The organism is Frigoribacterium sp. 9N (assembly GCF_902506305.1).
Lineage (GTDB): Bacteria > Actinomycetota > Actinomycetes > Actinomycetales > Microbacteriaceae > Frigoribacterium.
Genome location: NZ_LR733392.1, coordinates 2132761 through 2188540 on the forward strand (window position 1 = coordinate 2132761; position 55780 = coordinate 2188540).

The window sequence follows — 55780 nt, forward strand, 5'->3', positions numbered from 1 at the left end:
GGGCGGGTGGGGCTCACGACGTGGCGTCGCCCTGGCGGCCCGCGGTGCGGCGGGACCTGCCCGGGGCCGCCGCGTCGGTCGTGGCGGCCGTCGTGGCGGTCGCGTCGGCCGACGTGGCGGAGCCGAAGGGATAGGTCTGCTCGTCGGACGACGTCGAGACGGGCACGAGCACCGACGGCGGCAGGTCGTGGGACGCCCGCTGACGGCCCGGGGCCACCCCGTCGAACACGACGCCGATGACGCGCACCTTCACGTTCGTCAGCGCGCGGACGGCCGACACGAGCCGCGGCCGGGTCGACCGGCCCGCCGTGGCGACGATGACGACGCCGTCGGTCAGGCGACCGATCTCGAGCGTGTCGGACGACGTGAGCACCGCGGGGGCGTCGACCACGACGACGTCGTAGCGCTCCCCTGCGGTCTCGAGCAGCAGGGCCATCGATCGCGAGCTCAGCAGCGGGCTCGGGTTGGGCGGCACGTCGCCGGCCGTGAGGATGTCGACGCCGTCGCGCCACGACGTCACGGCGGCGGCGAACTCGAGTCGGCCGACGACGACGTCGGTCAGGCCGACCTCGTCCGAGACGGCGGCGAGCTCGGCGAGACCGCTGCCGCGCAGGTCGGCGTCCACCACGAGCACCTCGAGGCCCCGCTCGGCGAAGGCCAGCGCGAGGTCGAGGGCGACCGCCGCCCTCCCCTCGCGTTCGTCAGCCGCGACCGACGAGACGGCGATGGTCCGGGTGGCCCGGTCGACGTCCGCGAACTGCAGCTGGGCCCGGATGCGACGGAAGTCGTCCGCCGCCGCTCCCTGGGGTTCGTCGGAGAGAGCCAGCACACCACGGTTGCGGCGCGTGACGCTGCCGAGCAACGGCACGAGGTGCAGGTCCTCGACGTCGCGGGCGGTGCGGAGCCTGGTGTCGACCACCGATCGCAGCAGCGCCAGGGCGATGCCGAGGACGGTTCCGACGGCGAGACCGCTCAGGGCGATCAGTCGGCGGTTCGGGCTGATGGGCGACGTCGGGGGCGTGGCCTCGGCGATCGGCGCGACGCTCAGCGTCGAGTTGCCGGCGGTGTTCTCGGGCGACAGCGCCCGGGCCTGCCGGCTCAACGAGATGGTGACCGCGTTCGCGACGTCGGCCGCCCGTTGCGCGTCGCCGTCCACCACGGCGACGTCGATGATGACGGTGTTCAGAGGGTTCTCGGCGGTGATCTGACGTGCCAGCTGCGTCGGGGTCACGTCGAGGCCCATCTGCTGGATGACGGGTTCGAGCACGACCGACGACGTGGCGAGACGCGTGTAGCTCTGCACGAGGTTCTGCGTGTACGACGACCCCTGCAACAGCTCGTTGGGGTCGGAGCCCTCGGTCGCCGAGACGAACACGCTGCTCGTGGCCCGGAACGAGTCGGGCTGCGTCTGGGCGTACGCGTAACCCGCGCCTCCGCCGACGAGGGCGAGGACGACGACGAGGGGCCAACTCTTCAGGAGAGCGCGCCAGTAGTGCTGAGGATCCAACGGACACTCCCGGGTTGAGGTGGTGGAACCTGGCGAGCATACCCGGAGCAGAGAGGTCCTCACGACCCCCGGAGGGGGTGCCCGTGCCCGCGACGGTCAGTCGGCGAGCAGGGCCGTGTCGGCCCAGCGGGTGCCGTGCGGCGTGATCGTCACGCGTCTCGGCTCGTCCAGCACCTCGGGAGCGGGCGCCTCCTGCTCGTCGTCCGGCCCGTGCCCCGCCGACCCGTCGTCCGACGCGTCGACGACCGGCGCCTCGGCCGCCCCGGTCGGACGCTCGACGACGATGTCGAGCCACGACTCGGCGACGCCGTCCAGCAGCCCGGCTCCCCACTCGACCACGACGATCGAGCCCTCGAAGTCGAGGTCCAGGTCGTCGAGCTCGGCCTCGCCCGACAGCCGGTACGCGTCCACGTGCACCAGGGGCGTGCCCGACGCGGTCGGGTGCGTGCGCGCCAGGACGAACGTCGGGCTCGCCACCTGGCCGCGCACCTGGAGCCCCTCGCCGAGGCCGCGCGTGAAGGTCGTCTTGCCGGCGCCGAGCGGTCCGGTCAGCACCAGCAGGTCACCCGCCCGCAGCGACCCGGCCATCCGACGCCCCAGCGCCTCCATGGCCTCGGCGTCGGCGACGGTCAGCTCGACGGGGTCGCCCTGGACGGTCACGGCCGTCCGCCGACGTAGACGCGGGGCACCCGGGCTCCGACGCGGCAGGCGACCTCTTCGGGGATCGTGTCGGTGGCGTCGGCCCACTCGCCGATGGTCATCTCGCCCTGGTCGCCCGGCCCGAACAACACGACCTCGTCACCGACCGCCACGGGGTCGTCGCCCATGTCGACCAGGAACTGGTCCATCGCGACCCGGCCCACGATCGGGCGGGGCGCGCCGTTCACGATGACGTGCACGGTGCCCTGCGCCCGCCGGCTGACGCCGTCGGCGTACCCCAGGGGCACGAGCGCGAGCGTCGTGTCGGACGGAGCACGGAACGTGTAGTCGTACGAGACGCCGGTGCCCGCGGCGACGCGCTTGACCTTGACCACGGACGCGCTCAGCGTGAGCACCTGCCGCAGTCCCCGGTCGGCGGCGGTGACGCCCTCGGTCACGGGGATGCCCAGGCCGTTCGACCCCATGCGCACCATGTCGAAGCGTCGTTCGGGGTGTTCAAGTGCGGCCGAGCTCGACGACATGTGCCGCTTCTCGACGGTGGCCCCGAGCGCCTCGGCCTCGGCCACGGCCTGCTCGAACACGCGGGCCGCGGCCTGGTCGTCGGCCTCGCTCGTCTCGCTGACGTGCGAGAAGATGCCGCGCAGGCGGACCACCCCCTCGTCGCGCAACTCGACGGCACGGGCGACGAAGGCCGGCCAGTCCGAGGGCAGGCACCCCTCGCGGTGCAGGCCCGTGTCGATCGTCAGGTGGACGAGGGCGACACCGCCGCGGGCCCGTGCGACCGCCGCGACGGCGTCGAGCTGGTCGAAGGTCGACACCCCCAGGTCGACCCGCAGGTCGACGGCCGCCTCGAGGTCGTCGGACGGGCTGAGCTGCCAGGCGAAGAACGAGGCGTCGCCGCCGATGCCCAGCCGTCGCATCTCGAGGGCCGGCGCGAGTTCGACCGTGCCGAACCAGCGGATGCCCGCCGCCACGGCCTCGGGCACGAGCACGGGGGCGCCGTGGGAGTAGGCGTCGGCCTTGACGATCGCCAGGATGTCGACCGGGTCGAGACGGGCGATCAACGACTCGAGGTTCGCCCGGTACGCGGCCAGGTCGACCGTGGCCCGTCGCAGGGACGTCGCGGCGCTCATGCGGTGTACCTCCGGGTGAGGCCGGCGGCCAGGCAGGCGACGACCTCGTAGGTGATGCCGCCCATCGCCTCGGCCCAGTCGGCGGCGGACTGCCGACCCAGCGCCGGGTCGCCGAAGAGCACGACCTCGTCGCCGATCTCGACGGGGTCGTCGCCCACGTCGATCACGAGGGCGTTCATGGCGATGCGCCCCCGGACGCGGTAGGTGCGCCGACCGATCGTGACGGAGGCGCGCTCGCTCGCGGCCCGGTCGATGCCGTCCGCGTACCCGACCGGCACGATGGCGATCGACGTGTCGCGCTCGGGACGGAAGAGGTAGCCGTACGACACGCCCTCGCCCGCCGGGATGCGCTTGACGGTGGTCACCGGCGCCGTGACGGTCATGGCCGGGCGCAGGCCGAGCTCGGCGGACGTGCGGTCGGCGTACGGGCTCAGCCCGTAGCTCGCGAGGCCGAAGCGCACCATCGTGGCTCGTGTCCCCACGTAGTCGAGCGCCGCCGCCGAGGCGGCCACGTGCAGCAGGGGCGGCCGCACCCCCCGCTCGTCGAGCATCGCGGACGCCCGGGCGAAGCGGGCCGTCTGCAGGCCGTCGTCCTCGGACGACGCGTTCGACACGTGGGTCATGAGGCCCTCGACCGGCACGACGGCGTCGTGGTCGGCCGCGCGGTCGAACAGCTCGGGCCACTCGGACTCGACGGCCCCGTTGCGGCTCAGACCCGTGTCGATCGCCAGGTGGACCGCGCGGACGCCGGCCGCCACGGCCGCCTCGAGCTGGTCGACGCTCGACACCGCGGGGGTGATGCCGAGCGCCGCGGCCTCGACGAAGTCCTCGTCGGGAGCGTGCAGCCACGCGAGCACCGGCGCCTCGACACCGGCTCGACGCAGGGCCACGGCCTCGGTCAGGTCGGCCACCCCGAGCCAGTCGACGCCGGCCTCGACGAAGGCCCGGGCGCACTCGACGGCACCGTGGCCGTAGGCGTTCGCCTTGACCACGGCCATGACGGCCGACGGCGCGACCGCGGCCCGGAGGACCTCGACGTTGTGGCGCAACGCGGCCGTGTCGACGGTGATGGTGACGTCGTGGGTCATCGGTCCGCCCCTTCGTGGTGTGCGTCGTGGTCGACGGGGGCCCGGCCGTCGCCCTCGGCGACGACGTACGCGACCGCCACCCCGCCGTCGTGGCTGAGCGACAGATGGAGGCGCGAGACGCCTCGCGAGTCGGCGAGCGACCGCGCTCCCCCGCTGAGCACGAGCGACGGGGCTCCCTGGTCGTCGGAGACGACCACGACGTCGTGCCAGCGCACCCCGGTGGAGCCGCCCAGGGACTTGATCAGCGCCTCCTTGGCGGCGAAGCGGGCCGCGAGCGACGGGCGCCCGCGGGGGCTGCCGTCCCGGAGGACGAGCTCGTCGGCTCGGAACAGACGCGTGGCGAGCGCCGGCGTGCGCTCGATCGAGCGGTCGAAGCGTCCGAGGTCGACGACGTCGACGCCGATGCCCACGATCACGTCCTCACCCGCCTGACGCCCTGCCCCGGCTGCACGACCCGCTACTCGACGGTGACCGACTTGGCCAGGTTGCGCGGCTGGTCGACGTCGAGGCCCTTGGCGGCGGCGAGCTCCATGCCGAAGATGTGCAGCGGCACGACCGACAGCAGGGGCTCGAAGAGCGGGGCCGCCAGCGGGATGTGCAGCACCTCGTCGGCGAAGGGCAGCACCGCGGCGTCGCCCTCTTCGGCGATCGCGATGACGCGGGCGCCGCGCGCGCGGATCTCTTGGATGTTCGAGACGACCTTGGGGTGCAACGACCGCGGGTCGCGCGGGCTGGGGACGACGACGAAGACGATCTGACCGGGCTCGATCAGGGCGATCGGGCCGTGCTTGAGCTCGCCGGCGGCGAAGCCCTCGGCGTGGATGTAGGCCAGCTCTTTCAACTTGAGCGCACCCTCGAGGGCGATGGGGTAACCCACGTGACGCCCGAGGAACAGCACCGACCGGGTGTCGGCCATCCAGCCGGCGAGGGTCTTGATGCGCTCGGACGACTCGAGCACCTGCTCGATCTTGCCGGGGATCTCGTGCAGGTCGGTGACCTGCTCGGCGATGGCCTCGGCACTGAGCGTGCCGCGCAGGGTCGCCAGGTGCAGGCCCAGCAGGAAGAGCGCGGTGCCCTGGGCGACGAACGCCTTGGTCGACGCGACGGCGACCTCGGGGCCCGCGTGCGTGTAGAGCACGGCGTCGGACTCGCGCGGGATCGTGGAGCCCTGCGTGTTGCAGATCGACAGCACCTGGGCGCCCTGCTCTCGGGCGTACTTGACGGCCATCAGGGTGTCCATCGTCTCGCCCGACTGGCTGATCGACACCACGAGGGTCTTCTCGTCGAGGACCGGGTCGCGGTAGCGGAACTCGTGCGCCAGCTCGACCTCGACGGGGATGCGGGCCCACTGCTCGATGGCGTACTTGCCGAGGATGCCGGCGTAGGCGGCGGTGCCACAGGCGATGACGATGACGCGGTCGACGGTCAGGAGGCGCTCGCGCACGCCGTCGAGCTCGGTCAGGGTCACGGCGCCCTCGGCGGTGATGCGGCCGAGCAGCGTCTTGGCGACGGCCTCGGGCTCCTCGCTGATCTCTTTCGCCATGAAGCTGGACCAGCCGCCCTTGTCGGCGGCCGAGGCGTCCCAGTCGACCTCGAACTCGGTCGTCTCGACGGGCGCCCCGGAGAAGTCGACGACCTCGACCGAGTCGGGACGGATCGTCACGAGCTGGTCCTGCCCGATCGACATGGCCCGACGGGTGTGGGCGACGAAGGCCGCGACGTCGCTGCCGAGGAAGTTCTCGCCCTCGCCCAGGCCGATGACGAGGGGCGAGTTGCGGCGGGCGCCGACGACGACGCCCGGCTGGTCGGCGTGCACGACGAGCAGCGTGAAGGCGCCGTCGAGGGTGTTGACGACCGTGCGCAGGGCCTCGGTCAGGTCACCGGAGGAACGGTAGGCCCGGGCCACCAGGTGCGCGGCGACCTCGGAGTCGGTCTCGCTGAGGAACTCGACGCCCTCGGCGAGCAGCTCGGCCTTGAGCTCGGAGAAGTTCTCGATGATGCCGTTGTGGATGAGGGCGAGCTTGCCGTCGTCCGCGAGGTGGGGGTGCGCGTTCGCGTCGGTCGGGCCACCGTGGGTCGCCCACCGGGTGTGGCCGATGCCGGTCGTGCCGTCGGTGAGCGGCGTCGCCTCGAGGTCGTCGACGAGCACCTGCAGCTTGCCGGCCTTCTTGCGGGTGCCGAGGTCGCCCGTGGCGTCGATCACGGCGACTCCCGCCGAGTCGTACCCGCGGTACTCGAGTCGCTTGAGGCCGCCCAGCAGCACCTCGATGCTCTTGTCACCCGTTCCGACGTATCCCACGATTCCACACATGGGGTCGATCCTAGAGGTTCCCGTCCGAGAGCCCGGCGGGCCGTGCCGACTCGCGTCGACCCCGGACCGGTAGCCTCGTGCGCATGGCCGAAGCCAACCCGACGACCGCGCCCTCCGCCGTGCACGCGAGCCCCTTCGTCGAGATCGGGCGCGACGCCTGGGCCGACCTGGCCCCGACGACGCGCCTGCCGCTGACCGAGACCGAGATCGTCCAGCTGCGCGGCCTCGGCGACCGCCTCGACATGCGCGAGGTGCAGGACGTCTACGTCCCGCTCAGCCGCCTCCTCAACCTCTACGCCGCCGGCGCCCGCAACCTGCACCGGGCCACGAGCGACTTCCTCGGCGAACGGGCCCAGCGCACGCCCTTCGTGATCGGCGTCGCCGGGTCGGTGGCCGTCGGCAAGTCGACCGTCGCGCGCCTCCTGCGGGAGCTGCTCAGCCGCTGGGACGACACCCCCCGCGTCGAGTTGGTGACCACCGACGGGTTCCTCTACCCGAACGCCGAACTCGAACGCCGCGGCATCATGAGCCGCAAGGGGTTCCCCGAGTCGTACGACCGCCGCCACCTGCTGCGGTTCGTCTCGCAGGTCAAGAGCGGCGCCGAAGAAGTGCGGGCGCCGTTCTACTCGCACACCAGCTACGACATCATGCCGAGCGCCGAGGTCGTCGTGCGGCGGCCCGACATCCTGATCGTCGAGGGTTTGAACGTGCTGCAGCCCGCCGTCGCCGGCCGGCTCGCCCTGAGCGACCTGTTCGACTTCACGGTCTACGTCGACGCCCGCACCGGCGACATCGAGAACTGGTTCGTCGAACGGTTCCTCGCGCTGCAGAAGGGCGCGTTCACCCAGGAGCGCTCGTTCTTCCACCGTTTCGCCGACATGAGCGAACCCGAGGCGCGGTCGTTCGCCTCGGGCATCTGGAAGTCGGTCAACGAGCCCAACCTGATCGAGAACGTGCTGCCGACCCGGTCACGGGCGACGCTCGTCCTGCGGAAGGCGGCCGACCACAAGGTCAGTTCGGTCCTGCTGCGCAAAATCTGACCCGCGGCGACGCCGGGCCGGCTCAGGCGCCGCGTCCGGTCAGGCGCCGCAGCCGGTCGCGCACCGCGTCCGGTCGGGCGCCGCGTCCGGTCGCGCACCGCGTCCGGTCGCGCACCGCGTCCGGTCGCGCACCGCGTCCGGTCAGGAGGCGCGGGTGACGTCACCGGGACGTCGCGCCCCGTCCGCCGCCCGGGTCAGAGGGCGAGTCGCTCGCGCACGACGTCGGCCAGCGAGTGGGCGACGCGGTCGGCGGTCGGTTGGTCGGCGGCCTCGACCATCACGCGCACCACGGGCTCGGTGCCCGAGGGGCGGAGCAGCACGCGGCCGGTGTCGCCGAGCTCGGCCTCGAACCGGCGGACGGCCTCGGCCACGCCATCGTCGGACGCGGCTCGCGAGCGGTCGACGTCCCGCACGTTGATCATGATCTGCGGGAAGACCGTCATGACCGAGGCGAGCTCGGCCAGGCTCTTGCCGGTCGCGGCCATGCGGGCCACGAGCGAGAGACCGGTGAGGATGCCGTCGCCGGTGGTGGCGTAGTCGGCGAAGACGATGTGGCCGGACTGCTCGCCGCCGAGGGTGAAGCCGTGCTCGTTCATGTCCTCGAGCACGTAGCGGTCGCCGACCTTGGTCTGGCGGACCGTGATGCCGTGCTCGGCCATGGCGCGGATGAGGCCGAGGTTGCTCATCACCGTGGCGACGAGCGTGTCGTCGACGAGGGCGCCACGTTCTTTCTGCGCCAGGGCGATGATGGCCATGATCTGGTCGCCGTCGACCACGGCGCCGGTGGCGTCGACGGCCAGGCAGCGGTCGGCGTCGCCGTCGTGCGCGATGCCGACGTCGGCCCCGTGCTCGAGGACGGCCTTCGCGAGGTTGTCGAGGTGGGTCGACCCCACGCCGTCGTTGATGTTCACGCCGTCGGGATCGGCGCCGATCAGGGTGACCGTCGCGCCGGCGTCGGTGAACACCTCGGGCGAGACGGCCGAGGCGGCCCCGTGGGCACAGTCGAGGACGACGTGGATGCCGTCGAGTCGGTTGGGCAGGGCGCCGAGGAGGTGCAGCACGTAGCGGTCCTCGGCGTCGGCGAACCGACGGATGCGGCCCACGTCGCCACCGATCGGCATCAACTGCGGATCGGCCATGGCGGCCTCGATGCGGTCTTCGACCTCGTCGGGGAGCTTGGTGCCGCCGAAGGCGAAGAACTTGATGCCGTTGTCGGGCGCGGCGTTGTGCGAGGCGCTGATCATCACGCCGAAGTCGGCGCCGATGTCGTCGACCAGGAAGGCCGCGGCGGGGGTCGGGATGACTCCGGCGTCGAGCACGTCGACACCCGAGCTGGCGAGCCCGGCACAGACGGCCGCAGTGAGGAACTCACCGGAGATGCGGGGGTCGCGCGCGACGACGGCGACGGGGCGCCGCCCCTCGGCACGACGGGCATCGGCGTGATGCCCCTTCGTGAGCACCACCGCGCTCGCCTGGGAGAGCCCCAGGGCGAGCGCGGCGGTCAGCTCACGGTTGGCGAGGCCTCTGACACCGTCGGTACCGAACAAACGCGACATCGCGAGACCTGCCTTGTGTGGTGCTGGTTAGCGCTTCGAGAACTGCGAGGCCTTGCGGGCCTTCTTGAGACCGGCCTTCTTGCGCTCGATGACGCGGGCGTCACGGGTGAGGAAGCCGGCCTTCTTGAGCGTGGCGCGGTTGTTCTCGCGGTCGATCTCGTTCAGCGCACGGGCGATGGCGAGACGGAGGGCACCGGCCTGGCCCGAGGGGCCACCACCGGTGACCTTGACGGCCACGTCGTACGAGCCGAGCAGGTCGAGGACCTTGAACGGGTCGTTGATCAGCTGCTGGTGCAGCTTGTTGGGGAAGTAGTCCTCGAGGGTGCGACCGTTCACGACGATCGTGCCGGAGCCGGGCGTGAGGCGCGCACGAGCGATGGCCTCCTTGCGGCGACCGACGGCGGAACCGCCGACGCTCAGCACGGGGCGGGGCGTCGCGGCGGCCTCGGGGGCCGAGCTCTCGGTGGTGAAGCTCTCGGGAGCCTGGTCGATGGAATCTGCGATCTGAGCCACTGTGTGGGGGTCCTTAAGTCTGAAGGCGGACGCTACTGGGCGACCTGGTCGAGGGTGTAAACCGTGGGCTGCTGAGCAGCGTGGGGGTGCTCGGCACCCGCGTACACCTTCAGCTTCTTGATCTGGGCACGGCCCAGCGAGTTCTTCGGCAGCATGCCACGGATGGCCTTCTCGACCGCGCGGGTGGGGTGCTTCTCGACCATCTCGGAGTACGTGGTGGCCGTGATGCCGCCCGGGTAACCCGAGTGACGGTAGTAGAGCTTCTCGGCCAGCTTGGAGCCGGTGAGGGCCACCTTGTCGGCGTTGATGACGATGACGAAGTCGCCCATGTCCATGTGGGGGGCGAAGGTCGGCTTGTGCTTGCCGCGCAGCAGGGCTGCCACGTGGCTCGCGAGGCGGCCGAGCACGACGTCGTTGGCGTCGATGATCAGCCAGTTCGGCTGAACGTCAGCCGGCTTGGGGGAGAAAGTGCGCGTCACAGTAGTGCTGCTTTCTGGTCGAGGTGAGAGGTTCGTGAATCCCGCTCCGTTGCCGTTGTCACCGCAGATGCGATGAGAACGAGTCAGGTGGAGGGCTCAACTTCGGGCGAAAGCGCGCAGTTGCGCAGACACCAAGGGTTCACGTTACCCGACACGGGCCGGACGGTCAACCATCGCCCGCCTCGCCCCGGGGAGTCACTCCCCCAGCTGATCGTGCGAACGCTTCACCTGCGTCAGGGCCACCCGGGCGGCCATCTCGGCGTCGGGCGGGTAGCCGACCTCGACCATCGTGAGACCGTGCGCGGGCACGACCCGGAACTCGCCGTTGCGCTGGGCCTCGCGCCGCACGCCCACCGCACGATGCGCCTCCATCGCTCCCTCGCCGACGGCCACGCAGGCGCCCACGAGGTTGCGCACGAGGTTGTGGCAGAACGCGTCGGCCTGCACCGAGGCGACGAGCACGCCGTCGGCCTCGCGCCTCCACGAGAACTCCTGCAGCTCGCGGATGGTGGTCGCGTAGTCGCGGTGACGGCAGTACGCGGCCCAGTCGTGCAGGCCGAGCAGGCCGGACGCCGTCGCGTTCATGAGCTCGAGGTCGAGGCGTTGGTCGTACCAGAGGGTGTGGCTGCGCCTCGTCGGGTCGCGTTCGGCCCCCCGGTCGGCGATGCGGTACTCGTACCGGCGCCAGAGGGCGCCGAAGCGGGCGTGGAAACCCGGAGGCGCGACTCGCGCACCCGAGATCACGATCTCGTCGGACGCGCCCGCGAGCCCGTTCAGCCGCCGTGCCAGCACGGTCGGGGCGTCGAGCGGGGACTGGTCGCGCATGCCGCGGTGCGGCTTCTGCAGCTGGGCGATCTGGGCGTCGGTGAGGTCGAGGTGCACCACCTGCCCGCGCGCGTGCACGCCGGCGTCGGTGCGACCCGCCACGGTCACGGTCGGCACGTCTCCCAGCCGACGGAAGAGCGTCTGCAGAGCGGCCTCGATCTCGCCCTGCACCGTGCGGCGGCCGGGTTGTTCGCTCCAGCCCGAGAAGCCGGTGCCGTCGTACGCCACCCCGAGGCGGAGGCGCGTCAGGGCCGGGGCGTCGATCGTCACCCGACGATCCTACGGGGCCGACACCGCGCCTCCTCGGCCTGTCGGGTGGGCGGACGACGACGGCGGCCGCGACCCGGTCACCCGGGTCACGACCGCCGTCGGGCGCCTCCGCCTAGCCCATGCGGGAGGCGCGGTGCCGGACCACGAGGACCGTGCCACCCATCGCCATCAGCACCAGGGCGAGCGCCAGCCACCCGGCCAGGGGCGCGGAGCCCGTGAAGGCGAGCGAGCCGTCCGCGGTCGGTGCGGTCGTGCCCGGGGTGACCGCCCCGGGACCGGCACCCGGCACGGTCGGACCGGCTCCGGCTCCGGGCGTCGCGCCCGGGTCGGTCACCGGCGGGGCGGGGTCGACGGGAGCGGCGAGCAGCGACACCCCGACGACGACCGGGTCGTGGTCGCTCGAGCGGAACTGGTCGGGCTGGTACAGCTGCTCGGCGTTGTAGTTGAAGCGGCTGTACTCGAGGCCGATGCCCTCACCCGAGTTGATGTTCCAGATGTCCACGCCCGTGACGGCCTCGGCCGCGGCGGGCGAGGCGAGCACGTGGTCGAGGGACCCGCTGAGGCCGCTGAAGACGTAGCTGTACTCGTCGGTCCCGGTCGAGCCGAGGTCGACGTAGCCGGCCTGGCGGAGCACCTCGATCGGGTCCTCCTGGCTGTAGGCGTTGAAGTCGCCGAGCAGGAACACCTTGTCGGTCCCCGCAGCGGCCTCACGCTCGGCGGCGAAGGCGACCAGGGCGTTCGCCTGGTTGACGCGCGAGCCGTTCGAACCGCCCTGACCGTCCCCCTGGTCGGCGTCCGGGCCCGAACCACTGCCCTTCGACTTGAAGTGGTTCGCGATCGCGACGAAGGTCGACCCGGCGTCACCGCCGACGGGCCGGAAGGCCTGCGCGAGCGGCTGCCGGGCGTTGCTGAACGCGGCCGATCCGGTCAGGATCGTCGACCCTCCGACGGGCTCGGCGACGGCCTTCTTGTAGATGAAGGCCAGACGGATGACGTCCTCGTTGGCGGGCAGCGCCTCCGGTGAGCGCGCGTAGTCCCAGACCTCGCTGCCGGCCGCGGCGTTGAGCGCCCCGACCAGGGTCGCGAGTGCGGAGTCGCGGTCCTCGCCGAAGCGGGCCGAGTTCTCAATCTCCTCGAGCGACACGACGTCGGCGCCCAGGGCGGTGATCGCCGTGACGATCTTCACCTGCTGGCGGGCGAGGTTCTCGGCGTTCGCGGCACCACGAGCGTCGCAGCCGCTGTTCACCGTCACCGGCGCACCCGCGCGGTCCGTGTAGAACGTGCAGCCGCGCAGCTGGTCGCCCGTCGTCGTGAAGTAGTTGAGCACGTTGAAGCTGGCGAGCTTCAGGTCGCCTCCCACCTCGCGCGGGGCGTCGGTCCGGATGTCCTCGAACGTGACGGGCAGGTCGCCGTAGGCCGTGTCGCCCGTGAGGCGGGCGGTCGGCTGGTACTTCCAGGCCGAGTTGCGGAAGTCGAACACGACCGGCTTCGTGAAGGCGACCGAGGCGCCCACCGTGACGGGGTTCTCGTTCGAGAGGTAGGGCAGCGGGATCGACTGGTTGGCCGCGGTGAAGAAGTTCGTCGTGGCACCGTCGTCGAGGGTCACTGCACGGGCCGCGTTGTCGGCGACCACCGCCGCGTAGCCGGGCGAACCCGGTCGGGCGACCTCGGTGGGCTGGATCAGCGGCCGGTCACCCGAGGCGAGCTTGACCTCGCCGTACTGGTTCGTCGTGTAGGTGTCCGCGACGGTGAACTCGCCCTGAGGCAGCACGAGCATGCTCTCGAGCGTCTCGCGCTGGGCGTCGGTGGCGGGCAGGCCGACGGTCGCCGCCCGCGGCGCCACCACGCTCGAGGCGTCGAGCGCCCGGAGCGACGCCGCACCGGTGACGGTGATCTGCGTCAGGCCGAAGAACTCGGTGACGGTCCCGTCGACCTCGACGTAGTCGCCGACGGCGACCGAGGAGGCGGTGCTCGCGGAGTACACGAACAGCGCGTCCGACGCGACGTGCGTCGCCAGGTCGAGTGCGCCACCGGTGCCCGGGGTCTGGATGACGTAGCCGTCGAGGCCGCCCGTGGGGTAGGTGGCCGTGACGACGCCCCGCGTGGTCACCGTGCGACCGACGAGAGGGCTCGTGCCGGTCGCACCCTGGATCTGGGCGACCGTCACGTCGGCCTCGGGGGTCGGCTCGGGCTGCGGCTCGGGCTCCGGACCGGGCTCGGTGCCCGTGCCGCCGGAGTTCTGCGGGGTGACGGTGGTCTGCGTCGAGAAGTCGGCCGCGTTGACGTCGGTGTCGACACCAGCGGTGCGGGCCAACGAATTGGGCGTCGGGTTCGTTCCCGTCACGGGAGCGACGGTCGTCTCGAAGGTGTTCGAGGCGCCGTAGCCGAGCAGGTCGACCACGCCCGGCGTCCCGGCGGGGACCGAACCGGGTGCGAGCGTCAACGGAACGGCGCCGTTCGACAACAGGACCGTTCCCGTGGTGCCGCTCGGGTTGAGCGAGGCACTCGCGTCGGGGGCGGGCAGGTCGGCGCCCGTGGTGCCGTTGCCCGGGATCGCCACGAGGAAGTAGCCACCGGCCGCGATGGTGCCGGCGAGTTCGGCGGCGGAGAACTGCCCGGCGCCCGTCGCCGAGCGGTACTGCAGGGACCAGCCGGCCAGCGACACCGACGCCGTCGTGGGGTTGTACAGCTCGACGAACTTGCGGTTGAAGGGAGCGTTGGCGCTGCCTCCCTTGAGGTAGGCCTCGTTGATGACCACCGACGAACCGTCGGGCGCGGCGAGGGCAGGCGCGGCGGTCGCGAGAGGGGCGAGCCCGAGCGCGAGGGCCATGCCCGTCGTGAGGGCGAGGGCCTTGAGTGGGCGGGGGCGTGGCGACATGACGTCCTTCGTGATCGGGTCGGGCTCCGGTCACCGTAGGCGGCACAGGTGCACCACAGGTGTCGCAGAACAATCGCCAAGGTAAACGACCCCCGCCCGGGGGGCCAGTCCTCACTTGTGCGGACCCCTCCTGCTCCCTGCACGACGAAGGGCCCGTCACCTCGCGGTGACGGGCCCTCCGGGTGGTGCTGGTGGGACTACTTGGCTGCTTCGTCGTCCGACTTCGCAGCAGCGTCGGCCTCGACCTCGTCGGCGGCAGCCGTCTCGGTCTCGGTCTCGACGGGAGCCGACTCCTCGACGGTCTCGGTCTCGTCGACGGGAGCCTCGGTGGGCTCCTCGGCGACGGGCTCGGCGACCGGAGCCGCCGCGGCGGTGGTCTTCGAGTTCTTGACCTTGGGGCTCACGGGCTCGAGGACGAGCTCGATCGACACCATCGACGCGTTGTCACCCTTGCGGAAGCCGAGCTTCGTGATGCGGGTGTAGCCGCCGTCACGGTTCTCGACCAGCGGGGCGATCTCGGTGAAGAGGATGTGGGCGGCCTCTTTGTTGTTGCGCAGGGTCTGCATGGCGCGACGACGCGAGTGCAGGTCGCCACGCTTCGCGAAGGTCACGAGACGCTCGGCGACGGGACGGAGGCGCTTGGCCTTGGTCTCGGTCGTCTTGATCGTCTTGTGCTCGAAGAGCGAGGCGGCCAGGTTGGCCAGCATGAGGCGCTCGTGCGCCGGGCCGCCTCCGAGGCGGGGTCCCTTGGTGGGCTTGGGCATTGTCTGTTCCTAAGTGAGTCGAGAGTGGAGGGCGTCGGGCGGAGAGACCTAGTTGGTGGTCTCTTCTTCGTCGTAACCGCTGTAGAAGTGGGCTCCGTCGAACCCGGGGACCGTGTCCTTGAGCGAGAGGCCGAGCTCAACGAGCTTGTCCTTCACCTCGTCGACCGACTTCTGACCGAAGTTGCGGATGTTCATCAACTGGGTCTCGGACAGGGCGACCAGCTCGGACACCGTGTTGATGCCCTCGCGCTTCAGGCAGTTGTAGCTGCGGACCGACAGGTCGAGGTCCTCGATCGGGGTCTGCAGCTCGCTCGACAGGACGGCGTCGACCGGCGCGGGGCCGATCTCGATGCCCTCGGCGGCGGTGTTCAGCTCGCGGGCGAGGCCGAACAGCTCGGTCAGCGTGCGACCGGCCGAGGCGATGGCGTCACGGGGCGAGATCGACGGCTTCGACTCGACGTCGACGACCAGGCGGTCGAAGTCGGTGCGCTCACCGGCACGCGTCGCCTCGACGCGGTAGGTGACCTTGAGCACGGGCGAGTAGATCGAGTCGATCGGGATCTGACCGGCTTCGCTGAACTCGCTGCGGTTCTGCACGGCCGACACGTAACCACGGCCACGCTCGATCGTGAGCTCGAGCTCGAACTTCGCCTTGTCGTTCAGCGTGGCGATGACGAGCTCGGGGTTGTGGATCTCGACGCCGGCCGGAGCCGAGATGTCGGCGGCCGTGACCTGACCCGCACCCTGCTTGCGCAGGTAGGCCGTGATGGGCTCGTCGTGCTCGCTGGCGACGACCAGCTGCTTGATGTTGAGGATGACCTCGGTGACGTCCTCTTTCACTCCGGGGACGGTCGTGAACTCGTGCAGCACACCGTCGATGCGGATGCTGGTGACAGCAGCGCCGGGGATCGACGAGAGAAGCGTGCGGCGCAGCGAGTTGCCGAGGGTGTAACCGAAGCCTGGCTCGAGGGGCTCGATCACGAAGCGGGAGCGGAACTCCGAGATGTTCTCCTCGGTGAGGGTGGGGCGCTGTGCAATGAGCACTGTTTAATCCTTTCGGCGAAGAGTCCGCTATATGACTCTTGGCGGTACGACAGGTGGCTGGCCCGTCGGGTCTGTTGAGTTGTGGGCGCCTCGGGCGAACACGCGGGAGGCGGTGCTGACGCGGGGGAGCCCGCCGTACCCGACGGACCCCGGTGACGGGGCCCGTCGGGCACGGCGGGCGGTAACTCAGTTAGACGCGACGACGCTTCGGCGGGCGGCAGCCGTTGTGCGCCTGGGGGGTGACGTCGTTGATCGAACCGACCTCGAGGCCTGCGGCCTGGAGCGAGCGGATCGCCGTCTCGCGACCCGAACCCGGGCCCTTGACGAAGACGTCGACCTTCTTGACACCGTGCTCCTGCGCCTGGCGGGCGGCGGACTCGGCGGCGAGCTGCGCGGCGAACGGGGTCGACTTGCGCGAGCCCTTGAAGCCGACGGCGCCGGACGAGGCCCAGCTCAGGACGGCGCCCGAGGGGTCGGTGATCGAGACGATCGTGTTGTTGAACGTGCTCTTGATGTGGGCCTGGCCCACGGCGACGTTCTTCTTCTCTTTGCGGCGGGGCTTACGCGCGGCCGTCTTCGGTGCTGCCAATTTTTTCTCCTACAACCTTGAGGGGCGTACGGCGGGAGCCGAGGCCTATCGAGCCTTCTTCTTGCCGGCGACGGTGCGCTTCGGGCCCTTGCGGGTACGAGCGTTCGTCTTGGTGCGCTGGCCGCGGACGGGGAGGCCGCGGCGGTGGCGGATGCCCTCGTAGCTACCGATCTCGACCTTGCGGCGGATGTCGGCGGCCACCTCGCGGCGGAGGTCACCCTCGACCTTGTAGTTGCCCTCGATGTAGTCGCGGAGCAGGACGAGCTGGTCGTCCGTGAGGTCCTTGACGCGGATGTTGCCGTCGATCTCGGTCTCGGCGAGAGTCTTGAGCGCGCTGGTGCGGCCGACTCCGTAGATGTAGGTCAGTGCGACTTCGACGCGCTTGTCGCGCGGGATGTCAACGCCTGCTAGACGTGCCATGATGGCCTCTTTTCAGAGATGGTGGAGGTCTGTCACAGCACCGGTGCCCGGGCCTCCGACCCGGGGTGTCCCCCGCCTCCGTCCACCCTGTCGGGCTTCCGTGACGAGTTCTGGTGCTGCTGGGAGGGTGTTGCTGTGTGACCCGGCTCGGCCGGGTCGGCATCGGCACGTCGCCGGAGCGACGGACGAGTCAGCCCTGACGCTGCTTGTGGCGCGGGTTGCTCTTGCAGATGACCATGACGTTGCCCTTGCGGCGGATGACCTTGCAGTGCTCGCAGATGGGCTTGACGCTGGGGTTGACCTTCATTGCTGATTCCTTGATCTCGCTGGCTTCGTGCCCCACGGGTGCGTGGGGCCGTTCCTTTCCAGCACGCCCTACTTGTAGCGGTAGACGATCCGGCCGCGGGTCAGGTCGTAGGGGCTGAGCTCCACGATCACACGGTCTTCGGGCAGGATGCGGATGTAGTGCTGCCGCATCTTGCCGGAGATGTGCGCGAGGACCCTGTGTCCGTTGGTCAACTCAACGCGGAACATCGCGTTGGGAAGAGCTTCGATCACTGCGCCTTCGATTTCGATGACACCGTCTTTTTTGGCCATAGCCTCACTGTCGCTAAGAATAGGGGTGTTGGTCGTGCGGGGATGCGATGCCCAGGCGCGCAGAAACGCACACGGAACACCAAAGGTCGATCCTAGGTGATGCCGGTATAGTTCAGCAACCCGGCTGGTCAACCCGACACGCCGGAGCACCTGCCGACCTCTGCCGCCCACCTCGGCCGTCGTCTCGTCGGGTACGCGTCACGACTGCCGGGAGCACCATGCCTGACCGCTCGACCACCCCCTCCTCCCCTCGAGGGGTCGCTCGTCACGGCCGACTCCGCCGCCGCGGCCCCGTCCGCATGCTCCTGGGGCTCGTCGCCGGGACGATGGCCGTCGTGCTCGTGAGCGGCGTGTCCGTCGCGGCCATCGCGGTCCGCTCCGCGACCTCGGGCGTGCAGACGGTCTCTCTCGGCAACGAGGACGAGGTCGCCGGGGTCGACATCTCGGCCATCCAGGGCGGCGCCAACATCCTGCTGGTGGGCAGCGACGAACGCGACGACGGCAGCCAGGTCGACGCCGGCGAGGTCGACGGCATCCGCAACGACGTGACGATCCTGGCCCACCTCTCGGCGGACCACACCCAGCTGACGGCCGTGAGCTTCCCCCGCGACCTGATGATCGACGTACCCGAATGCGTCGGCGACGACGGCCAGATGTACCCGGCCGAGGACTACGTGCAGTTCAACACGACCCTCGGACGCGGTGGCCTCTCGTGCACCGTCAAGACGGTCGAGGGCATGACCGGACTGGCGATCCCCTACGCCGGCAAGATCACCTTCGACGGCGTCATCGAGATGTCCAACGCCATCGGTGGCGTCGACGTGTGCGTCACGCGGACGATCCGGGACACCGACTCGGGCATCGACCTGACCGCGGGCACCCACACCCTGCAGGGCGCCGAGGCCCTCGCCTTCCTGCGGACCCGACACGGCGTCGGCGACGGGAGCGACATCGCGCGCATCAGCTCGCAGCAGGTCTTCCTGTCGTCGATGATGCGCAAGATCATCTCGGGCGGCACCCTCGGCGACGTGACGACGCTCTACAAACTCGCCTCGGCCGCCCTGAGCAACATGACGTTGTCGTCCACCCTCGACTCCCCCGACACGCTCGTGCGCCTGGCCCTCGCGCTCAAGGACATCCAGCCCGCGGGGATCGTCTTCGTCCAGTACCCGGTCGTCGACGATCCGCGGGACCCGAACAGGGTGGTGCAGTCCACGACCGACGCCGCGGCCCTGAACGCCGCCCTGAACGCCGACCAGAAGTTCACCCTCGGTGACGACAGCGCCGGACGTGGCTCCGTCTCGGACGGAACGGCCCCGGTCGCGACCACGCCCCCCGCCGCACCGAGCGAGACGTCGACGCCGTCCGACACGACGTCGGAGTCCTCCGTGCCGGCCGCCCCGGCTGCGACGGAGGCGCCGACGACCACGCTGCCCTCGACCATCACGGGCCAGTCGGCGGCCGAGGCCACCTGCAGCGTCGGCTCGTCCCGCTGAGCCGCACCGCGCCTCCTCGCGTCGTCGGCGTGAGCCGAGGAGGCGCGGGTCAGGCGATCGGGACGGGTGTCACTCCCAGCGGCGCCAGACCCGCGGCGCCGCCGTCCTGTGCCGTGAGCACCCAGATGCCACCGTCGTGCACCGCGATCGAGTGCTCCCAGTGCGCGGCCATCGAGCCGTCGCGCGTGCTGACGGTCCACCCGTCGTCGTGGGTCACCGTGTCGATTCCGCCCGACGTGACCATGGGCTCGATGGCGATCACCAGGCCGGGCCGGACGGCGGGGCCACGTCCGCGGACGCGGTAGTTGAACACCGGCGGGTCCTCGTGCATCGAACGACCGATGCCGTGGCCGGTGTAGTCCTCGATGATGCCGAAGTCGCCCTGCCCGTCGATGTAGTCCTCGATGGCGCCCCCCACCTCGTTGAGGTGCGAGGCCGACGCCAGCGCGGCGATGCCGTGCCAGAGGGACTGCTCGGTGACCTCGTTCAACCGACGCCGCTCGGCCACCACGTCGGGGCGGCCGGCATCGTCCAGGACGAAACTCCGTGCGCTGTCGCCGTTCCAGCCGTCGAGTTGCGCTCCGCTGTCGACGGAGACGAGGTCCCCCGCCGCCAGCACGCGCGCACCGGGGATGCCGTGGACGACCTCGTCACCGACCGACGCGCACACCGTGTGACGGTAGCCGGGCACCAACATGAAGTTGGGTTCTCCCCCACCGTCTCGGATGACGGCTTCGGCGACGGCGTCGAGTTCGAGCGTGGACACGCCGGGACGAACGGCGGACTGGACGGCGTCGAGCGACGCGGCCGTCAACAGCCCCGGCGCGACCAGACGTCTGAGTTCGTCGGCCGTCTTGTAGATGCCGGAGCGGCGGAACGCCACGAGGTCAGGAGGCCGAGGCGACGGACGTGAAGCCGCGAGCGGCCAAGGCCGACTCGATGCGCCCGGCGACCTCGTCGATGCTGCCCAGACCGTCGACCTCGACGAGGATTCCTCGATCTCGGTACGTGTCGATCAGGGGTGCGGTCTCGCGGAGGTAGACGTCCTGGCGGTGGCGGATGGCGTCCTCGGTGTCGTCGGAACGACCCTGGTCGACGGCACGCCGGCGCAGTCGCTCGACGATCTCGTCCCGCTCGGCGACCAGCTGGACGACGGTCGTCAAGGACTGCCCCTGCGCAGCGAGGTGCTCGTCGAGGAATTGGACCTGCTGCAGCGTGCGTGGGTAGCCGTCGAGGAGGAAGCCCTCGCTCGCATCGGCCTGCGACAGCCGGTCGGAGATGAGCTCGTTGGTGAGGCTGTCCGGTACGTAGTCGCCCGCGTCGAGGATCGCCTTGACCTTGAGACCGAGCTCGGTCTCGTTCTTGACGTTGGCGCGGAAGATGTCGCCGGTCGAGATCGCGGGGATGCCCAACGACTCGGCGATCGCGACCGCCTGGGTGCCCTTGCCGGCCCCGGGGGGACCGACGATGAGGAGGCGCGGGCTGAGTCGGGTCTCAGCGGCGCTCATCGGAGCAGGCCCTCGTAGTGACGCTGCTGCAGCTGCGAGTCGATCTGCTTGACCGTCTCGAGGCCGACGCCCACGATGATCAGGATGCTGGCGCCTCCGAAGGGGAAGTTCTGGTTCGCACCGACCGTGGCCAACGCGATCAGCGGGATGAGCGCGATGATGCCGAGGTACAGGGCACCGGGCAGCGTCACACGCGTCAGGACGTAATCGAGGTACTCGGCCGTGGGGCGACCGGCCCGGATGCCCGGGATGAACCCGCCGTACTTCTTCATGTTGTCGGCGACCTCTTCGGGGTTGAAGGTGATCGCGACGTAGAAGTAGGTGAACCCGACGATGAGGGCGAAGTACAGCACCATGTACAGCGGGTTGTCGCCCGAGGTGAGGTTGGCCTGCACCCAGCTGACCCAGGCGGGCGGAGCCGTTCCGTCGGAGGGCTGGTTGAACTGGGCGACGAGGGCGGGGAGGTAGAGCAGCGACGAGGCGAAGATGACCGGCACGACGCCGGCCATGTTGACCTTGATCGGGATGTACGTGTTGTTGCCGCCGTACGTGCGCCGACCGACCATGCGTTTGGCGTACTGGACGGGGATCCGCCGTTGGGACTGCTCGACGAAGACCACGAGCGCCATAATGATCAGTCCGACCGCGATGACGAGCAGGAAGATCTCGAAGCTGCGCGACTGCGCGATGCTCCAGAGGGCGGTCGGGAAGCGCGCGGCGATCGAGGTGAAGATCAGCAGCGACATGCCGTTGCCGATGCCGCGCTCGGTGATGAGCTCGCCCATCCACATGATGAGGCCGGTACCGGCGGTCATCGTGACGACCATGAGCATGACGGCGTACCAGGCGTCGTTCGTGATCAGCTGGCTGCACTCCGCGATGCCGGACGAACCGAACAGGGCACCCGAGCGGGCCACGGTGATGAGCGTCGTCGACTGGAGGACGCCGAGAGCGATGGTGAGGTACCGCGTGTACTGCGTGAGCTTCGCCTGCCCGGACTGGCCCTCTTTGTAGAGGGTGTCGAAGTGAGGGATGACCACGCGCAGCAACTGCACGATGATCGACGAGGTGATGTAGGGCATGATGCCCAACGCGAACACGGACAGCTGCAGCAGAGCGCCGCCGCTGAACAGGTTGACGAGCTCGTAGAGACCCGAGGTGCCCTGGTTGCCCGCGAGACAGGCCTGCACGTTCTGGTAGTCGACGAACGGCGCGGGGATGAAGCTCCCCAACCGGAAGAGCGCGATGATGCCGAGCGTGAACCCGATCTTGCGACGCAGGTCGGGGGTGCGCATGATGCGCGCGACAGCTCTGAACACGTGGGGCCTCCCGGTATGAAGGATAGACGACTGATGGGGGTGGCCCTGGCGGACCACCCCCTCAGGTGATTTTTACTTGCTGACGGACCCGCCGGCGGCGACGATCTTGTCCTCGGCGGAGCCGGAGACCTTGTCGACCGCGACGGTGAGCTTGACGCTCAGGTCGCCCTGTCCGAGGACCTTGACCTTCTCGTTCTTCCGAACGGCACCCTTGGCGACGAGGTCACCGACGGTGACGTCACCACCCTGCGGGTAGAGCTCGTTCAGCTTCTCGAGGTTGACCACCTGGTACTCGACGCGGAACGGGTTCTTGAACCCGCGCAGCTTCGGAGTACGCATGTGGAGCGGCATCTGGCCACCCTCGAATCCGACCTTGACCTGGTACCGGGCCTTCTGACCCTTGGTGCCACGACCGGCCGTCTTACCCTTCGAACCCTCACCACGGCCGACGCGCGTCTTCGCCTTCTTGGCACCGGGAGCCGGACGAAGGTGGTGCACCTTGAGCACCTGGGGACGCGCGACGTCGTCGGAGGACGTCGTCGAGGCGGGAGCGGCCTTGGTGGTCGAACCCGTCGAAGCAGCGGCCTTGTCGGCTGCGGGCTTCTTGGCGGCAGCCTTGGGAGCTGCTGCCTTGGTGGTCGTCGCCTTGGGGGCGGCGGCCTTCTTCGGGGCGGCCTTCGCGGCGGCCTCGTTCTTCTCGTCAGCCATTAGTCAATCTCCTCGACCTTCACGAGGTGGGCGACCGTGTTGACGTAGCCGCGGTTCTGCTTGGTGTCCTCGCGAACGACCGACTGGCCGATGCGCTTGAGGCCCAGGCTCCGCAGCGTGTCACGCTGGTTCTGCTTCTCGCTGATTACGGACTTGATCTGGGTCACCTTGAGGTTGGCGGCCATCAGGCACCTGCCTTCTCGGTCGCGGCGGTACGGGCTGCCTGCTCGGCACGGACCATGAAGGCCGGCATGACAGCGTCGATGTCGAGTCCACGACGGGCGGCGACGGCACGCGGCTCTTCGAGCTGCTGCAACGCCTCGACCGTGGCGTGGACGATGTTGATCGTGTTCGACGAACCGAGCGACTTGCTCAGGACGTCGTGCACGCCGGCGCACTCGAGCACGGCGCGGACGGGACCACCGGCGATGACACCGGTACCGGCCGAGGCCGGACGCAGCATGACGACGCCTGCAGCGGCTTCACCCTGCACGGGGTGCGGGATCGTGTTGCCGATGCGCGGGACGCGGAAGAAGTTCTTCTTTGCCTCTTCGACGCCCTTGCTGATGGCCGTGGGGACCTCTCGGGCCTTGCCGTAGCCGACACCGACCAGTCCGTTGCCGTCACCGACGACGACGAGTGCGGTGAAGCTGAAGCGACGACCGCCCTTGACGACCTTCGACACGCGGTTGATCGTGACGACGCGCTCCAGGAACTGGCTCTTGTCGTCACGGTCGCCGCGTCCGCGGCCACCCTGGTTGCGGTCACCGCGACCCTGGCCGCCACGGCGGTCGGTGCGACCACCCTCGCGGTTGTTCGACTCCGAGCCGGCAGCGGTCTCGACGGGACGCTCGACGACGGCCTCAGCCGGCGCCTTGGTCGCTTCGGTCTCTGCGGGGGGAGTGGTGTTCGTAGCGTCGCTCACAGGTTCAAACCAGCCTCTCGGGCGCCTTCGGCGATGGCCGCGACGCGTCCGGCGTACTTGTTGCCGCCGCGATCGAACACGACGGCCTCGATGCCCGCAGCCTTCGCACGCTCGGCGACGAGCTCGCCGACCTTGCGGGACTTCGCGGTCTTGTCACCGTCGAACGTACGCAGGTCGGCCTCGAGGGTCGATGCGCTGGCGACGGTGAAGCCCTTGCTGTCGTCGACGACCTGCACGAACACGTGCCGGGCCGAACGGGTGACGACGAGACGGGGGCGCTCTTCGGTGCCCACGACCTTCTTGCGCAGGCGGGTGTGACGGCGCTTGGTGGCAGCCGACTTGCTTTTTCCTCGTGTACCGAGACCCATGATTACTTACCTGACTTTCCGGCCTTGCGGCGGACGACCTCGCCGGCGTAGCGGACACCCTTGCCCTTGTAGGGCTCGGGCTTGCGCAGCTTGCGGATGTTGGCAGCCATCTCGCCGACGGCCTGCTTGTCGATCCCGACGACGGTGAGCTTGTTGTTGCCCTCGACCGTGAAGCTGATGCCCGCGGGCGGCTCGACGGTGATGGGGTGCGAGTAGCCCAGGGCGAACTCGACGTTCGAGCCCTTGGCCTGGACGCGGTAACCGGTTCCGACGACTTCGAGGCCCTTGGTGTAGCCCTCGGTGACGCCGATGATCTGGTTGGCGATCAGGGTGCGCGTGAGGCCGTGGAGCGAACGCGACTCGCGCTCGTCGTCCGGACGGGTCACGACGACCGTGCCTTCTTCGATCTTGGCTTCGATGGGGCTCTTGACGACGAGCGACAGCTCACCCTTGGGGCCCTTGACGCTGACGGCCTGGCCGTCGATCTTCACGTCGACCCCGGCAGGGATCGAGATGGGGAGTCTTCCGATTCGAGACATGACGAGTTACCACACGTAGGCGAGGACTTCTCCGCCTACGCCCTTCTTCTGGGCCTCACGGTCGGTCAACAGACCGGAGGAAGTCGACAGGATGGCGACACCGAGGCCACCGAGCACCTGGGGGATCTCGGTCGACTTGGCGTAGACGCGGAGGCCGGGCTTCGACACGCGCTTGATGCCCTTGATGGAGCGCTCACGGGCGGGGCCGTACTTGAGGTCGATCGTGAGGGTCTGGCCGACGCGGGCGTCTTCGACCTTCCACGACTCGATGAAACCCTCGCGCTTGAGGATCTCGGCGATGTGGGACTTGAGCTTGCTGCTCGGGAGCGACACGGTCTCGTGGAAAGCCGAGTTCGCGTTGCGCAGTCTGGTCAGCAGGTCTGCGACCGGATCTGTCATCGTCATGCGGTTTGTCACTTTCTCGTCCGGTTTCGACATCCGGTACACCGGGTGCCGACCTGGGCGATCGATTGGTCGACAAGCGGTTCTCGTCGACCTCAGGGGAACGGCCGGCAACTCTACGAGAGAGTTGCCGACCGGACGATCTTAGTTGGCCGAGTCGGCCGAACGGAACGGGAACCCGAGCGCCTTGAGCAGCGCGCGACCCTCGTCGTCGTTCTTGGCGGTCGTGACGACGGTGATGTCGAAGCCACGGACGCGGTCGATGCGGTCCTGGTCGATCTCGTGGAACATGCTCTGCTCGTTGAGACCGAAGGTGTAGTTGCCGTTTCCGTCGAACTGGCGGTCGCTCAGACCGCGGAAGTCACGGATGCGGGGCAGCGCCAGCGACAGCAGTCGGTCGAGGAACTCCCAGGCGCGGTCACCGCGGAGCGTGACGTGGGCACCGATCGGCTGACCCTCGCGCAGCTTGAACTGCGCGATGGACTTGCGTGCCTTGGTGACCTGGGGCTTCTGGCCCGTGATGGCCGTCAGGTCCTTGATGGCACCGTCGATGATCTTGCTGTCGCGTGCGGCCTCACCGACACCGGTGTTGACGACGATCTTCACGAGCCCGGGCACCTGGTGCACGTTCGTGAAACCGAAGTCGGACTTCAGCTGCTCGATGATCTCGGCGCGGTACTTGGCCTTCAGCCGCGGGAGGGCCGTGGCGGCCTGCGTGGTGGTGTCGGTCATCAGAGGTTCTCACCAGACTTCTTGGCGTAACGGACGCGAACGGTCTTGGACACGCCGTCCTTGGTGACCGTCTCTTCGCGGAAGCCGACGCGGGTGGGCTTCTTGGTCTTGGGGTCGACGACGGCGACGTTGGACACGTGGATCGGAGCCTCGTGCGTCTCGATGCCACCGGTCTTGGAACCACGCTGGGTCTGGCCGACGCGCACGTGCTTGGTCACGAAGTTGACGCCTTCGACGACCACGCGGTTGCGCTCGACGAGCACCTCGAGGACCTTGCCCTGCTTGCCGCGGTCTCCGCCGCGGGCCTGCGAGGCACCGGTGATGACCTGCACGAGGTCACCCTTCTTGATGTTTGCCATGACTTAGATAACCTCCGGCGCCAGCGAGATGATCTTCATGAACTTCTTGTCGCGGAGTTCGCGACCGACCGGTCCGAAGATGCGGGTTCCGCGGGGGTCTCCGTCGGCCTTCAGGATCACTGCGGCGTTCTCGTCGAACTTGATGTAAGAGCCGTCCGGACGACGGACCTCTTTCTTGGTGCGGACGATGACGGCCTTGACGACGTCACCCTTCTTCACGTTGCCACCGGGGATGGCGTCCTTCACCGTGGCGACGATGACGTCACCCAGGCCGGCGTAACGACGGCCGGAGCCACCGAGCACGCGGATGGTGAGGATCTCTTTTGCCCCGGTGTTGTCGGCGATCTTGAGGCGGGATTCTTGCTGAATCACTTGTGTCTCCTTCTACGCAAGCAGGCCGCGAGGCCTACTTCGCCTTCTCGAGGATCTCGACCAGGCGCCAGCGCTTGGAGGCGCTGAGCGGACGGGTCTCGCTGATCACGACGAGGTCGCCGACGCCGGCCGAGTTGGCCTCGTCGTGGACCTTGACCTTGGACGTGCGGCGGATGACCTTGCCGTACAGGGGGTGCTTCACGCGGTCCTCGACCTCGACGACGATGGTCTTCTCCATCTTGTCGCTGGTCACGTAGCCGCGACGCGTCTTGCGGTAGCCGCGGACCTCGACGGCAGCCGAGTCGACCTCGGTCTTGTTCTCGGTGGCCATTACTTGCTCTCCTCGGCGGTCTCGTCAGCCGTCTCGGCCGGCTTGTCAGCCTTCTTGGTCGACTTCTTGGCGGCCTTGGGGGCCGCCTCGACCGGGGCGGGGGTGGCACGGATGCCGAGCTCGCGCTCACGCAGGACCGTGTAGATGCGAGCGATGTCGCGCTTCACGGCACGCAGGCGGCCGTGGCTCTCGAGCTGGCCGGTGGCCGACTGGAAGCGGAGGTTGAAGAGTTCTTCCTTCGCCTTCTTCAGCTCATCGACGAGACGCTCGTCTTCGAATGTGTCGAGCTCGACAGGACGGAGCTCCTTGGAACCGATCGCCATTATGCGTCGCCCTCCTCGCGCTTGATGATGCGTGCCTTGAGGGGCAGCTTGTGGATTGCGCGAGTGAGTGCCTCTTTGGCGATCTCCTCGCTCACGCCGCTGAGCTCGAAGAGCACGCGACCCGGCTTGACGTTCGCGACCCACCACTCGGGCGAGCCCTTACCGGAACCCATGCGGGTCTCGGCGGGCTTCTTCGTGAGGGGACGGTCGGGGTAGATGTTGATCCACACCTTTCCGCCACGCTTGATGTGACGCGTCATGGCGATACGAGCGGACTCGATCTGACGGTTGGTCACGTAAGCGGGCGTGAGGGCCTGGATGCCGTACTCACCGAAGCTGACCTTGGTGCCACCAGTGGCCTGGCCGCTACGGCCGGGGTGGTGCTGCTTGCGGTGCTTGACACGACGGGGGATAAGCATGGTTACGCCTCAGCTCCTGTGGTGGCGGGTGCCTTCTGCTCGCGGGGAGCGCGGTCGCCCCCGCCGCGGCGGGCGCCGTCACGGTCGTTGCGGCGCTCGGGGCGAGACGACTTCTGGTTCGCCTGCTCGCGCGCGAGCTCCTTGTTGGTGATGTCGCCCTTGTAGATCCAGACCTTGACACCGATGCGACCGAAGGTGGTCTTGGCCTCGTAGAAGCCGTAGTCGATGTTGGCGCGGAGCGTGTGCAGGGGCACGCGGCCCTCGCGGTAGAACTCCGAGCGGCTCATCTCGGCGCCGCCGAGACGGCCCGACACCTGGATGCGGACACCCTTGGCACCGGCACGCTGGGCGCCCTGGAGCCCCTTGCGCATCGCACGACGGAACGCCACGCGAGCAGCGAGCTGCTCGGCGATGCCCTGGGCGACGAGCTGGGCCTCGGCCTCGGGGTTCTTCACCTCGAGGATGTTGAGCTGGATCTGCTTGCTCGTGAGCTTCTCGAGGTCGCCGCGGATGCGCTCGGCCTCGGCGCCACGACGACCGATCACGATGCCCGGACGGGCCGTGTGGATGTCGACGCGGACGCGGTCACGGGTGCGCTCGATCTCGATCTTCGCCACGCCGGCGCGGTCGAGCGAGGTCTTCAGCAGGGTGCGGATCTTGACGTCCTCGGCGACGTAGTCGCTGTAACGCTGTCCCGGCTTCGTGCTGTCGGTGAACCACCGCGACACGTGGTCGGTGGTGATGCCCAGACGGAAGCCGTACGGGTTGACTTTCTGGCCCATTACTTGCTCGCCTTCTTCGTAGCGTCGGCAGCCTCGACCTCATCAGGCGTCGAGAGGACGATCGTGATGTGGCTGGTGCGCTTCAGGATCTTGAAGGCGCGGCCCTGTGCACGCGGCTGGAACCGCTTGAGGGTGGCGCCCTGGTCGACGAATGCACGACTGATGTACAGGTCCTGCTCGTCGAGGTAGCTGTTCGAGGCGTCCGCCTTCACCCGGGCGTTGGCCATGGCCGACGCGACGAGCTTGTAGACGGGCTCGCTGGCGCCCTGAGGTGCGAACTTCAGGATCGCCAGAGCCTCGGCGGCCTGCTTGCCGCGGATCAGGTTGACGACACGACGGGCCTTCATGGGGGTGACGCGGATGTGACGCACGCGTGCGATCGACTCCACCATTTCTCTCCTCCTTCACGTCGCCGCGTTAGCGGCGACGACCCTTCTTGTCGTCCTTCACGTGACCACGGAAGGTGCGGGTGGGCGCGAACTCACCGAGCTTGTGGCCGATCATGCTCTCGGTCACGAACACGGGGATGTGCTTGCGTCCGTCGTGCACGGCGATGGTGTGCCCAAGCATGTTGGGGACGATCATCGAACGGCGCGACCAGGTCTTGATGACGTTCTTGGTGCTGGCCTCGTTCTGCGAGACGACCTTGCGAAGCAGGTGGTCGTCAACGAAGGGGCCCTTCTTAAGACTGCGTGGCATCTTCTACAACTCCTACTTACGCTTCTTGCCAGCGTTACGACGACGGACGATGAGCTTGTCGCTCTCTTTGTTGGGGTGACGCGTGCGGCCCTCTTTCTGGCCCCACGGGCTGACCGGGTGGCGTCCACCGGAGGTCTTGCCCTCACCACCACCGTGCGGGTGGTCGACGGGGTTCATGGCGACACCACGCACGGTCGGGCGGACGCCCTTCCAGCGCATGCGGCCGGCCTTGCCCCAGTTGATGTTCGACTGCTCGGCGTTGCCGACCTCGCCGATCGTGGCGCGGCAGCGGGCGTCGACGTTGCGGACCTCGCCCGACGGCAGACGGAGCTGCGCGTAGGGGCCGTCCTTGGCGACGAGACGCACCGAGGCACCGGCCGAGCGGGCCATCTTCGCGCCTCCACCGGGCTTGAGCTCGATGGCGTGGATGACGGTACCGACCGGGATGTTCTTGAGCGGCAGGTTGTTTCCGGGCTTGATGTCGGCGCCGGCACCCGACTCGACGACGTCGCCCTGCTTCAGCTTGTTCGGCGCGATGATGTACCGCTTGGTGCCGTCCACGAAGTGCAGGAGCGCGATGCGAGCCGTGCGGTTGGGGTCGTACTCGATGTGAGCGACCTTGGCGTTGACGCCGTCCTTGTCGTTGCGACGGAAGTCGATGACGCGGTACTGGCGCTTGTGGCCACCACCGATGTGACGGGTCGTGATGCGGCCGGCGTTGTTACGGCCACCGGACTTCGAGAGCGGGCGCAGCAGCGACTTCTCGGGCGTCGAACGCGTGATCTCCGCGAAGTCGGCGACCGACGAACCGCGGCGACCCGGGGTCGTGGGCTTGTAGTTACGAATTGCCATGATTTATGCCTCTGCTCCCTAGCCGACAGCCGTGAAGATGTCGATGGAACCGGACTTCAGCGTGACGATGGCGCGCTTGGTGTCCTTGCGCTTGCCGGTGCCGAAGCGGGTGCGACGGGTCTTGCCCGTTCGGTTGAGCGTGTTGATGCTGTCGACCTTGACGTCGAAGATCTTCTCGATGGCGAGCTTGATCTCGGTCTTGTTCGAACGCGGGTCCACGAGGAAGGTGTACTTGCCCTGGTCGATCAGGGAGTAGCTCTTCTCGGAGACGACGGGCGCGATGATGACGTCGCGGGGGTCTTTTCCGTAGCCGCTCATGCGGTGGCCTCCTTCTTGGTCTTCGAGGCGACGAAGCCGTCGAAGGCGCTCTTCGTGAAGACGATGTCGTCGCTGACGAGGACGTCGTAGGCGTTCAGCTGGTCGAACGTGATCACGTGGACCGTGGGCACGTTGCGGACGCTCTTGAGGGTCAGCGTGTCGTCGCGGTCGGTGACGATCAGGACGTGCTTGCTCGAGGCGATCGACGCGAGCAGCTCGAGAGCGACCTTGGTCGAGATCGAGTCGGCGACGAAGCTCTCGACGACGTGGACGCGGGCGCCACGAGCGCGGTCGGACAAAGCACCGAGCAGGGCTGCGGCGATCATCTTCTTGGGGGTGCGCTGGGCGTAGTCGCGGGGCTGCGGACCGTGGACGATGCCACCGCCGGTCATCTGAGGAGCGCGGATCGAACCCTGACGGGCGCGGCCGGTGCCCTTCTGCTTGAACGGCTTGCGGCCGGCGCCGGAGACCTCGCCGCGACGCTTGGTCTTGTGCGTGCCCTGACGTGCGGCGGCCTGCTGGGCGACGACGACCTGGTGGATGAGCGGGACGTTCGTGACGACGTCGAAGAGCTCGACGGGGAGCTCGACCGTGCTGGTCTTCTGGCCCTTGGCGTCGACGACGTCGACCGAAGCGGCCGATGCGGTAGTGGTGGCCATGAGCTACTTCCCCTTCACGGCGGTGCGGACGAAAACGATGCGGCCACGAGCACCGGGGACGGCGCCCTTGACGAGCAGCAGACCCTTCTCGGCGTCGACGGCGTGCACCGTGAGGTTGAGGATGGTGACGCGCTCGCCACCCATGCGACCGGCCATGCGCATGCCCTTGAAGACACGGCTGGGGGTCGAGGAGGCACCGATCGAACCGGGCTTGCGGTGGTTGCGGTGCGCACCGTGCGAGGCGCTGACGCCCTTGAAGTTGTGACGCTTCATGACACCGGCGAAGCCCTTGCCCTTGGACGTTCCGACGACGTCGACCTTCTGGCCGGCTTCGAAGGTGTCGACCGTGAGCTCCTGGCCGAGTGCGTACTCGGCGGCGTCGGCGGTGCGGACCTCGGTGAGGTGGCGACGGGGGGTGACGCCCGCGGCGTCGAAGTGACCCGTGGAGGGCTTGTTCGACTTGCGGGGGTCGATCTGGCCGGCCGCGATCTGGACGGCGGTGTAGCCGTCCTTCTCGAGCGAGCGGACCTGGGTCACGACGTTCGGGGCGATCTCGACGACGGTGACGGGGACGAGCTTGTTGTTCTCGTCCCAGACCTGGGTCATGCCGAGCTTCTTGCCGAGCAGGCCCTTGACGTTCTTGGTGGTGCTGATGGTCATGGTCGCCCCCCTACAGCTTGATCTCGATGTTGACGTCGGCAGGCAGGTCGAGACGCATGAGCGAGTCGACGGCCTTCGGCGTCGGGTCGACGATGTCGATGAGGCGCTTGTGCGTGCGCTTCTCGAAGTGCTCGCGCGAGTCCTTGTACTTGTGGGGCGAACGGATCACGACGACCACGTTCTTCTCGGTCGGGAGCGGCACGGGGCCGACGACCGTAGCGCCCGCGCGGGTGACCGTGTCGACGATCTTGCGCGCGGAAGTGTCGATGACCTCGTGGTCGTACGACTTAAGTCGGATGCGGATCTTCTGTCCCGCCATGTGTGACTCTCTCTCGTTCGGACGTCGCGCACCTCGGGGGCCGCCTGACGCTGTTCGCTGGGCGAACATCTGTTGGCACTACGTGTCTCTCGCGTACCGCTGTTCTTGTGTCAATCCATCTGCCGAAACCGGCCGGTGCCCGCGAGGAAGGACCCGGGGAGGGCCATCTTCGCCACCGCCACCCGCACCCGGGGCTTCGCCCCGGCACACCGCGACCTGAGGTCACGGCGGTGGTTTCGTTGTGAGATGCGTCCTGCTACCCGCGGCCCAGACGCCTTGCGTCTGTGCACTGCCTGGCAGTGATCCGACACCCGGCGCAGAGGCCAGGCTCGAAATGTTGAACTAGACGATTTTGCCACACGCCTGCATTTGCTGCAACCCGGGCGTGTCGCGGATGTCAGACGGCTTCGACGACCGGTGCGGGCCGGAACCACGGCGGGTAGACGGCGACGCGCGGCGCCTCGGCTCCCAGCTCGGCGAGCGTCTCCTTCACGGCGTCGCGGACCTTGTCGTTCGGGACGCCGACGAGCGTCACCGAGGAGAAGGGCACGGAACCGGGCACGAGCACTTCCGGCCCGAGCAGGTCGGGGTCCTTGAGGCTGAACCGCCGCACCATCGACGAGGCGTCGTCGAGTCCTGCGGCCGCACGCACGCCCTCGACGGCCGCGTCCCCCTCGGTCACGACGAAGTCGTCGCCGAGCGAGGCGACGGGAACCACGAGCATGACGAAGTCGATGGCACGGGCCTCACGTGCCGCATCCGACCACTCGTAGCCCTCGGCTCCGGTACGGACGGCGTCCCAGGCGGTCGCATGAGGCGACAACGAGAACGGCACGTGCGCGGCGACGGGCTGACCCGACGCGGTCGTGACGGAGGCGCGGAGGGCCCGCGTCGCCTCGGAGCTGACGTCGAGCACGGGAGTCGCGCCGGCCTGCAGCGCGCCGGCCTCGAGGATGCCGGGCAGGTTGGACACGTGCGTCCAGTGGTAGGCACGCTGGGTCGAGAACTCGGGGACGGGGGTGGCGGCCGCCTGCGCGGCCACGGCGACGGCGGCCGAGTCACGGGCGAGTGCGGGCGTGCTGCGCAGCGACTCGGGCTTGCGGTTGGAGGGGCGGCGGCGGGTGGTGACCGACCGTGCGGCGGTCGAGGGCATGCCGTCGGCGACGCCCTCGCGCTTGCGGGGAGCGCAGATGTCGCACAACTCTCGCTCGAATCCGTGGATGCACTCGTCAGTCACTGCAGTTGTTCCTCTCGGGCGACCCGAACGGGACGCGACCCTCTAGGTTACGTCACGACGCGCACCGTTCGCAGACCGCGGACCACCTCGGGTGTGCGACGGCTCAGCGGAACAGCAATGCCCGGACCTCGGATTCGGCCGCGTGCAGGCGGGCCGGATCGATGGTCTCCCCGTGCCGGTACGCATCGACCAGTCGGGGATCGACGTACGACGACTTCGCGATGGCCGGGGTGTTGCCGAGCACGGCGGCGGCGTCCCGCATCGCCTGGGCGAGGGACTTCGACTGCCGGGAGGCCGACGCCTGCGGCCCGGAGCGGGCCAGGCTGACGGCGGCGGCGACGGTGCCGTGCAGGGTGCGGAAGTCCTTGGCGGTGAACTCGTCGCCGGCCCGCTCCTTGACGTAGTCGTTGATCTCGGTCGCTCGTAGCGGGTGCCAGGCCGCGCGCGCCTCCCCCGCTCCCCCGCCGTCGGCCTTCCAGGCGAGCAACCGGGCCCGCCCGCCCCGCCGCTTGAGGCTGCGGACGACGGCGGCGAGGTCGGCGTCGCGGATCTCGGAGTCCCAGTCCTGGCCGCTCTTGCCGGGGAACGCCAGCGACACCGTGTCGCCGGAGACGGTCGCGTGCGCACAGAGCAGGGTCGACAACCCGTGGCTGCCGTGCTCTTGCGCGTAGCGCTCGGAGCCCACCCGGAGGGAGCCCGTGTCGAGCATGCGGAAGGCGGCGGCCAGGACCCGCTCACGGCCGGCCCCCTGGACACGCAGGTCGTGCGTCACGAATCGACGCGCGGTCGGCAGCGACTCGGCGAGGGCGAGTGCCCGGTCGAACTTGATGCGGTCCTTCTGCTCACGCCACGTCGGGTGGTAGATGTACTGACGCCGACCCGCGGCGTCCACTCCCGTGGCCTGGATGTGGCCGTTCTCGTAAGGGGAGATCCAGACGTCGGTCCAGGCCGGTGGGATGGCGAGGTGCTCGATGCGGGCCCGCAGCTCGGCGTCGGCGACGGCGGTCCCGTCGGCCGTCCGGTACGAGAACCCTCGTCCTGCCCGGACCCGCGTCAGCCCGGGTCGGCTCGAATCGGTCCTCCGGAGGCGCGGCATCGGTCGAGTGAACACCGCACGTCGTCGAGGGGCCTGGGCGGGGTACAGCGAAGCCCCCGCTCGACGGCGGGGGCATCGCTCGTGCCTTACTGGTTGCCCAGCTTCTTGTCGGCCTGCTCCTTGGCCTGCTGGATCTTGTCGGCGTGCTTGCCGCCGGTGGCCTTGTCGGCCGCGGAGGCGACCGCGTCGAGGATATTGTCGCTGACACCCTCGGCCTTCTCGCTCTTGAGCGCCTCCTGGACCTTTCCGTCCTTGAGGAAGGCCTGGGCCTTCTTGGTGATGTCGTCGAAACCTGCCATGACGTCCTCCCGTCGGCGCCGGTCCGTCCGACGTCTCCCCCATCGTGCCCTGCTGACGCGAAAGAGGCCAGGCCCCGAAGGGCCTGACCTCTCTCGTCAGATCAGCAGTTCTGTGTGAACAGGACTTACTTGTTGATCTTGGTGACCGTACCGGCACCGACCGTGCGACCACCCTCACGGATGGCGAAGCGCAGACCGGCTTCCATGGCGATCGGCTGGATCAGCTGGACGCTGATCTCGGTCGTGTCGCCGGGCATGACCATCTCGGTGCCCTCGGGCAGCGTGATGACACCCGTGACGTCGGTGGTGCGGAAGTAGAACTGCGGACGGTAGTTCGCGTAGAACGGGTTGTGACGCCCACCCTCGTCCTTCGACAGGATGTAGACGTTCGCCTCGAACTCGGTGTGCGGCGTGACCGAACCGGGCTTGACGACGACCTGGCCGCGCTCGACGTCCTCGCGCTTGGTGCCGCGGAGGAGGAGACCGGTGTTGTCGCCGGCCTGAGCCGAGTCGAGCAGCTTGCGGAACATCTCGATGCCGGTGACGGTGGTCTTGACGGTCGGGCGGATGCCGACGATCTCGACCTCTTCGTTGACGTTGAGCTGACCGCGCTCGACACGACCGGTGACGACGGTGCCACGACCGGTGATCGTGAAGACGTCCTCGATGGGCATGAGGAAGGGCTGGTCGGTGGCGCGAACGGGCTCGGGCACGTTCTCGTCGACGGCGTTCATCAGCTCGGCGACCGTCTCGGCCCACTTCTCGTCACCCTCGAGGGCCTTGAGAGCGGAGACCTGGACGATCGGGGCGTTGTCGCCGTCGAACTCCTGGCTCGAGAGGAGCTCGCGGACCTCGAGCTCGACGAGCTCCATGATCTCTTCGTCATCGACCATGTCGGCCTTGTTCAGCGCGACGACGATGTAGGGCACGCCGACCTGGCGGGCGAGCAGGACGTGCTCACGCGTCTGGGGCATGGGACCGTCGGTGGCGGCGACGACGAGGATCGCGCCGTCCATCTGAGCTGCACCGGTGATCATGTTCTTGACGTAGTCGGCGTGGCCGGGAGCGTCGACGTGAGCGTAGTGGCGCTTCTCGGTCTGGTACTCGACGTGCGAGATGTTGATCGTGATGCCGCGCTGCTTCTCTTCAGGCGAGTTGTCGATCTGGTCGAACGCCGACGCCGTGTTGAGGGTGGGGTACTTGTCGTGCAGGACCTTGGTGATCGCCGCGGTGAGCGTGGTCTTGCCGTGGTCGACGTGACCGATGGTTCCGATGTTGACGTGCGGCTTGGTCCGCTCGAACTTGGCCTTAGCCACTGTGGGTCCTCCTCAGGACTCGGTTGCAGTGCGGCCCGGGGGCCGGGTCGATGACCCGGCCTACCGGTCGCCCTGCGGATTGGTGTGTGTACATGTTACGCGGTCGTCGGACGACCACGCGGTTCAGGACTATTCGCCCTTGTTCTTCTGGATGATCTCTTCGGCGACGGCCGAGGGCACCTCTTGGTACGACTCGAACGTCATCGAGTAGACGGCCCGGCCCGAGGTCTTCGACCGCAGGTCTCCGACGTAACCGAACATCTCCGACAGCGGCACGCTGGCCCGAACGACCTTCACACCACTGGCGTCTTCCATCGACGAGATCTGCCCGCGTCGCGAGCTGAGGTCGCCGATGACGTCGCCCATGTATTCCTCGGGCGTACGGACCTCGACCGCCATGAGCGGCTCGAGGAGAACGGGCTGGGCCTTGCGAGCCGCCTCTTTGTAGGCGATCGACCCAGCGATCTTGAACGCCATCTCGGACGAGTCGACGTCGTGCGCCGCTCCGTCGAGCAGCAGCGCGCGGACGCCCACCGTCGGGTAGCCGGCGAGCACGCCGACCTGCATGGCGTCCTGGATGCCGGCATCGACCGAGGGGATGTACTCGCGGGGGATGCGGCCACCGGTGACCTTGTTGACGAACTCGTAGGTCGACTCGGCCGTGACCTCGAAGGGCTCGAGAGCGATCTGCACCTTGGCGAACTGACCCGAACCACCGGTCTGCTTCTTGTGGGTGTAGTCGTAGCGCTCGATGCCCTTCTTGAGGGTCTCGCGGTACGCGACCTGGGGCTTGCCCACGTTGGCCTCGACGTTGAACTCGCGCTTCATGCGGTCGACCAGGATGTCGAGGTGGAGCTCGCCCATGCCCTTGATGACCGTCTGGCCCGTCTCGGCGTTGAGCTCGACGCGGAACGTCGGGTCTTCTTCGGCGAGCTTCTGGATGGCCAGCGACAGCTTCTCTTGGTCGGCCTTGGTCTTCGGCTCGATCGCGACCTCGATGACGGGCTCGGGGAACGTCATCGACTCGAGGACGATCTGCTCGGACGGGTCGCAGAGGGTGTCACCCGTGGTGGTGAACTTGAGCCCGATGACGGCGTAGATGTGACCGGCGGTCACGCTGTCGACGGGGTTCTCCTTGTTCGAGTGCATCTGGAAGATCTTGCCGATGCGCTCTTTCTTGTCCTTGGTCGAGTTGATGACCTGGGCGCCGGACTCGATGGAGCCCGAGTAGACGCGGACGTAGGTGAGACGACCGAAGAAGGGGTGCACCGCGACCTTGAAGGCGAGAGCCGAGAAGGGCTCGGTCGACTCGGGCTTGCGGATGATGATCTTCTCGGCGTCGCGGACGTCGTGGCCCTCCATGGGAGGCACGTCGAGCGGCGAGGGCAGGTAGTCGATGACCGCGTCGAGCATGGGCTGCACGCCGCGGTTCTTGAAGGCCGAACCACAGAAGATCGGGTAGAGCTCGGAGTTGACCGTCATCTTGCGGACGGCGCCCTTGATCTCGGCGATCGTGAGCTCTTCGCCACCGAAGTACTTCTCGAGCAGCACGTCGTCGGACTCGGCGACGGTCTCGAGGAGCTTGGCGCGGTACTCCGCCGCCTTCTCCTTGAGGTCTTCGGGGATCTCTTCGATCTCGTACTTCGCACCCAGCTCGACGTCACCCTTGGCGTCACCACGCCACGTGAGGGCACGCATCTCGACCAGGTCGACGACGCCCTCGAAGGAGCTCTCGGCACCGATCGGGAGCTGCATCACCAGCGGCTTGGCGCCGAGGCGGTTGATGATCGTGTCGACCGTGAAGTAGAAGTCGGCGCCGAGCTTGTCCATCTTGTTGACGAAGCAGATGCGCGGCACGTCGTACTTGTCGGCCTGACGCCACACGGTCTCGGACTGGGGCTCGACGCCCTCTTTTCCGTCGAAGACGGCGACGGCACCGTCGAGCACGCGGAGCGAACGCTCGACCTCGACCGTGAAGTCGACGTGACCCGGGGTGTCGATGATGTTGATCTGGTTCTTGTTCCAGAAGCAGGTCGTCGCCGCCGAGGTGATCGTGATGCCACGCTCTTGCTCTTGCGCCATCCAGTCCATGGTGGCCGCACCGTCGTGCACCTCACCGATCTTGTGGGTGATGCCCGTGTAGTACAGGATGCGCTCGGTGGTGGTCGTCTTGCCAGCATCGATGTGCGCCATGATGCCGATGTTGCGGACCTTGTTCAGGTCGGTGAGCACGTCCTGTGCCACAGGTTCCTCCGAAGGGGTAGGTGGGGAAGTTGGGGGGACGAGGAGGTGCGGTGCGCGTCGTGCGCACGCCGCGCCTCCTCGTGCCGGTTACCAGCGGTAGTGCGCGAAGGCCTTGTTCGACTCGGCCATCTTGTGAGTGTCTTCGCGACGCTTGACAGCGGCGCCCAGACCGTTCGACGCGTCGAGGATCTCGTTCATGAGACGCTCGGTCATCGTCTTCTCGCGACGGGCCTTGGCGTAGCTGGTGAGCCAGCGGAGGGCCAGGGTGTTGGCGCGGTGGGGCTTGACCTCGACGGGGACCTGGTAGGTCGAACCGCCGACGCGACGCGAGCGGACCTCGAGCGTGGGGCGCACGTTGTCGAGCGCCTTCTTCAGCGTGGCCACTGCATCTTGGTCGTTCTTGGCGGTGACGCCGGCGAGAGCACCGTAGACGATGCGCTCGGCGAGGCCCTTCTTGCCGTCGAGGAGGATCTTGTTGACGAGCTGGCTGACGATCGGCGCACCGTAGACCGGGTCGGCGACGACAGGGCGCTTGGGAGCGGGTCCTTTACGAGGCATTACTTCTTCTCTGCTTTCGCTCCGTAGCGGCTGCGGGCCTGCTTGCGGTTCTTGACGGCCTGGGTGTCGAGCGCGCCACGGACGATCTTGTAGCGCACGCCGGGGAGGTCTTTCACACGACCGCCGCGGACGAGCACCATCGAGTGCTCCTGCAGGTTGTGGCCCTCGCCGGGGATGTAGGCGGTGACCTCGGTGCCGTTGGAGAGCTTGACGCGGGCGACCTTGCGGAGCGCCGAGTTCGGCTTCTTGGGGGTGGTGGTGTACACACGGGTGCACACGCCACGCTGCTGGGGGTTGGCCTTCAGGGCGGGGGCCTTGGTCTTGACGACCTTCGGCGTGCGTCCCTTGCGGACCAGCTGCTGAATAGTTGGCACTGGTTCTCCTCATCGGATCTCGACGCTGCCCTTGCGAACACGCCGAGTCGCGCTGCTCTCGCATCGCTCTGCTCTGTCCGGCTGATCAGCCGGCATCCTCGTCTCGGTGATCGAGACGGTCTGCCCGTCTCGGCCGCGAGGTCGAGGGGGCTTTTATTCGGGCGCGCGGTCAGGCGCACACCCGAAAGAGCTTATCTTGAGGTAGGGCCTTAATCAAATGGTCGAGGGTCGGAACGCCCCGGGTCGATGCGCGACACCGCCAGCGTGCCCCCGACCACGAGTCCGGCGCAGACAGCCGAACCGATCACGAACGGCGACACGGCGTACCGGGCGGCGAAGAGCAGCACCCAGACGAGCTCTTCTCGCACGAGGCCGTAGACGACTCCCCCGACGGCGAGCATCGACACGTAGACGAGCGCGGCCGTGAGGAGCGCGGCGACGAGGAGGTGCGGTGCGGGCCCGCGAGGGCCGGCCACCTCGTCACCGGTGACGGAGCGGGACCCACCCGCGCCGGCCGGGCGGGCGAACACGACGGGCTGGGCGGGGAACGTGCCCCGCACCTCCGGAGCCCTGTCGTCGCGGGCGTCGGAGAGCGCCGCCGACCGCAGCAGCGACAGCAGCACGACGAGCACGGCGGCGGCGACCATCAACGGGCCGAGCAGGGTGCCGGCGTCGGGTTCGTCGATGGGGTCGCGGTCGAGGAGCAGCGCCTCGAAGCCCGCCACCATGATGACGAGCGCACCGAAGAGGACGGTGCCCATGACGGCGTAGACGGCTCGGGACATCCTCCGAGGCTACGCGTCCGCGGGGGTGCGCGGCTACTCGCCCGCGGCCGTGTCCGAGCTCGCGTCGTCGGCGCCCTCGGCCGTGGTGGCGGGGGTCTCGGCGGCCTGGTCGGCCTGGGTGGCGGCGGCGTCCTGGAGGACGTAGACGAGGCCGCCGACGGTCCACTGGTCGGGGACGGCGTTCGTCGAACCACCCTCGGACGAACCCGAGCTGGCGAAGTTCGTCACGAGGAACAGCCGCGAACCCTGCTGCAGTCGGCCGAGGAAGTCGCGGGCCTGCTGGTAGCTGCCCTTGACGGTCACCGTGATCGGGATCGACGAGAAGTTCGCCGCGGTGATCTGCGGATCGGTGACGAGGTCGGGCGCCGCGGCGATCGGGGCCGTTGCCTCGGCCGTGGCACCGTCGGCGGCCGTCGAGTCCGTCGCCGCCGCGTCGGTGGCGGTGGCGTCCGCGGCGGGCGCCGCCGGAGCGTACGCCACGGCGTCGGACGTCGTGAAGGCTGTCACGGTCGTCCCGGTCTCAGAGGCCAGCTGGCTGATCTCGGTGAGGAACGCCGGGAGGGTCGCCTGGGACGGCACCGAGGTCTGCAGTGCGCCGAGCTCGGACTGCAACGCGGGCAGCTTCTCGTTGTCGGCCTTCAGGGTGGCGAGACCGGCACGGAGGGTGGCGTTCTGCTCGTCGACCGAGGCGGTCTGCTGGGACGCCGTGGAGGCGGCGGTGAGCTGCGGCTGGACCCCGAGCACGAACCCCAGGGCCAGGACGACCACGCCGGTCAGGACGGCGATGATCATCTTCAAGCGGTTGCGGTCCATGGTCATTCGTCCTTCGAAGCGGCGAAGCGTCCCGAGAACGCGTCGGCGGTGATGTGCATGGTGACGTCGGCTTTGTAGGTGCCTTCTTCGAGGGTGACCGAACCGGGTTGGGCGTCGGCGAAGCCCGGCAGGGTGGCGAGGCCGTTGAGCCAGTCGGGCACCGACGGCAGCGTCGGGCTGGTCGCCTGGAAGGTGAGGGTGGCGACGCGGGAGCCCTGGAGCGGAGCCGTCGGCTGGGCGTACTGCACGAGCGGCGAGGCCTGGTCGAGCGAGACGCCGACGATGGTGACGCCCACGGGCAGGGTGGCCTGCACCTTCTCGAGGTAGGCCGGCCAATCGATGTCCGTGCTTCCGCCGACGGTCTGGGCCGCGGCGGCCAGGCTCACCTGCGCCTGCGTCGAGCGGACGTCGGCGAAGGCGCCCTGCTCCATCAGCAGGGTCTGCGTCTCGCCCTGGGCGACCATGAGGTCGTCCTCGGCGTTCATCCGCTCGAGGAAGGCCGCCCCCGATCCGATCCCGACCACGACAGCGACCACGACGACGCCGCCCCAGACCCGACGGGTCAGGGCGGCGGCACGACGCTCCGCGCGGACCTCGGGAGGCAGCAGGTCGACGCGGGGCGCGCCTCCCACGGTGATGCCGGTGTCTTTCCCACGGGTTCTCATGCTGCGCTCCCCAGGGCCAGGCCGAGGGCCACGGTCAGGTCGGTCGACCGCGACCGCAGGGCGGCCTCGTCGAGGTTCTTCGCGAAGCCCACCGTCGCGAACGGGTCGGCGAGGGCCACCGGCAGGCGGGTGACCTCGCTGAGCGCCTCGGGCAGGCCCGGCAGGGCCGCACCCCCGCCGGCGATCATGATGCCCGCGACGGTCTCGGTCGGGCGGGTGTTGACGTAGTACTGGATCGTGTTGCGCAGGCTGCCGAGCAACTCGTTGACGGACTCGAAGATGGCGGACGACGCGGCCTGCTCGTCGGGCGTCGTGACGGTCGTGGCGAGGCCACGGCCGAACTTGATGCCCTCGGCGACCTGGGTCGAGACCTCGAGCTTCGTCGCGACGGCCTGCGTGACGTCGTCGCCCCCCGAGGGGATGATGCGGACGAACTGCGGGACCCCGTCGGCGATCATGATCACGGAGGTCGTGCTGTGACCGATCTCGACGAGCGCGACCGTGCCCGCGATGCGCGGGCGGGTGACGAGGAGGCGCGTGTTCGAGAACGGGATCAGGTCGACCCCCAGCGTGGTCAGGCCGGCGAGCTTGCTCGCCTGGACGTTGCCGAGGACGGCGTCCTTGACCGCCGCGATCAGCAGCCCGTGGACGACAGGACCGTTCTCGCCGAGCCCCTCGGCGTACGGGTAGAAGTCGAGGAGGGCGTCGGCGACCGGGACGGGCAGCATGTCCTGCACCTGGAACGGCAGCATCTCGCGGATGCGCTTGTGCGACGCCTTGGGCACGGTCATGTCGCGCGCGAGCACCCGCTGGTTGCCCATGCCCAGCACGACGCGCTTGCTCTTGAAGCCCCCGGCCGACCACAGCTGCTTGAGCGTGCCGGCCATGGTCTGCGACTCGATCACCTCTCCGCGGCTCGCCGCACCGTCGGGCAGGGACACCTCGCTGAACCGGACGATGGTCGGCTTGGCCTTGTCGACGTCGGCGACCTCGACCGCGCGCACGAAGCGGCTGCCGATGTCGATGCCCACGATGTTCTTGCCCATCAGTTCTGCTCTCTGTCAGCTCGCCCGGTCATGCCAGGCCGAGGAGGGTGAGGTACGCCGTGGCGACGGTGCCGCCGGCGAAGACGCCGACCCAGGCGCCCGCGAGCATCCAGGGGCCGAAGGGGATGCCACCGGTGCGTTCGACGCGTCGGGTGACCAGGAGGACGACGGCGAACAGGCCGCCGAGCAGGAACGCCGCGAAGGCGCCCACGGCGAACTCGCCCCAGCCGAGCCAGGCGAGGTACAGGCCGAGCACGCCGGCGAGCTTGACGTCGCCGAAGCCCATGCCACCCGGGTACGACAGGGCGGCGATCAGGTAGAAGGCGAAGAGGGAGGCCAGGCCGATGGCGGCGCGGACGAGCGCCGGCCAGTCCCCCACGAGGATGCTCGACGCCGCGAGGAGGACGCCCCCGACCGCGTAGGACGGCAGGACGATCGCGTCCGGCAGACGGTGGTGTTCGAGGTCGATGACGGCGAGCGCGACGCTCACGCCGGCCAGCCAGAGGAAGGCGACGAGGGACAGGAGGCGCGCCACGAGCGGCAGCGCCTCGGCCGGCACGCCGACGAGCGGCCACAGGCGGGCGGCGACGAGCACGAAGAACAGGCCGGTGGCCAGCTCGACGATCGGGTACCGGGCCGAGATGGACGTGCGGCAGTCACGGCACTTCCCGCCGAGAGCGAGCCAGCTGACCACGGGGACGTTGTCGCGTCGACGGATCGGCGTGCTGCAGCCCGGGCAGGCGCTCGCGGGTCGCGCGACCGAGAGGCCCGCGGGTACGCGGTACACGACGACGTTCAGGAACGATCCGATGGCGAGGCCGAGCGCCGCGGTGAGCGACAGGGGGAAGACGAGGGCGATCACTTGATCTCGACCCCCGCGGCGGTGAAGGCGGTCTTGCTCTCGACGAGCTGGCTGATGCCGTAGCTGGTCGACACCGGCGACAGGAACTTCGGCGGGGCCATGAACTCCATGCGGGTGTCGTACTTGTAGGCCTTCGTGTAGCCCGTGACGATGGCACCGCCCGACGTCGTCGCGACCGGCCCGCGGAACTTCTGGGCGATGGCCCCGTTGATGATCAACTTGCCCTTGGGGTAACCGTTGTCGAGGTTGTAGTTCTGCACGGTGAAGGTGTGCGCGACCGACAGGATGGCGGCGCTGACGGTGCGGTCGGTCTTGCTGCGGTCGAGCAGGGTGGAGGTCGTCACGTCGCGGGTCTGGGTGCAGGTGTAGACGAAGAAGCCGTTGCGGCAGGTGGCGTTGTAGGTCTCGGTCGTGGTCGTCGTCTTGACCGGGTTGTGCACGAAGACGGCGTTCTGCCCGACGAGACCGAGCATGTCTGCTGCCTGGTCGACGTAGGTGAGGTTGCCCGTGATGTACACGTAGTTCGCCGCGGCGACCGTGACGTTGCCCTTGAGCGCACCCTTGACGAAGACGTCACCCTTGGTGCAACCGTACGAGATCGTGTCGCCCGAGGTCACCGGGGGCGTCTCGCCGACGACCGGGAATCCGACGCCGTTGCCCGGGGTCGTCCCATCGGCACCGGTGCACGAGAAGCTCGTGGGTGCCTTCTTCGGGAAGTTCGGGTCGGAAGTCAACGAGGGGACGTCCTGGACGAAGATCAGGTTGTTGGCGATCACGGGCATGGTCTGGCCGCCCGGGCTGCCGAGCGTGCCTCCTGAGCTGCTGAAGCCCGGCGTGCCGCAGCCGGACGCGACGGAACCACCCGTGGCGGGCTCGCCGCTGACGTTGGTCGCCACGGTGTACGGCGAGTAGACGCTCATCGTGCCGCCCGAGTTGAACGTGATGGTCGTCGGACCGGTGAAGAGGCAGCCCGGGCGGGGCACGGTCGAGCTCGTGAGGTCGGACCGCACTTCTTGGCGCAGGCTCTGGTTGGTCGCGGGCATGTCGACGCGCTTGGCGAAGAGAGGGTAGTTCGGGTTGACGAACTTGGGTGTGCCACAGCCCGACGGGGTGCTGTACCGGGGACTGTCGGGATTGGCGCTCGTCACCGCTCCGTTGAAGGTGGCGCCGCAGATCAGCAGGGTGTCGTTGCTGTGGAGGGGGCCGTCGATGACGTCGGCCGAACCGAACTGCAGGGTCGTGCAGGCGGGACGGTCGGTGACCGCCCACTCGTAGGCCGGGGTGCACGAGGTGTTCGACAGCTGAGGGTCGAACAGCTCGTAGTCGGTGAAGTACAGGAAGTCGATGAAGCCCTTCTGCTTCAGGCCGGCCACGACGGTACGCGTCGTCGTGCCCACCTTTCCCGTGGCGCGTAGGCGCAGGATGCCGGACTTCGAGTAGGCCGAGTTGTCGACCTCGTACCGGTAGGACGACGTGGGGCTGCCCGCCACGGGCATCCAGGTGCCCGCCGCACCCACGCCGAAGGCCGGGTTGCCGGCCGCGCCCGTGAAGGTGCTCGTCTTGCTGAACTCGGTTCCCTTGACGCCGTACTGCGGGTACGTGTTGTCGTTGGCGAGTTTGCTCTGGTAGTCCTCGACGCCGGCGTAGGCGGCGGCGATCGCGGCGTTGAAGTCGGAGTCGGTGCGCGACGCTGTCGCGCCACTGATCGCGACCGAGACCATCGTGGCGCTCAGGAGCAGCAGGACTGCCCCCAATCCGATGACGGTGATGAGGGCGACGCCCCGTTCGCCGTCCTGGCGAGCGCGGGCCCAGCGGCGACCGAGCCGGGCGTGCAGCAGCGTGATCATCTCGACTCCTACGACGTCAGGTTGGGCAGGCCGACCGTGTTGGTCAGGACGGTGGACTTCGACAGATCGGCGGACGAGCCGACCTGCAGCGAGACCTGCACGGCCGAGATGCCCCGGACCAGGCCGATCGGCACGGCTCCCGCGGTCAGCGGGATCGTCGAGCCCCCCGAGTCGACGTAACGGAACAGCGCGGGTGCACCCTGCGCCGTGCCCACGACGGGCGAGGCGATCGTACGGACCGAGCTCGGGGTGGTCTGGAACCCCCAGTAGCCGCCGCCGAGGTCGTACGACGCCCAGGTGGTCTCGACGAGCTTGCCGTCGACGACCTTGAACTCGACGGTCACGGGCTTCTCCTCGGACGACGCGAGGTTGACGTAGGCGTAGATCTTGAGGCTCTGGTCGGTCGCCGTGACGAACGCGGCGTCGGCGATGTTCGAGGTCGAGACCGGGTTGTTCGTCGCGGCCCGGACGGTGCGGGTGACCTCGGTCATGCCGACCGTGGCCGTACGGGTGGCGGCGTCGATCGTGCGGCTCGAGGCCGAGGCACGGTACGCCGTGACGACGAAGCCCCCGGTGAGGGCCATGAGGACGGCGAAGAGCGCCATGGCGACGAGCATCTCGGCGAGCGAGATGCCCCGTTCGGGCTGGTCGACGAGCCGGCGCAGGCGGCGGGCGAGGGCGATGGTCATCAGCCGGCCGGTCGGGGGTCGAGGGTGGCCGCACCGGTCGACTTGTCGATCGTGCCGCGGGTGCGGATCGCGTCGGCGTCGAGGGTGACCGGGCTCTGCGCCGTCACGACGCCGAGGAGGTCGAGCACGACGACGGAGAACTTCCAGGTGCCGAACGGCAGCGCCACGTCTTTCTGGCCGCTGACGGTGAAGGTGTAGGCCTTGTTCGTGTTGCAGCCCGGGTCACCGTTGGCCTTGGTGCCGACCGAGGTGGCGACGACCGTGGCCGTGCCGTTCATCTTCGGCAGGCGCACGACACCCATCGGGACGTCGACCGTGGCGGTGCCGCCGGGTGGCGCGGCGACTGCCGTGAGCGGCTGGCCGGCACCGTTTCCGGGGGTCGCGGCCCAGGCCGACGGGTCGACGTCGACGCACGGCGTGTTCGTGACGACGCCCTTGTCGTCCTTGATCGGGGCGACGTAGCCCCCGGCCATGACGGTGTAGGCCACGGGGAAGAGGGTCGCGGGGTTCGCGGCGGACTTGACCGTCTGGACCCCGCCGAGGGTGCTGACGAACGTGGTCTCGAGGTCGGTCGGCAACAGGACGCTGCTGCTGTAGTTCGAGGCGTACTTGAGCGTGTACGTGGCGGCCGTGTCGTAGGTGAAGCTGACCGACGACGAGGTGCCGGCCTTGACGACGACGGGCGTGGTCTTCGGGGCGGCGACCTGCTTGATGTCGAGGTTGCCCGACTCGACGACGCCGACGGAGTAGTTGCCCGGCTTCACCTTGAGCGCGTACGTGCAGCCCTGGGTGTTCGTGACGGCCGGGGTCGTGGGCGCCGAGGCGCCGTTCGGCACGGCCGCCGGTGCGATGGCGACGGCGACGCCCGGATTGCCGGTGCCGCCGGCGCCGGTGACCTTGACGACGATCGTGCCGAGGGCCGGGTCGTTGATGCGGTCGCTCGGGGCGAGCACGGTCTCGGTCGTCACGGGTGCGGTGATCGACCGTTGGCCGGAGTAGCTGACGCTGATGGTGACGGCTTTGTACTGCAGGGTTCCGGTACCGGTGCCGCAGTCGGTGACGGTCGAGGTCGAGTCGACCCAGCGCACCGTCTGCGACAGACGGAAGTCGATGCCCGAGACCGTGTTGTCGATCTGCTTGTCGTCGACGGTGAAGACGTTCTGGGTGGCCCGCACCAGGTCGATCTGCTGCGCGGCGAGGTTGGTGGCGATCGCCCGCGCCCGTGACTCACGGGTCAGGACGAGCGCGTTGGTGATGGAGTAGGCGACACCGACCGAGATGATCGCGAAGACCATCATGGCGACCATCACCTCGACGAGGGTCAGGCCCGCATCGCGGTCGACGTCGTCGGACGGACGGAGGCGCTGGCTGAGCTTCTGGAACATGGTGGTCACCTCCCGGTCGGGTCAGGGGCGGATCAGCGGGAAGGCGGGGGTGGTAGCCGACGGCGCGGCCACCACCCCCGCAGAACTGGTGGCTAGGCCTTCTTCGTGAAGACACCAGACGACGAGCACGTGCCCTCGGCCGTGCCGACGACGTCGCTCGTCGCGTAGGTCTTCGACGTGGCGGTGCTGGTGGACGAGATGCAGAAGGTCGGTGCGGCGGTGGTGCCCCCGACGGTCATGGTGAGGTCGCCCGAGTTGTCGCCCTTGGTCAGTCCACCGGCCTTGAGGTCGGCGTTCGCCGGGTCGAGTACGCCGGCGGCGGGCAGCTTGCCGGTGTTCGTCTGGACGCTGATGACGGCGGTCTTGGCGTTCGTCAGGTCGTTCTTGACCGACGAGTCCTTGGCGTTGTTCTGCACGCCGAGGTACACCGGGATGGCGATCGCGGCGAGGATGCCGATGATGATGACGACGACGAGGAGCTCGATCAGGGTGAAGCCCTTGTCCTTGTCTTCGGTGAGGTTCTGGCGGCGGGCGCTGAGCTTGCCCATGAGGGTGAAGTACATGTCGCTGGTCCTGTTCGATCGGGTGCGGGAGTGATGCCCGGTGAGGGGGTGAGGCGGTCACTGAGCTCCCGCCGAGATCGATGGTGCCACCTGGGAAAGTGCCCCAGAATCCCTTGGAAGGGGGGTTTTGGCCTGCGACACGGCCCCAGTTCGGGTATCCCCCGAAAGGCCGGAAATCGCTGGTCAGCACCCGTTTGCGGGGTAGACCGCACGGTCGCCGGACGTCCGGGACGAGAAGGAGGCGCGAGCCGGCCTCGTGAGCCGGCCCGCGCCTCCTGCGGGGGTGCCTGGTGTGTTACTTGATCAGCGAGGTGATCTGGAAGATGGGCAGGTACAGCGCCACGATCATGCCGCCGACGACGACGCCGAGGAAGGCGATCAGGAGGGGCTCGATCAGGGCCGTCAGCGACTCGGTCGTCGACTTCACCTCTTGGTCGTAGAAGTCCGCGACCTTCTCGAGCATCGTCTGCAGCGAACCCGAGTCCTCGCCGACCGAGATCATCTGCGTGACCATCGACGGGAAGACGCCCGACTCGGTCAGCGGGCCGGCGATGGACTCGCCCTGCCGCACCGACTCGGCCACCTTGACCAGCGCCTCCTCGAGCACGTAGTTGCCCGACACCTCGCCCACGATGCGCAGAGCCGTGAGGATGGGCACGCCGGCGCCGATCATGTTCGAGAAGTTGCGGCTGAACCGCGCGATCGCGATCTTCCGGAACAGCGCGCCGAAGACGGGCAGCTTCAGCTTCAGCGGGTCGAGGAACGCCCGCACCTTGACCGAGTTCTTGTTCGTCCGCCACCAGATCGAGAACGCGATCCCCACGACGATGCCGGCCGGCACGACGTACGGCATCGCCCGCGACGCGTAGACGAGCATCATCGTCGGCAACGGCAGCTGGCCGCCGAGGTTGGTGAACATGTCCTGGAAGATCGGGACGATGAACAGCAGCATGATGACGACCGCGACGAGCGACATGACGAGCACGACGACGGGGTAGGTCATGGCCGACTTGATCGTCGACCGCAGCGCCACCTCCTTCTCGAAGTTCTCGGCCGTCGACTCGAGCGCCTTGTCGAGGAACCCGCCGGTCTCGCCCGCCTTGATCATGTTGATCATCAGCGGAGGGAAGTCCTTGTCGTGCTTGCCGACCGCGTCCGAGAACGAGACGCCGGTCTCGACGTCGTCGCGCACCTCGGCCATGATCTTGGCCAGCCGCTTGTTGTCGACCTGGTCGGCGAGGATCGTCAGGGTGCGCAGCAGCGACAGCCCCGAACCGATCATGGTCGCCATCTGGCGCGACATGACCGCGATGTCCTTCATCTTGACCGCACGGTCGCCGAGCCCGGGGATCGACACCTCGCGCTGCAGGCCGGTGCCGGCACCCGCCTCGCTGATCGAGATCGGCTGCACGCCCATCGTGCGGAGGCGGGTGATGACCGCGCCCTCGCTCGACGCGTCGACCTTGCCCTTGACGACCTTGCCGGCCCCGTCACGCCCCTTGTAGGCGTAGGCGACTGCCCCGGCCATCAGGCGGCCCCGCCCGAGAACGAGTCGCCGAAGTCGATGCCGCTGTCGAGCCCCTGGCTCTCGGACTTGTTGATCACTCGCGTCACGAGGCGGTCGAACCCTTCACGGTCGTGCACCTTCTCCATCGCGGCCTTGTGCGTCACGACGCCGGTGTTCACCAGGTCGGCGAGCTTCTGGTCCATCGTGTGCATGCCGAGGTCGCGGCCCGCCTGCATCGACGACGCGATCTGGTACGTCTTGCCCTCGCGCACGAGGTTGCCGATGGCCGGGGTCATCATCATGATCTCGGTCGCCACGACCCGGCCGCGGCCGCTGGCCTTGGGCAGCAGCGTCTGGCAGACGACGCCCTGCAGCGTCGAGGCGAGCTGGGTGCGCACCTGGTCCTGCTGGTACGGCGGGAACACGTCGATGACGCGGTCGATGGTCTGCGCCGCGCTCTGCGTGTGCAGCGTCGCGAAGACGAGGTGGCCGGTCTCGGCGGCGGTCAGCGCGACCGAGATGGTCTCGAGGTCGCGGAGCTCGCCGATGAGGATGACGTCGGGGTCCTGCCGCAGCACGTGCTTGAGCGCCGCCGCGAAGCTGTGGGTGTCGTGCCCGACCTCTCGCTGGTTCACGAGCGACTTCTTGTGCTGGTGCATGAACTCGATCGGGTCCTCGACCGTCACGATGTGGTCGGCCCGCGTGCGGTTGACGAGGTCGATCAGCGCCGCGAGGGTCGTCGACTTGCCCGAACCCGTGGGGCCCGTGACGAGCACGAGACCGCGCGGGAGCTTGGCGAAGGTCGACACCGACTCGGGCACGCCCAGGTCGCCGAGCTGCTTGATCTCGGTGGGGATCAACCGGAAGGCCGCCCCCAACGAGCCGCGCTGCTGGTAGAAGTTCACGCGGAAGCGCGACTCGTCCGAGAGCGAGTAGGCGAAGTCGAGCTCGAGCTCCTCGTCGAAGCGCTGCTGCTGCTCGGGCGTGAGCAGGCTCTCCAGCGCCGTGCGGACGATGGCCGCGTCCCAGACCGTACCGCCGGCGAGGGCGGGTCGGAGGTCGCCGTCGACGCGGATCGTGGGCATGGCGTCGGTGGTGACGTGGAGGTCGGAGGCGTTCTGCAGCACGACCTGGATCAGCGCCGAGACGAGCCCGGCGTGCGCGTGGTCGCGCGGGTGGCGGTGCAGCTCGATGCCGTGGAAGTCGGCCGCGTCCTCGGCCGTCGCGAGGACGGCGGTCGGCGCGTCGGCGGCGACGTGCTGCGGAGCCGGCGCGTCCCAGGGGGCCGTCGCGGTCGGGCCGGCCGAGGCGCCGGCAGGGCTCGGCAGGACGACGCCCTCGGCGGCGAACGGCGAGGACGACGCGAGCGACGCCGACGTGGCCGTCGTGCCGGCCGGGGTGCCGACCGCGGCCGGGTTCGCGACGGTGGGGGCGGGGGCGGCGAGGTCCGTCGCGGAGCCGGCCCGCGCCTCCTGCAGGGGGGACGCCTGAGCCCGGGAGGCGCGGATCGGCTCCTCGAAGCGCGGGTCGACCCAGCCGGGTCGCGGCGTCGACGGGAGCACGTGGCCGGCGGGGGGCGGGCTGAGCGGTGCCGGGGCGGCTGCCGCGGGCGACGTGACCACGGAGGAGGGCGCGGAGACCGACGACGGGGCCACGGCCGATCGGGGCAGGACGGGCGAGGGGCCGGTGTCGGGGACGAGCAGGGCCTCCTGGTCGGCCAGCGCGGCCTTGTCGACCAGCGCCTCGGCCAGCCGCGCGGCGCGACGGCTCGAGGGGGCACGCGTGGGCGTCCAGCCCATGACCGGGTCCTGGCCTCCGTCGAGGCTGTAGACGGGGCCCGTCGCGGCACCACCGGGCGACGCGGGAGCGGACGGGAACGGCGACGCGTCGGCCGGAGCCGTCGACGACGCGGTCGCGGAGCCGGTCGCGGTCGCGGTGGCGGTGGCGGACCGGACCTCGTTGCCCGGACGGCCCGGCGTCCACCCCGCGAGGGCGGCGTCCTCGGCGGCTGCGTCGTCGGGGATGTCGTAGATCGAAGCGCTCATGAGAGGGGCTCCTCGTGGTCGGTCCGGGCTCGGCCGGAGGCGGGCGTCACGCGACGACCCGCAGGATCTCTTCGACGCTGGTGAGGCCGAGCTTGGCCTTCTCCCAACCGTCCTGACGCAGGCTCAACATGCCCTGCTCGCGGGCGACCCTGCCGATCTCGGCGCTGGACGCACGGCTCACCGCGAGTCGCTCGATGTCCTCGGAGACGCTCATCACCTCGTGCAGCGCGATGCGGCCGCGGTAGCCCGTGTTCGAGCACTGCTGGCAGCCCACCGGCTGGTACACCGTGGGGTTCTCGTCGGGCTCGACCCGGAACTTCAGGTGGGCCAGCTGCAACGGGGAGTAGGCCGTGGGCGTCTTGCACCGGTCGCAGAGCCGGCGCGCGAGGCGCTGGGCGACGACGCAGTCGATGGCCGACCCGACGAGGAAGGGCTCGATGCCCATCTCGGTGAGTCGGGTGATCGCGCTCGGGGCGTCGTTCGTGTGCAACGTGCTCAACACGAGGTGGCCGGTCAGCGACGCCTCGATCGCGATCTGCGCCGTCTCGTGGTCACGTATCTCGCCGAGCAGGACGACGTCGGGGTCGGACCGCAGGATGCTGCGGAGCGCACTCGCGAAGGTCAGGCCCGCCTTGGGGTTGACCTGCACCTGGTTGATGCCCTTCATCCGGTACTCGACCGGGTCCTCGACCGTGATGACGTTGATCTCGGGACGGGCGACGGCGTTCAGCGTCGTGTACAGCGTCGTCGACTTGCCGGAACCCGTGGGGCCGGTGACGAGGATCATGCCGTAGGGCTTCGAGTACGACTCGGCGTAGACGTCGAAGTTGCGCTCGAGCAGGTTGAGGTCGCGCAGGCTCATCGAGGTGTTCGAGTTGTCGAGGATGCGCATCACGACCTTCTCGCCCCAGACGGTCGGCAGCGTCGCCACCCGCAGGTCGATCTGCCGCCCGCCGTGGCGGACCGACATGCGGCCGTCCTGCGGCTTGCGGCGCTCGGCGATGTCGATCTCGCTCATGATCTTGAGGCGCGAGATCACGCCGTTCTGGATCGCCTTGGGCGCCGGCTGCATCTCGTGCAGCACGCCGTCGATGCGGTACCGGATGCGCACGTCGGTCTCGGACGGCTCGATGTGGATGTCGGAGGCGTGGTCGGTGATCGCCTGGCTGACGAGCAGGTTGACGAACCGGACGATCGGCACGTCGTCGTCGGGGCCGTCCGTGATGTCGGCCGCCGTCTCGTGCGCCCTCTCCTCTTCGAGGGTCGACGTCAGGTCGTTGAGCTCGTCGTCGGCACGCAGGTACCGGTCGATGGCGGCGCGCAGGTCGTTCTTCTCGGCGACGACGGGGTCGACGCCCATGCGCAGGCCGGCGCGGACGTCGTCGATGGCGAAGACGTCGCCCGGGTCCTCCATGGCGAGGATCAACGCACCGTCGCGCACGCCGATCGGCAGGACCTTGTGCCGTCGGCACACGGCCGCGGGCACCATCGTCACGGCCGAGCGGTCGACCGGGTAGTCGATCAGCTCGACGAAGTCGAGGTCGGCGGCGGTGGCCCGGGCCCTCGCCACCTGCATCTCGGTGACGACGCCTCGCGAGAGGAGGTCGCGGATGGACGCCTCTTCCTCGGCAGGGCCGCGCGGGATCACGTCGAGCTGCTCGATCGGCAATAGCCCGTGCAAGATCAGGATCTCGGTCATGGAAGCCACGCGTACCTCCTCGGAAGTACAGGGCCTCGGGGGTAGGACGACGAGGCCGTTCGACGCTCGGGGTCGGGTCCGAGCTTGCCTCACGCTACGGCGGCGACGCCGTCGGCGGCACGTCCCAGAGCGGGTGCCCCTCGAAGGGGTGCGCCGGTCGCCCCCCGGTCTGACTCAGTAGGCGCGGACCACCGTGGCGGAGCGCCTCGCGGCGACGAACCCGGCCCGGTCGTAGAGCCCCAGGGCGCCCGTCGGGCTCACGGAGTCGACGTCGAGCACGGTGACCTCGAGCCCCTCGGCGACGTGCGCCTCCAGCGTCGACGCGAGCAGGGACTGCGCGAGGTGCCGTCCCCGCCAGGAGCGCCGGACGCCGACGTACTCGACGTAGGCGCACCGCCGCCCCAGGGCCGCCCAGTCCTCGGGGTCGACGTCGCTCAGCACGAACGCGACGACCTGCTCGGCGGCCTCGGGGTCGTCGAGGGGACGGGCGACGGCCAGCAGCGAGAGGTCCTGCCGGAAGGTGCCGGCACCGACCATCCGACCCCAGCGCTCCTCGCTCGTCGGCTGGCTGCCCCAGTGGTCACGGAAGGCGTCGTTGCGGGCCTGGCGCGTCGCCTCGACCCACTCGTCGGTCATCGTGACCAGGCGGACGGCCGGGTCGAGCGCGACGCGCTCGATCGGTTCCGTCAGGTCGCGCCGCAGCTCGGTCCACCATCGCGACTCGTCGAACCCCGCCCGACGGAACGCCGCCCGCGTGGCGAGGGCGTCCTCCTCGACGTCGGTCACGAGACCGGCCGGCAGCACCTCGTCACAGGTGGCCAGGTGCTGCTCGCCCCGGACCCGTTGCCACTCCAGGAGGCGGCGACCGAGACCCTCGCCGCGTCGGCCGGGGTCGACACCGCCGGGGACCCCCACCCGCACGAGGCTGACCCGCGTCGGGCCGAGGTGGCTGAGGCCCCAGGCGACGAAGCGGCCGTCGGCATCCACCCCGACGATGCTGTCCCGCACGAGGTCGACGCCGGGCGACGTGAGGTCGTCACGCACGACCTCGAGCGCGTGGCCGCGGTCGGGGTGGTCGACCGACCCGATGCGGGCACAGAGCGCGTGCAGGGGCACGAGGTCGTCGAGGGTGAGCGGTCGCCAGGTGACACCGGCGACGGGCTCCGGTGACACCACGACGTCGGGTGCCGTCACCCGCTCGCGGACGGGGCGGTCGGCCGTGCCGATGCGGACCCCCTCGGCGGCCTCGCCTCGGGCGACGACGACCGGGGGCGGTGTGGCCGGTGCCCCGACGGCGGCGGCGGCCGTGGCGGCGGCAGCAGTGGCGGCGACGCCGGTCGTCAGGGTGGCGGTCTCGTCGGGCTGGTCGTCAGGCATCCCTCCATCCTGCCGGGTCGGCTCCCGCCGTCGCCTCAGCCCGACGGGGGAACACCCGCTCGCGTCGCCGCCCCGACCAGGAGGGACGACGAAGGGCCCCGGTCCGCACAGGGTGCGAGCCGGGGCCCTTCGAGGTGAGGCCCTCAGGAGGCGCGGTGGGGGTCAGACCCTCACCGCGCCTCCTGACGGGGTTCTCAGTTGTAGGTGCCGGGGGTGAAGTCGTCCGACGAGAAGGAGTCGAAGTCCACGAAGCTCAGGTCGGCTTCGTTGAACGACGCGTCGTCGGTGAAGACGCGGTTGGGGTACCGCTCCGCCTTCGCTTCTTCCGTCGCCTCGACCGACACGTCGCGGTAACGCGACAGGCCGGTGCCCGCGGGGATGAGCTTTCCGATGATGACGTTCTCCTTCAGACCGACCAGCGGGTCGCTCTTGCCTTCCATGGCGGCCTGCGTCAGGACGCGGGTCGTCTCCTGGAAGGACGCGGCGGACAGCCACGACTCGGTCGCCAGCGAGGCCTTCGTGATGCCCATGACCTCTTGACGAGCGGACGCGGTCCGCTTGCCCTCGGTCAGTGCCGCACGGTTGATCTCGTTGTACTTCGACCGGTCGACGAGCTCACCGGGCAGCAGGTCGGTGTCGGCGTGGTCGACGACCGTGACCTTGCGGAGCATCTGACGGACGATGACCTCGATGTGCTTGTCGTGGATCGGCACGCCCTGCGAGCGGTAGACGTCCTGGACGCCACCCACGAGGTGCTGCTGCACCGCACGGACGCCCTTGACGCGCAGGACCTCTTTCGGGTCCACCGCACCGGCGATGATCTGCTCACCGAGCTCGACGTGCTGACCGTCCTCGACGAGGAGGGTCGAACGCTTGAGCACGGGGTAGATCACTTCTTCGTCGCCGTTGTCGGGCTGCAGGATGACGCGGCGAGCCTTGTCGGTGTCCTCGATCGTGATGCGACCGGCCGAGTCGGCGATCGGGGACGCACCCTTGGGGGTACGCGCCTCGAACAGCTCGGTCACGCGGGGCAGACCCTGCGTGATGTCGTCGGCCGAGGCCGAACCACCGGTGTGGAAGGTACGCATGGTCAGCTGCGTGCCGGGCTCACCGATCGACTGGGCCGCGATGATGCCGACGGCCTCACCGATGTCGACCAGGTTGCCGGTGGCCAGCGAGCGGCCGTAGCACTGGGCGCAGACACCGACGGCGGCCTCACAGGTGAGGACGGAGCGGACCTTGATGGTCTCGACACCGGCCGCCACGAGCTCGTCGATCAGCACGTCTCCGACGTCGGCGCCGGCCTCGGCCAGCACCGTGCCCTTCGCGTCCACCGCGGCAGCCGCGAGCGACCGTGCGAACACGGTGTTCTCGACGGTCGCGTCGCGCACCATGACGCCGTTGGCGTCGGGTGCGGCGATCGGCATCTCGAGGCCGCGCGAGGTGCCGCAGTCGTCCTCACGGATGATGACGTCCTGCGACACGTCGACGAGACGACGGGTCAGGTACCCCGAGTCGGCCGTACGGAGGGCCGTGTCGGCCAGACCCTTGCGGGCACCGTGCGTCGCGATGAAGTACTCGGCCACCGACAGACCCTCGCGGTACGAGG

General features: G+C 69.1%; 63 protein-coding genes (1 of these 63 cut by a window edge). 2 read left to right on the top strand and 61 right to left on the bottom strand.

The window, feature by feature from the left end:
- Positions 1-13: 13 nt before the first annotated feature.
- The 6 genes from ARTHRO9V_RS13010 to glmS all read right to left on the bottom strand — a co-directional run bounded on the left by ARTHRO9V_RS13010 (position 14) and on the right by glmS (position 6699).
- Positions 14-1507 carry a polysaccharide biosynthesis tyrosine autokinase gene (locus tag ARTHRO9V_RS13010; protein WP_159827790.1) on the bottom strand — a complete coding sequence of 498 codons (1494 nt, stop codon included), beginning with the start codon at positions 1505-1507 and terminating at the stop codon, positions 14-16.
- 96 nt (positions 1508-1603) lie between these two features.
- The gene (tsaE, locus tag ARTHRO9V_RS13015; protein ID WP_159828764.1) at positions 1604-2116 is read right to left on the bottom strand and encodes a tRNA (adenosine(37)-N6)-threonylcarbamoyltransferase complex ATPase subunit type 1 TsaE; all 513 of its coding nucleotides are present in this window, start codon (positions 2114-2116) and stop codon (positions 1604-1606) included.
- A gap of 47 nt (positions 2117-2163) precedes the next feature.
- Complete coding sequence (gene alr / locus ARTHRO9V_RS13020; protein WP_159827793.1) at positions 2164-3300, bottom strand: alanine racemase; 1137 nt, start codon at positions 3298-3300, stop codon at positions 2164-2166.
- Entirely contained in the window at positions 3297-4388 is a 1092-nt protein-coding gene (gene alr, locus ARTHRO9V_RS13025) for an alanine racemase (protein ID WP_159827797.1), read from the bottom strand. The genes alr (ARTHRO9V_RS13020) and alr (ARTHRO9V_RS13025) overlap by 4 nt, the downstream gene beginning before the upstream one ends.
- On the bottom strand, positions 4385-4804 hold the full coding sequence (locus ARTHRO9V_RS13030) for a holo-ACP synthase (RefSeq protein ID WP_056043525.1): 420 nt from the start codon (positions 4802-4804) through the stop codon (positions 4385-4387). The genes alr (ARTHRO9V_RS13025) and ARTHRO9V_RS13030 overlap by 4 nt, the downstream gene beginning before the upstream one ends.
- 41 nt (positions 4805-4845) lie before the next feature.
- A complete protein-coding gene (glmS, locus tag ARTHRO9V_RS13035) occupies positions 4846-6699 on the bottom strand; it encodes a glutamine--fructose-6-phosphate transaminase (isomerizing) (RefSeq protein ID WP_159827800.1) in 1854 nt (617 codons plus the stop codon).
- A gap of 83 nt (positions 6700-6782) precedes the next feature.
- On the opposite strand from glmS, the gene coaA reads away from it, so the two are divergent.
- A complete protein-coding gene (gene coaA / locus ARTHRO9V_RS13040; protein ID WP_123571284.1) occupies positions 6783-7739 on the top strand; it encodes a type I pantothenate kinase in 957 nt (318 codons plus the stop codon).
- 194 nt (positions 7740-7933) lie between these two features.
- Here coaA and glmM read toward each other — a convergent pair whose 3' ends face one another.
- The 11 genes from glmM to infA form a co-directional block, all read right to left on the bottom strand.
- Positions 7934-9295 (bottom strand): phosphoglucosamine mutase, encoded by a 1362-nt coding sequence (gene glmM / locus ARTHRO9V_RS13045; protein WP_159827803.1) that lies wholly within the window; start codon positions 9293-9295, stop codon positions 7934-7936.
- Positions 9296-9322: 27 nt separating this feature from the next.
- A complete protein-coding gene (gene rpsI, locus ARTHRO9V_RS13050) occupies positions 9323-9808 on the bottom strand; it encodes a 30S ribosomal protein S9 (RefSeq protein WP_082059799.1) in 486 nt (161 codons plus the stop codon).
- A gap of 32 nt (positions 9809-9840) precedes the next feature.
- Positions 9841-10287 carry a 50S ribosomal protein L13 gene (rplM, locus tag ARTHRO9V_RS13055; RefSeq protein WP_043593314.1) on the bottom strand — a complete coding sequence of 149 codons (447 nt, stop codon included), beginning with the start codon at positions 10285-10287 and terminating at the stop codon, positions 9841-9843.
- 195 nt (positions 10288-10482) lie between these two features.
- Entirely contained in the window at positions 10483-11382 is a 900-nt protein-coding gene (locus ARTHRO9V_RS13060) for a tRNA pseudouridine(38-40) synthase TruA (RefSeq protein WP_236557048.1), read from the bottom strand.
- Positions 11383-11494: 112 nt separating this feature from the next.
- Positions 11495-14260 carry an ExeM/NucH family extracellular endonuclease gene (locus ARTHRO9V_RS13065; protein WP_236557049.1) on the bottom strand — a complete coding sequence of 922 codons (2766 nt, stop codon included), beginning with the start codon at positions 14258-14260 and terminating at the stop codon, positions 11495-11497.
- A gap of 197 nt (positions 14261-14457) precedes the next feature.
- A complete protein-coding gene (gene rplQ / locus ARTHRO9V_RS13070; protein ID WP_043593320.1) occupies positions 14458-15024 on the bottom strand; it encodes a 50S ribosomal protein L17 in 567 nt (188 codons plus the stop codon).
- Positions 15025-15072: 48 nt separating this feature from the next.
- Positions 15073-16068, bottom strand: coding sequence for a DNA-directed RNA polymerase subunit alpha (locus ARTHRO9V_RS13075; protein WP_043593322.1), 996 nt, complete (start codon positions 16066-16068; stop codon positions 15073-15075).
- 190 nt (positions 16069-16258) lie between these two features.
- Positions 16259-16657, bottom strand: coding sequence for a 30S ribosomal protein S11 (rpsK, locus tag ARTHRO9V_RS13080; protein ID WP_043593323.1), 399 nt, complete (start codon positions 16655-16657; stop codon positions 16259-16261).
- 45 nt (positions 16658-16702) lie between these two features.
- On the bottom strand, positions 16703-17077 hold the full coding sequence (rpsM, locus tag ARTHRO9V_RS13085) for a 30S ribosomal protein S13 (protein ID WP_043593325.1): 375 nt from the start codon (positions 17075-17077) through the stop codon (positions 16703-16705).
- Positions 17078-17267: 190 nt separating this feature from the next.
- A complete protein-coding gene (gene rpmJ, locus ARTHRO9V_RS13090) occupies positions 17268-17384 on the bottom strand; it encodes a 50S ribosomal protein L36 (RefSeq protein WP_043593327.1) in 117 nt (38 codons plus the stop codon).
- Between the two features lie 68 nt (positions 17385-17452).
- Positions 17453-17674 (bottom strand): translation initiation factor IF-1, encoded by a 222-nt coding sequence (gene infA, locus ARTHRO9V_RS13095; RefSeq protein WP_043593329.1) that lies wholly within the window; start codon positions 17672-17674, stop codon positions 17453-17455.
- Positions 17675-17892: 218 nt separating this feature from the next.
- On the opposite strand from infA, the gene ARTHRO9V_RS13100 reads away from it, so the two are divergent.
- Positions 17893-19170, top strand: coding sequence for an LCP family protein (locus ARTHRO9V_RS13100; RefSeq protein ID WP_159827806.1), 1278 nt, complete (start codon positions 17893-17895; stop codon positions 19168-19170).
- Between the two features lie 49 nt (positions 19171-19219).
- On the opposite strand, the gene map is transcribed toward ARTHRO9V_RS13100, so the two are convergent.
- From map to ARTHRO9V_RS13320, 44 genes are all read right to left on the bottom strand, one after another.
- Positions 19220-20053 (bottom strand): type I methionyl aminopeptidase, encoded by an 834-nt coding sequence (map, locus tag ARTHRO9V_RS13105; RefSeq protein WP_159827809.1) that lies wholly within the window; start codon positions 20051-20053, stop codon positions 19220-19222.
- A gap of 4 nt (positions 20054-20057) precedes the next feature.
- Positions 20058-20678: an adenylate kinase gene (locus ARTHRO9V_RS13110; protein ID WP_159827812.1), complete on the bottom strand. Its 621-nt coding sequence runs from the start codon at positions 20676-20678 to the stop codon at positions 20058-20060.
- A complete protein-coding gene (gene secY, locus ARTHRO9V_RS13115; RefSeq protein ID WP_043593336.1) occupies positions 20675-21997 on the bottom strand; it encodes a preprotein translocase subunit SecY in 1323 nt (440 codons plus the stop codon). Before secY ends, ARTHRO9V_RS13110 begins: the two co-directional genes overlap by 4 nt.
- Positions 21998-22069: 72 nt before the next feature.
- Positions 22070-22705, bottom strand: coding sequence for a 50S ribosomal protein L15 (rplO, locus tag ARTHRO9V_RS13120; RefSeq protein ID WP_082460060.1), 636 nt, complete (start codon positions 22703-22705; stop codon positions 22070-22072).
- Positions 22705-22890, bottom strand: a complete 186-nt coding sequence (gene rpmD / locus ARTHRO9V_RS13125; RefSeq protein ID WP_043593338.1) for a 50S ribosomal protein L30 — start codon at positions 22888-22890, stop codon at positions 22705-22707. The genes rplO and rpmD overlap by 1 nt, the downstream gene beginning before the upstream one ends.
- Positions 22890-23630, bottom strand: a complete 741-nt coding sequence (gene rpsE, locus ARTHRO9V_RS13130; RefSeq protein ID WP_043593339.1) for a 30S ribosomal protein S5 — start codon at positions 23628-23630, stop codon at positions 22890-22892. Before rpsE ends, rpmD begins: the two co-directional genes overlap by 1 nt.
- Positions 23627-23998: a 50S ribosomal protein L18 gene (gene rplR, locus ARTHRO9V_RS13135; protein ID WP_043593341.1), complete on the bottom strand. Its 372-nt coding sequence runs from the start codon at positions 23996-23998 to the stop codon at positions 23627-23629. The genes rpsE and rplR overlap by 4 nt, the downstream gene beginning before the upstream one ends.
- Positions 23999-24000: 2 nt before the next feature.
- Complete coding sequence (gene rplF / locus ARTHRO9V_RS13140; RefSeq protein WP_043593343.1) at positions 24001-24537, bottom strand: 50S ribosomal protein L6; 537 nt, start codon at positions 24535-24537, stop codon at positions 24001-24003.
- A gap of 6 nt (positions 24538-24543) precedes the next feature.
- Positions 24544-24942 (bottom strand): 30S ribosomal protein S8, encoded by a 399-nt coding sequence (gene rpsH, locus ARTHRO9V_RS13145; protein WP_043593344.1) that lies wholly within the window; start codon positions 24940-24942, stop codon positions 24544-24546.
- Between the two features lie 141 nt (positions 24943-25083).
- Complete coding sequence (gene rplE / locus ARTHRO9V_RS13150; protein ID WP_043593346.1) at positions 25084-25671, bottom strand: 50S ribosomal protein L5; 588 nt, start codon at positions 25669-25671, stop codon at positions 25084-25086.
- Positions 25671-26030, bottom strand: coding sequence for a 50S ribosomal protein L24 (gene rplX / locus ARTHRO9V_RS13155; protein ID WP_043593348.1), 360 nt, complete (start codon positions 26028-26030; stop codon positions 25671-25673). The genes rplE and rplX overlap by 1 nt, the downstream gene beginning before the upstream one ends.
- Before the next feature lie 3 nt (positions 26031-26033).
- The gene (rplN, locus tag ARTHRO9V_RS13160) at positions 26034-26402 is read right to left on the bottom strand and encodes a 50S ribosomal protein L14 (RefSeq protein WP_043593350.1); all 369 of its coding nucleotides are present in this window, start codon (positions 26400-26402) and stop codon (positions 26034-26036) included.
- 34 nt (positions 26403-26436) lie between these two features.
- Positions 26437-26733, bottom strand: coding sequence for a 30S ribosomal protein S17 (gene rpsQ / locus ARTHRO9V_RS13165; protein ID WP_056043557.1), 297 nt, complete (start codon positions 26731-26733; stop codon positions 26437-26439).
- Positions 26733-27056 carry a 50S ribosomal protein L29 gene (gene rpmC / locus ARTHRO9V_RS13170; RefSeq protein ID WP_054145424.1) on the bottom strand — a complete coding sequence of 108 codons (324 nt, stop codon included), beginning with the start codon at positions 27054-27056 and terminating at the stop codon, positions 26733-26735. Before rpmC ends, rpsQ begins: the two co-directional genes overlap by 1 nt.
- Positions 27056-27475 carry a 50S ribosomal protein L16 gene (gene rplP, locus ARTHRO9V_RS13175; RefSeq protein WP_043593355.1) on the bottom strand — a complete coding sequence of 140 codons (420 nt, stop codon included), beginning with the start codon at positions 27473-27475 and terminating at the stop codon, positions 27056-27058. Before rplP ends, rpmC begins: the two co-directional genes overlap by 1 nt.
- A gap of 2 nt (positions 27476-27477) precedes the next feature.
- On the bottom strand, positions 27478-28257 hold the full coding sequence (gene rpsC, locus ARTHRO9V_RS13180) for a 30S ribosomal protein S3 (RefSeq protein WP_043593357.1): 780 nt from the start codon (positions 28255-28257) through the stop codon (positions 27478-27480).
- Positions 28257-28649 carry a 50S ribosomal protein L22 gene (gene rplV / locus ARTHRO9V_RS13185; RefSeq protein WP_043593358.1) on the bottom strand — a complete coding sequence of 131 codons (393 nt, stop codon included), beginning with the start codon at positions 28647-28649 and terminating at the stop codon, positions 28257-28259. Before rplV ends, rpsC begins: the two co-directional genes overlap by 1 nt.
- Positions 28650-28674: 25 nt before the next feature.
- Positions 28675-28956, bottom strand: coding sequence for a 30S ribosomal protein S19 (gene rpsS / locus ARTHRO9V_RS13190; protein ID WP_043593360.1), 282 nt, complete (start codon positions 28954-28956; stop codon positions 28675-28677).
- 12 nt (positions 28957-28968) lie between these two features.
- Entirely contained in the window at positions 28969-29808 is an 840-nt protein-coding gene (gene rplB, locus ARTHRO9V_RS13195) for a 50S ribosomal protein L2 (protein ID WP_056043560.1), read from the bottom strand.
- A gap of 18 nt (positions 29809-29826) precedes the next feature.
- Positions 29827-30126 (bottom strand): 50S ribosomal protein L23, encoded by a 300-nt coding sequence (rplW, locus tag ARTHRO9V_RS13200; protein ID WP_043593363.1) that lies wholly within the window; start codon positions 30124-30126, stop codon positions 29827-29829.
- Complete coding sequence (gene rplD, locus ARTHRO9V_RS13205; protein ID WP_043593365.1) at positions 30123-30785, bottom strand: 50S ribosomal protein L4; 663 nt, start codon at positions 30783-30785, stop codon at positions 30123-30125. Before rplD ends, rplW begins: the two co-directional genes overlap by 4 nt.
- Before the next feature lie 3 nt (positions 30786-30788).
- Positions 30789-31439, bottom strand: coding sequence for a 50S ribosomal protein L3 (gene rplC, locus ARTHRO9V_RS13210; RefSeq protein ID WP_173154863.1), 651 nt, complete (start codon positions 31437-31439; stop codon positions 30789-30791).
- 16 nt (positions 31440-31455) lie between these two features.
- Complete coding sequence (rpsJ, locus tag ARTHRO9V_RS13215) at positions 31456-31764, bottom strand: 30S ribosomal protein S10 (RefSeq protein WP_043593369.1); 309 nt, start codon at positions 31762-31764, stop codon at positions 31456-31458.
- Between the two features lie 397 nt (positions 31765-32161).
- Positions 32162-33001 (bottom strand): DarT ssDNA thymidine ADP-ribosyltransferase family protein, encoded by an 840-nt coding sequence (locus ARTHRO9V_RS13220; RefSeq protein ID WP_148053685.1) that lies wholly within the window; start codon positions 32999-33001, stop codon positions 32162-32164.
- A gap of 103 nt (positions 33002-33104) precedes the next feature.
- Positions 33105-34097, bottom strand: a complete 993-nt coding sequence (locus ARTHRO9V_RS13225; RefSeq protein WP_159827815.1) for a DNA topoisomerase IB — start codon at positions 34095-34097, stop codon at positions 33105-33107.
- An 86-nt stretch (positions 34098-34183) separates the two neighbouring features.
- The gene (locus ARTHRO9V_RS13230) at positions 34184-34396 is read right to left on the bottom strand and encodes an Rv0909 family putative TA system antitoxin (protein ID WP_056043574.1); all 213 of its coding nucleotides are present in this window, start codon (positions 34394-34396) and stop codon (positions 34184-34186) included.
- A gap of 125 nt (positions 34397-34521) precedes the next feature.
- Complete coding sequence (tuf, locus tag ARTHRO9V_RS13235) at positions 34522-35712, bottom strand: elongation factor Tu (protein WP_043593375.1); 1191 nt, start codon at positions 35710-35712, stop codon at positions 34522-34524.
- 129 nt (positions 35713-35841) lie between these two features.
- A complete protein-coding gene (fusA, locus tag ARTHRO9V_RS13240) occupies positions 35842-37956 on the bottom strand; it encodes an elongation factor G (protein WP_056043577.1) in 2115 nt (704 codons plus the stop codon).
- Between the two features lie 87 nt (positions 37957-38043).
- Positions 38044-38514, bottom strand: a complete 471-nt coding sequence (gene rpsG, locus ARTHRO9V_RS13245; RefSeq protein ID WP_043593378.1) for a 30S ribosomal protein S7 — start codon at positions 38512-38514, stop codon at positions 38044-38046.
- The gene (rpsL, locus tag ARTHRO9V_RS13250; RefSeq protein ID WP_056043579.1) at positions 38514-38888 is read right to left on the bottom strand and encodes a 30S ribosomal protein S12; all 375 of its coding nucleotides are present in this window, start codon (positions 38886-38888) and stop codon (positions 38514-38516) included. The genes rpsG and rpsL overlap by 1 nt, the downstream gene beginning before the upstream one ends.
- A 209-nt stretch (positions 38889-39097) precedes the next feature.
- Entirely contained in the window at positions 39098-39673 is a 576-nt protein-coding gene (locus tag ARTHRO9V_RS13255; protein WP_056043581.1) for a DUF6121 family protein, read from the bottom strand.
- A gap of 33 nt (positions 39674-39706) precedes the next feature.
- Complete coding sequence (pilO, locus tag ARTHRO9V_RS13260) at positions 39707-40486, bottom strand: type 4a pilus biogenesis protein PilO (protein WP_159827818.1); 780 nt, start codon at positions 40484-40486, stop codon at positions 39707-39709.
- Positions 40487-40488: 2 nt separating this feature from the next.
- Complete coding sequence (locus tag ARTHRO9V_RS13265) at positions 40489-41151, bottom strand: hypothetical protein (protein WP_159827820.1); 663 nt, start codon at positions 41149-41151, stop codon at positions 40489-40491.
- Positions 41148-42197 (bottom strand): type IV pilus assembly protein PilM, encoded by a 1050-nt coding sequence (gene pilM, locus ARTHRO9V_RS13270; protein WP_159827822.1) that lies wholly within the window; start codon positions 42195-42197, stop codon positions 41148-41150. Before pilM ends, ARTHRO9V_RS13265 begins: the two co-directional genes overlap by 4 nt.
- Positions 42198-42225: 28 nt before the next feature.
- On the bottom strand, positions 42226-43059 hold the full coding sequence (locus ARTHRO9V_RS13275; protein WP_159827824.1) for an A24 family peptidase: 834 nt from the start codon (positions 43057-43059) through the stop codon (positions 42226-42228).
- The gene (locus tag ARTHRO9V_RS13280; protein WP_159827826.1) at positions 43056-44906 is read right to left on the bottom strand and encodes a hypothetical protein; all 1851 of its coding nucleotides are present in this window, start codon (positions 44904-44906) and stop codon (positions 43056-43058) included. Before ARTHRO9V_RS13280 ends, ARTHRO9V_RS13275 begins: the two co-directional genes overlap by 4 nt.
- Positions 44907-44914: 8 nt before the next feature.
- Positions 44915-45595 (bottom strand): type II secretion system protein J, encoded by a 681-nt coding sequence (locus ARTHRO9V_RS13285; protein ID WP_056043596.1) that lies wholly within the window; start codon positions 45593-45595, stop codon positions 44915-44917.
- Positions 45595-46980, bottom strand: coding sequence for a prepilin-type N-terminal cleavage/methylation domain-containing protein (locus ARTHRO9V_RS13290; RefSeq protein ID WP_159827828.1), 1386 nt, complete (start codon positions 46978-46980; stop codon positions 45595-45597). Before ARTHRO9V_RS13290 ends, ARTHRO9V_RS13285 begins: the two co-directional genes overlap by 1 nt.
- 92 nt (positions 46981-47072) lie before the next feature.
- Positions 47073-47543: a type II secretion system protein gene (locus ARTHRO9V_RS15925; RefSeq protein ID WP_159827830.1), complete on the bottom strand. Its 471-nt coding sequence runs from the start codon at positions 47541-47543 to the stop codon at positions 47073-47075.
- Positions 47544-47838: 295 nt separating this feature from the next.
- Positions 47839-49071 carry a type II secretion system F family protein gene (locus ARTHRO9V_RS13300; RefSeq protein WP_056043602.1) on the bottom strand — a complete coding sequence of 411 codons (1233 nt, stop codon included), beginning with the start codon at positions 49069-49071 and terminating at the stop codon, positions 47839-47841.
- A complete protein-coding gene (locus ARTHRO9V_RS15930) occupies positions 49071-51095 on the bottom strand; it encodes a PilT/PilU family type 4a pilus ATPase (protein WP_305038406.1) in 2025 nt (674 codons plus the stop codon). The genes ARTHRO9V_RS13300 and ARTHRO9V_RS15930 overlap by 1 nt, the downstream gene beginning before the upstream one ends.
- A 46-nt stretch (positions 51096-51141) precedes the next feature.
- On the bottom strand, positions 51142-52803 hold the full coding sequence (locus ARTHRO9V_RS13310) for a GspE/PulE family protein (protein WP_056043605.1): 1662 nt from the start codon (positions 52801-52803) through the stop codon (positions 51142-51144).
- 165 nt (positions 52804-52968) lie between these two features.
- Positions 52969-54171: an N-acetyltransferase gene (locus ARTHRO9V_RS13315; RefSeq protein WP_159827832.1), complete on the bottom strand. Its 1203-nt coding sequence runs from the start codon at positions 54169-54171 to the stop codon at positions 52969-52971.
- 194 nt (positions 54172-54365) lie between these two features.
- On the bottom strand, positions 54366-55780 hold the 3' portion of the coding sequence (locus tag ARTHRO9V_RS13320) for a DNA-directed RNA polymerase subunit beta' (RefSeq protein WP_056043611.1). The gene runs 2467 nt beyond the window's last position; only the last 1415 of its 3882 coding nucleotides appear in the window; its start codon lies off the right edge, out of view; its stop codon occupies positions 54366-54368.

Excerpts from the sequence above, each read along its gene's own strand:
- tsaE (WP_159828764.1), bottom strand. The coding sequence starts at position 2,116 with ATGGAGGCGCTGGGGCGTCGGATGGCCGGGTCGCTGCGGGCGGGTGAC.
- alr (WP_159827793.1), bottom strand. The coding sequence starts at position 3,300 with ATGAGCGCCGCGACGTCCCTGCGACGGGCCACGGTCGACCTGGCCGCG.
- alr (WP_159827797.1), bottom strand. The coding sequence starts at position 4,388 with ATGACCCACGACGTCACCATCACCGTCGACACGGCCGCGTTGCGCCAC.
- glmS (WP_159827800.1), bottom strand. The coding sequence starts at position 6,699 with ATGTGTGGAATCGTGGGATACGTCGGAACGGGTGACAAGAGCATCGAG.
- coaA (WP_123571284.1), top strand. The coding sequence starts at position 6,783 with ATGGCCGAAGCCAACCCGACGACCGCGCCCTCCGCCGTGCACGCGAGC.
- glmM (WP_159827803.1), bottom strand. The coding sequence starts at position 9,295 with ATGTCGCGTTTGTTCGGTACCGACGGTGTCAGAGGCCTCGCCAACCGT.
- ARTHRO9V_RS13065 (WP_236557049.1), bottom strand. The coding sequence starts at position 14,260 with ATGTCGCCACGCCCCCGCCCACTCAAGGCCCTCGCCCTCACGACGGGC.
- rplQ (WP_043593320.1), bottom strand. The coding sequence starts at position 15,024 with ATGCCCAAGCCCACCAAGGGACCCCGCCTCGGAGGCGGCCCGGCGCAC.
- rpsM (WP_043593325.1), bottom strand. The coding sequence starts at position 17,077 with ATGGCACGTCTAGCAGGCGTTGACATCCCGCGCGACAAGCGCGTCGAA.
- rpmJ (WP_043593327.1), bottom strand. The coding sequence starts at position 17,384 with ATGAAGGTCAACCCCAGCGTCAAGCCCATCTGCGAGCACTGCAAGGTC.
- infA (WP_043593329.1), bottom strand. The coding sequence starts at position 17,674 with ATGGCCAAAAAAGACGGTGTCATCGAAATCGAAGGCGCAGTGATCGAA.
- ARTHRO9V_RS13100 (WP_159827806.1), top strand. The coding sequence starts at position 17,893 with ATGCCTGACCGCTCGACCACCCCCTCCTCCCCTCGAGGGGTCGCTCGT.
- ARTHRO9V_RS13110 (WP_159827812.1), bottom strand. The coding sequence starts at position 20,678 with ATGAGCGCCGCTGAGACCCGACTCAGCCCGCGCCTCCTCATCGTCGGT.
- rplO (WP_082460060.1), bottom strand. The coding sequence starts at position 22,705 with ATGGCTGACGAGAAGAACGAGGCCGCCGCGAAGGCCGCCCCGAAGAAG.
- rpmD (WP_043593338.1), bottom strand. The coding sequence starts at position 22,890 with ATGGCCGCCAACCTCAAGGTGACCCAGATCAAGTCCGTAATCAGCGAG.
- rplR (WP_043593341.1), bottom strand. The coding sequence starts at position 23,998 with ATGGGTCTCGGTACACGAGGAAAAAGCAAGTCGGCTGCCACCAAGCGC.
- rplF (WP_043593343.1), bottom strand. The coding sequence starts at position 24,537 with ATGTCTCGAATCGGAAGACTCCCCATCTCGATCCCTGCCGGGGTCGAC.
- rpsH (WP_043593344.1), bottom strand. The coding sequence starts at position 24,942 with ATGACGATGACAGATCCGGTCGCAGACCTGCTGACCAGACTGCGCAAC.
- rplE (WP_043593346.1), bottom strand. The coding sequence starts at position 25,671 with ATGACCGACACCACCACGCAGGCCGCCACGGCCCTCCCGCGGCTGAAG.
- rplX (WP_043593348.1), bottom strand. The coding sequence starts at position 26,030 with ATGGCAAACATCAAGAAGGGTGACCTCGTGCAGGTCATCACCGGTGCC.
- rpsQ (WP_056043557.1), bottom strand. The coding sequence starts at position 26,733 with ATGGCCACCGAGAACAAGACCGAGGTCGACTCGGCTGCCGTCGAGGTC.
- rpmC (WP_054145424.1), bottom strand. The coding sequence starts at position 27,056 with ATGGCGATCGGTTCCAAGGAGCTCCGTCCTGTCGAGCTCGACACATTC.
- rplP (WP_043593355.1), bottom strand. The coding sequence starts at position 27,475 with ATGCTTATCCCCCGTCGTGTCAAGCACCGCAAGCAGCACCACCCCGGC.
- rpsC (WP_043593357.1), bottom strand. The coding sequence starts at position 28,257 with ATGGGCCAGAAAGTCAACCCGTACGGCTTCCGTCTGGGCATCACCACC.
- rplV (WP_043593358.1), bottom strand. The coding sequence starts at position 28,649 with ATGGTGGAGTCGATCGCACGCGTGCGTCACATCCGCGTCACCCCCATG.
- rpsS (WP_043593360.1), bottom strand. The coding sequence starts at position 28,956 with ATGCCACGCAGTCTTAAGAAGGGCCCCTTCGTTGACGACCACCTGCTT.
- rplB (WP_056043560.1), bottom strand. The coding sequence starts at position 29,808 with ATGGCAATTCGTAACTACAAGCCCACGACCCCGGGTCGCCGCGGTTCG.
- rplW (WP_043593363.1), bottom strand. The coding sequence starts at position 30,126 with ATGAGCGGCTACGGAAAAGACCCCCGCGACGTCATCATCGCGCCCGTC.
- rplD (WP_043593365.1), bottom strand. The coding sequence starts at position 30,785 with ATGGCCACCACTACCGCATCGGCCGCTTCGGTCGACGTCGTCGACGCC.
- rpsJ (WP_043593369.1), bottom strand. The coding sequence starts at position 31,764 with ATGGCGGGACAGAAGATCCGCATCCGACTTAAGTCGTACGACCACGAG.
- ARTHRO9V_RS13225 (WP_159827815.1), bottom strand. The coding sequence starts at position 34,097 with ATGCCGCGCCTCCGGAGGACCGATTCGAGCCGACCCGGGCTGACGCGG.
- ARTHRO9V_RS13230 (WP_056043574.1), bottom strand. The coding sequence starts at position 34,396 with ATGGCAGGTTTCGACGACATCACCAAGAAGGCCCAGGCCTTCCTCAAG.
- rpsG (WP_043593378.1), bottom strand. The coding sequence starts at position 38,514 with ATGCCTCGTAAAGGACCCGCTCCCAAGCGCCCTGTCGTCGCCGACCCG.
- ARTHRO9V_RS13255 (WP_056043581.1), bottom strand. The coding sequence starts at position 39,673 with ATGTCCCGAGCCGTCTACGCCGTCATGGGCACCGTCCTCTTCGGTGCG.
- pilO (WP_159827818.1), bottom strand. The coding sequence starts at position 40,486 with ATGGACCGCAACCGCTTGAAGATGATCATCGCCGTCCTGACCGGCGTG.
- ARTHRO9V_RS13265 (WP_159827820.1), bottom strand. The coding sequence starts at position 41,151 with ATGAGAACCCGTGGGAAAGACACCGGCATCACCGTGGGAGGCGCGCCC.
- pilM (WP_159827822.1), bottom strand. The coding sequence starts at position 42,197 with ATGGGCAAGAACATCGTGGGCATCGACATCGGCAGCCGCTTCGTGCGC.
- ARTHRO9V_RS13280 (WP_159827826.1), bottom strand. The coding sequence starts at position 44,906 with ATGATCACGCTGCTGCACGCCCGGCTCGGTCGCCGCTGGGCCCGCGCT.
- ARTHRO9V_RS13285 (WP_056043596.1), bottom strand. The coding sequence starts at position 45,595 with ATGACCATCGCCCTCGCCCGCCGCCTGCGCCGGCTCGTCGACCAGCCC.
- ARTHRO9V_RS13290 (WP_159827828.1), bottom strand. The coding sequence starts at position 46,980 with ATGTTCCAGAAGCTCAGCCAGCGCCTCCGTCCGTCCGACGACGTCGAC.
- ARTHRO9V_RS15925 (WP_159827830.1), bottom strand. The coding sequence starts at position 47,543 with ATGTACTTCACCCTCATGGGCAAGCTCAGCGCCCGCCGCCAGAACCTC.
- ARTHRO9V_RS13300 (WP_056043602.1), bottom strand. The coding sequence starts at position 49,071 with ATGGCCGGGGCAGTCGCCTACGCCTACAAGGGGCGTGACGGGGCCGGC.
- ARTHRO9V_RS15930 (WP_305038406.1), bottom strand. The coding sequence starts at position 51,095 with ATGAGCGCTTCGATCTACGACATCCCCGACGACGCAGCCGCCGAGGAC.
- ARTHRO9V_RS13315 (WP_159827832.1), bottom strand. The coding sequence starts at position 54,171 with ATGCCTGACGACCAGCCCGACGAGACCGCCACCCTGACGACCGGCGTC.